We start from the raw sequence: 57,671 nt of genomic DNA, 5'->3' as shown, positions 1-57,671 counted from the left end.
CAAGCTCGGTGATCTTGTCGATCGCCGCATTGATCAACTTTCCGGTGGTCAGCGTCAGCGTATCGCTCTGGCACGGGCGTTGGTGTGTGAGCCGGATGTGCTGCTGCTGGATGAGCCGCTGTCGGCACTCGATGCAGGCCTGCGCAGCCAGTTGCAGGTCGAACTATTGCGGGTACAGAAACGCCTCGGCATGACGTTCGTGTTCGTGACCCACGATCAGGACGAGGCCATGGTCATGTCCGACCGTATCGCCGTGCTCAACGGAGGCAAGATTCAGCAGGTCGGAGCCCCGCGGGAAGTCTATGAGCGACCCAGTAATGCCTTCGTGGCACGTTTCATGGGCCATGACAACCTGTATCGAGTGACGGCGCGCAATGGCAATCGTCTGACCACAGAACTCGGCGAACTGGAAGTGGAGCAGGACGGCGGCGGCGACCTGGTGCTGATTCGACCCGAAACACTCGACCTCAAGCCGGGCCATGTCGAAGGCGTCAATCATCTGCATGGCCGCATCGCCGAGCGTCTCTACCGCGGTAGTCATGCGGAGTTTCGCCTCGAGCTGGCCGGAACCACCCTGCAGGCGGTGGTCAACAATCGCGGCAAGCATATGCCTGACGTAGGCGATGAGGTGACGGTGCTGGTGGCACCGGAAGATCTCGTCACGCTGAGCGAATGAGGTGAGACATGTCGAATAGCCATACTACGGCCATGCAGAGTGGTCAGACACTGGGGCGGAGTCAGGCCATGGTGCGCGAGGCGCGCCATCTGCTGTTCACCGTTACTCCCGGTGCTGCCTGGATCATCTTGTTTTTGGTACTGCCCAGCGTCTATCTGATGGCAGTGGCCTTCATGACCAATGGGCCCTATGGGCTACCGCAGATGCCACTGTCGCTGGAGTCTTTCAAGCAACTGGCGGGCTTTGGTTTTCTTGGCTGGAGCCCCGGCAATATCTATACGCTGCTGCGCTCGCTGTGGCAGACCTTCCTGGCGACGGCGCTGGTGGTGATCGTGGCCTATCCGATCGCCTACTACATCAGCACCTGTCGCGAGAAGTGGCGCCCGTTGATGCTGCTGGCGGTGGTGGTGCCGTCCTGGACCAACCAGGTGATTCGCGCCTTCGGCTGGATGAACCTGCTGGCGCCTGGGACACCGCTTTCCAGCTTTGCCGAGACCCTCGGATTGATCTCGCCCAACATGGGCCTGTATCCGTCGAACTTCGCCGTCACTCTGGGGCTGGCCTATAACTTCCTGCCGTTCATGGTGCTACCGCTCTACGCTGCCTTCGAGAAGCTCGATACCGCTCAGGTCGAGGCCGCCCAGGATCTCTACGCCACGCCGTTCAAGGCCTTCTGGCATGCGGTCTTCCCACAGACATTGCCCGGCCTGCTGGCAGGGGTGGTCTTGGTGGCGATTCCAGCCTTCGGCATGTACGTGGTGCCTGAACTGCTGGGTGGTGGCAAGGGCATGATGCTGGGTAACCTGGTGGCCACGCAGTTCTCGGGAGGCTCCAACTGGCCGTTGGGTGCGGCGGGGGCGATCCTGATGCTGATCGCGACCTTCATCGGGCTCTTTGCCATGCGTCGCATCGGCAAGCGGCTGGGTGGCGGCGAGGAGGTAGTGATATGAACAAGCGAGCAATGCGTCGTGGCCTGACGACATTCTGGTGGCTGACGGTGGTCTTTCTCTATCTGCCGCTGGCCGTGGTGATGTTGTTTTCGTTCAATGCTTCCAACAGCGCCGCCAGAATGACCGGCTTCTCGTTACGCTGGTATCACCAGTTGCTCGGTAATGAGCAGATCATGTCAGCCTTTGCCAACACGCTGATTCTGGCGGTGATCTCCTCGGTGATCGCGCTGGCGATCGGCTGTATGATCGGGTACGGCATGTACCGCCATCGGCACCGCAAGCTGGGATGGTTGATCATCCTGATCTATCTGCCGATCGTGCTGCCCGACATCGTGTTCGGTATCTCGGAAATGGCCTTCTTCGTGCAGTTCCATCGCCTGACCGGGTTCCTGCAACCGGGGCTGACGACCATGATCATCGCCCATGTGACGTTCCAGATCCCCTTTGTGGCACTGATCGTCTATTCGCGCTTTGTCGGTCTGGATCCCACTCTGTTCGAGGCCGCCAAGGATCTGTATGCCTCGCCGGTCAAGCGGGTCGTGCACTTCATGTTGCCGACGATCAAGCCGGCGCTGATATCGGCATTCTTCCTGTCGTTTACTCTGTCGGTGGATGACTTCGTCATCAGCTTCTTCACCTCAGGGCCGGAAAGTGCCACCTTGCCGATCTATATCTGGGGAGCGATCAAGAAGGGGATCTCGCCCGAGATCAATGCCATTGCCACACTGATGATTGGTGCCGTGGCATTGGCGGCAGTGTTCAGTCTCATGTTCAATCGTCGTCGAGCCTGAGGGCGAGAAGACACGCAAGGGAAAACAACCAGGAGACTCCTGATGATCCACAACAAGACGCGAGCTGCACTGGCAGTGTCACTGAGCAGCATGTTGCTGGCGGGTGGCGCCCAGGCGGAAGAGGGCAAGTTGTATCTGTTCAACTGGACCCAGTATATGGATCCGGCCATCATCGAGGCGTTCGAGGAGCAGTTCGATGTGGAAGTGGTGCAGAACTACTTCAACTCCAACCCTGAGCTGATCTCCAAGCTCAATGCCGGAGGCACTTCGCAGTACGATGTTATCGTGCCGTCGAATTACTATATTCCACGCCTGATCGAGACCGGCCTGGTGCAGAAGCTGGACCGTTCGAAGTTGCCCAACTTCGATAACCTGATGCCGCAGTTCAAGGATCCGATCTTCGATCCTGGTGCGGAGTACTCCGCTGCCTACCAGTGGGGCGTCACCGGTATGGTCTACAACACCGAGACCTTCCCGGATGCGGCCAACAGTTGGTCACTGCTGTTCGACCCCGAGGTCAACAACGACTATCCGTTCTCCTTGATCGGGGATGGCCAGGTCGCAGTGGGCAGCGCCTGTGCGTATCTCGGTGCCGGCTATCAGTGCGCAGATCTCGACTCGCTGAAGAATGCGGCTCGAACGCTGATCGAAACCAAGAACCGTGACAACTTCTCCGGTTTTGCCGACGGAACTCCGACGCTGCAACAGCTTGCGCGTGGCGTGGTGCATGCCGGTATGTCCTTCAACGGCGACTACCTGTTCTACAAGGAGGAGGATCCCGAGTCCTTCGCCAACCTGGCCTTCACCATTCCTGATGAAGGTGCAGAAATGTGGGTCGATGCGATGATGATTCCGGCGGATGCGCCCAACCCGGATCTGGCCCACGAGTTCATCAACTTCATGCTGGATGCGCAGATCGGTGCGCAGCTGTCCAACTACAACTACTACGCCAGCCCCAATGAAGCCGCGCGCCCCTACCTCGATGAAGTGCTGACGGAGTCCCCGACCCAGCCGACCGATGAGGAAATGCAGCGGCTGTATTTCACGCCCAGCCTCAAGGGCGAAGAACTCCAGACCTTCCAACAACTGTGGTCTGAGGTAAAAGCTCGGTAGGGGTTACGGAGCACCGACACTGCTGGTCGAGGCCAGTGGTGTCGGGACTCAACCACCGAGCTGTTCATTCATCATACGGAAAACTCTCATGAGTAACCGCCAGGAAACACCAGCACTCAACGACTGGTTTACACAACACGGCATTACCGAGGTTGAGTGTCTAGTCACCGACCTCACCGGGATTCTCAAGGGCAAGATCATGCCCGCCGGCAAGTACCTCAACGGGGGCCGCCCGCGCCTCCCGGACTCGATCTTCATTCAGACGGTCACCGGAGGGTACCCGGATGATGAGGATATTCGCTTCTGGAACCCCGCCGAGCGGGATATGGAGCTGGTCCCCGACCCCAACGCCGCGTTCCTGGTTCCATGGGCAGAGGACCCCACTGCCCAGATCATTCACGATTGCCACTACCTCACCGGCGAGCCGGTGGACCTGTCGCCACGTTATGTCCTCAAGCGTGTTCTAGAGCTCTACGCCGCGCGTGGCTGGAAGCCGGTTGTGGCACCGGAGGTCGAGTTCTATCTGGTCAAGACCAATACGGATTCCGACTATCCGCTGGAGCCGCCGATCGGGCGTACCGGACGTCAGGAGAGTAGCCGTCAGTCGTTCTCCATTGATGCGGTCAACGAGTTCGACCCACTGTTCGAGGAGATGTACGACTACTGCGATGCCATGAACCTCGACCTGGATACGCTGATCCACGAGGAAGGCGCCGGGCAGATGGAAGTCAACTTCCAGCATGGCGACCCAGTGGCGCTGGCCGATCAGGTGGTGATGTTCAAGCGCGTGCTGCGCGAGACCGCACTGCGCCATGGCATGTATGCCACCTTCATGGCCAAGCCCATGGCCAATGAACCGGGTAGCTCCATGCATGTTCACCAGAGCCTGGTGGACCCCGAGAAGGGCAATAACCTGTTTGTTGGTGATGATGGTCAGCCCAGCCGTCTGTTCCATCACTTCATTGGTGGCCTGCAGCGTTATCTGCCGGCGGCCTTGCCGTTGCTGGCGCCCAACGTCAACTCCTATCGCAGACTGATGCGTACCGACAGCAGTGGTTCGGCGCCGGTCAATGTCGAGTGGGGGATGGACAACCGTACCGTGGGGCTGCGGGTTCCGGTAGCCTCTCCGGCGGCGACCCGCGTCGAGAATCGTCTCGCGGGGGCGGATGCCAACCCCTATCTGGTCATGGCCGCATCGCTGGCCTGTGGCTATCTTGGCATGGTCAGCCAGATCGAGGCCCGCCCGCCGATGGTTGGCTCGGCCTGGTCCGGCGGTAACAAACTGCCGGACGATATCGGCCCGGCACTGGACCTGCTGCGGGAGTGCTCGGAACTGTCGGATATCCTCGGTGAGCGCTTCACCAACAGTTACCTGGCTGTTAAACGCGCAGAGCACAGGGCCTACTTCCAGGTCATCAGCTCCTGGGAACGAGAGCACCTACTGCTCAGGGTGTAGTCCCGTAGCCCAGTAGTGGGCCAGGCAAGCCGCGGAGCTGGCGGGGAACAGTTTCCACGGCTTGCCTGACGGGCGACATCGGCGATGTATTCTCTGTGAAGGGAAGGAGAACAATAATGAAGACGATCCGCGCAAAGGGATTGGCAGAGTTCTGCCGCAAGCCTGGCTCGATGTTTGTGTCGGGACTGATGCTGGCCAGCCTGGCGATAACGGCCAACGCCGAGGAAGCCCAGCTCAATCTGTTCAACTGGACCGACTATATGGATCCCGGCATCATCGAGGATTTCGAGGCCGAGTCCGGTATCGAGGTGGTCCAGAATTACTTCAACTCCAATGCCGAGCTGATGGCCAAGCTCACGGCTGGAGGAGATGCCCAGTACGACATCGTGATGCCGTCGGATTACATGGTGGCGCGTCTGATCGGGGCAGGGTTGTTGCAGCCGCTGAACGGGGAGGGCGCTGGCCTGGAGGGAACGGAGAACATTCTCGAGGACTTCCGTGCGCCTTACTACGACCCCGAGGATCGCTATACCGTGCCCTATCAGTGGGGCGTCACCGGTATCGTCTACAACACCGAGACCTTCCCCGACCCCGATCCCAGCTGGGGCCTGCTCTACGACCCGCAGGTCAACAGCGAGTACCCCTTTGCCATGCTCAAGGGCGATGGTCAGTTCAACTTCGGCACCATCTGCGCCTGGTTGGGCAAGGGCTTTGACTGCGTCGGCCAGGAGCCATGGGTCGAGGCGGCCGGTGTGGTGATCGAAACGCGACAGCGGGACAACTTCGTCGGCTTTGTGGATGCGCTGGCAGGTATCGATCAGATCTCAAGTGGCGTGATTCACGCTGCCGTGGCCTACAACGGCGATGTTGCCGGCAAGAAGGCTGCGGATCCTGAGCTCTATGGCAATGTGGGGTTCTTCGTGCCCCGCGAGGGCTCCCAGCGCTGGGTTGATGTGATGGCCATCCCGGCTCGTGCTCCGCATCCAGAGGCTGCGCGCGCCTTTATCGAGTACATGCTGCGTCCGGATGTCGCCGCCAGGCTATCCAACTACAACATGTACACGTCTCCCAACGCCGCCGCGCAACCGATGCTGGATGCCGCGCTGCGTGAGCCACCGGTGATGCCGGATGACGAGACACGTGCCCGTCTTTCCTTGACACCAGGGGTGGAGGGCGAGCAACTGGAGCTGTTGCAGCAACTGTGGTCGGAAGCCCGTTCACGCTGAGCCCCGACTGGCATGGATGGATCGACGCCAGGCTCGTTGCTGACGAGCCTGGCGTTTTGTGTGTTGGGAAGCCCCGATGGCGGTGAGTGCTCGTAGCTGTGAGCTGTCATGGCGATAAACCCCAGCGGTTGTGAACGCCAGGTGCAGTGAACCTCAAGACCGCCAGGCACTCGAGAGGAAGAATCTCGCCGATGATCAATGGAATGGTGATTATATGCTATCGAAGGGGTTGGAATTTGCCTGTTCCGGCTCGTAGAATGGCAATATGTGTTGAATAAAATAACCATTTTCGGAGTTAGCCATGTCTGCGACGTCGAAGCGTTCCGCGTCTGCTACCGAGCATGCCGGGTCCTGGTATGCGGCCTCGGCCAATCCCTCACCGGAGCGTCCTGCCCTGGCCGGGGAGGTCAGTTGCGATGTCTGTGTTGTCGGTGCCGGTTTCACCGGAATTTCCTCGGCGCTGCACCTGGCCGAGAAGGGCCTCAAGGTCGTGGTGCTGGAAGCTGCCCGTGTCGGCTATGGGGCCTCGGGCCGCAACGGTGGCCAGATCGTCAACAGCTACAGCCGCGATATGGATGTCATCGAGGACAAGTACGGCGCGGAGACCGCCCGTGCCCTGGGAGACATGGCCTTCGAGGGCAATCGCATTATCCGCGAGCGTATTGCCACTTACGACATCCAGTGTGATCTGCGCGAGAAGAACCTGTTTGCCGCTTGTAATGCCAGGCAGCTCAACGGACTCAAGGAGCACAAGGCGCTCTGGGAACGGTATGGTAACGACCAGTTGGAGTTGCTGGAAGGCGAGGCCTACAAGCGTGAAGTCGGCAGCGATCGTTATACCGGTGTACTGGTCGATCATTCCGGCGGCCACATTCATCCATTGAATCTGGTGTTGGGCCAGGCGGCTGCGCTGGAGTCTCTGGGCGGTGTCATCTACGAACAGAGCCCGGTTACCAGTCTCGAGCATGGTCAGCCGGTGACGCTGAGAACTCAAGGTGGTCTGGTCAAGGCCGAGCGCGTGGTGCTCGCTGGTAACGCCTACATGAGCGGAGTGATGCCGGAGCTGGAGGGCAAGTCCATGCCCTGCGGCACCCAGATCATCACCACCGAGCCGCTGGAGGAAGAACTGGCGAAGGCACTGTTGCCCAACAACATCGCTGTCGAGGACTGCAATTACCTGCTCGACTACTATCGCCTGACCCGTGACAACCGCCTGATCTACGGTGGGGGCGTCAACTACGGCGGAGAGGATCCGGCGGATATCGAAGCCGTGATTCGTCCCAAGATGCTCAAGACCTTCCCGCAGCTCAGCAACGTCAAGGTTGACTACGCCTGGAGTGGTACCTTCCTGATGACCCTGAACCGTCTGCCGCAGTTCGGGGTGATCAACGATAATGTCTACTACGCCCAGGGCTATTCCGGCCATGGTGTGACCTGCACCCACCTGGCGGGACGCTTGATCAGTGAGGTGATGACCGGACGTGACGAGCGCTTCGACGCCTTCGCCGGCCTGCCGCACCTGCCGTTCCCGGGCGGACGCATGTTGCGAGTGCCGCTGTCGGCAATGGGCGCCTGGTATTACGAGACCCGTGACAAGCTGGGGATCTGAGGCGCGAGCTGCGAGCGACGAGCACGCTGCGCTCGGGCTACGAGCAGGGTAGTGGCACTTCGTGGTTTTCTTCGGGGCTGCTCCTCTTTTTCGAGGGGCGGCCTTTTGTGTTTTTCGCCCTGGGTGAACTTGTACTGTAGGGTGCATATAAAACCTTACTGAATACCTTTTTCCAATCTTCTGTCTATCCATCATGCTGCGTCGATCCGCTATCAAGCTTTGATGTCCTTGGCTTTATAGCGGCACTGTAATGATTGCCTCTCTAATATTATGCAGACATGAGCACCTTGCTTGCGGTTATTCCATCAGGTGTTGAATTGTTGTGTGTCTGACCATGTATCATCCACTGGGGCGAGGGGAAGGGCGCGGCGCACTTCATGTCCATGTTGCTTGCCGGTCGGTGGCGGGACTGTTCCGAACGCCCCATGGTTTTTCTGAAAACAGACCTGACTGGAAACTGATGGTGGCAGAAATTCTCAGTGCTGGCGTAGTCAAGATAAGGTGGGGTTGTAATGGAGAAAGAGCTTGTTCAGTTTTACAGAATTAAAACATCAAAAGTGAATGTTTTTATTTGTCTTGTATTGTTGGTTGTGGTGGCGGCTGCTGCGTTTTATTTTCTCCAGAATGCATTCTTGTTGGTGACATTTCTGGTAGTGGCTTATTTACTGGTTTTGAATATCTATCGTGGGCTTGGGGAACGAGGAATCAAGATATTCACGGACCATATGGAGGCTCAGTTCGAGCAGGATGGTCCTGTGTATTCCATTACCTACGAAAGTTTTCGCGATGTTGCTGATATAGATAGAAATATCAAGAGTCTACGCTATGAAGAGGGTGGCGAAGAAAGGGTGGTCTTGATGTGGTTGAAGGATTATGACGCTGAAGATATCGAAGCATTCTTCAAATTCATCGACGAGAAGGTCGCTTTGGCCACGACGCGTAGCTTCAGCCACGAGGTATCGGTTCAGTTCTCATGATCAATGACACCCGAAGACCACTGAGTGGCCAATGCCATACTGGTGGAAGGCTCCTGGTGCTGCTTGAAGACCCGTTGCTTGTAACGGACATCTGACGTCGCTGAATGCAGACATGCGCGACAATGATCATGCAACTTGCACCTGGAATGGTGCGAACAGTGTTCGACAATGCCAGAATTGCTTCATTCCTCGAACAGGAGCCCCTCTGCGGACAAGCCTTTTACGGATCGTCCTTTGCGGATGCTCTTTGCGAACAGTGCGGTCAGTGGTGGGGTAAGGAGACGATAAAATGAGCAAGTCGATCATTATTGGTTCTACGCTGGCCGTTCTTGGCCTTGGTGGCATGGCCTTTGGCGCCTGGCAGGTACAGCAACAACCGGAAGGCCCGCAGTTTGCCGATATCACTGCGGTGACGCCGGTCACCCAGACGGTCGAGACGCCGCGTCAGGTCTGTGAAAGCGTGCCGGTGACCCGTCAGGCACAGACTCGCGACCCGCACAGCATCCTCGGTACTGCCGCTGGTGCAGTGATTGGCGGCGTGGTCGGTAACCAGATCGGCGGCGGTAATGGGCGCAAGATCGCCACGGTCGCCGGGGTTCTCGGCGGCGGTTATGCCGGTCGTGAGATCCAGCGCAACATCGAGTCAGGGCAGGCCGTCACCACCACTGAGCAGCGTTGTCAGACCGTGACGGATACCCAGCAGCAGACGGTCGGTTACGACGTGGTCTGGCATCACGATGGCATCACTCGTACCGCACGCCTCGACAGCGTCCCGGAAGGCGACCGAGTGTTGCTGGAAGAGGGCCAGCCACAATGGGATGTGGTCGTTGGTGGCCAGGAGACCACTAGGACCTGAGCGGCCCAGCACGAATCAGGGGCTGTTCTGGAAGCTCGCAAGCGCCTGCCTGACGCATTGTCAGGCAGGCGCTTTGCATTGCTACGGTGCTATTTCGCTGGCTGATCAATCACTGATATCAGTGCTCAGCACCTACCTGCGTGTGAATCAGAACTGTGTAACAGCGAGCCTCTGAAAATCACTTCACCGAGTAGCCTCCGTCGACAACCAGATTGTGTCCGGTGATATAGCTTGAGGCATCACTGGCCAGGAAGATGGCTGGATTGGCAAACTCCTCCACACGCCCTCGACGTTCCAGCGGTGTAGTGGCCCGAATGTCATCATCTAGATCACCGTCTCCTGCGGCGACGTCAGCCCCATCCTCGGGAACGTGTTCAGTCCAGCCAGGATTGATCGTATTGACTCTGATGCCGTCACTTCCCCACTCAACGGCAAGATTACGCGCCATCATATCGACACCTCCTTTTGCTGTAGCCACACCGATCAGGTCGGTATAACCAACAGAGCTGGAGTTGGCAGAGATCATGATGATCGATCCACGCCCTTGTCTGGCCATCAGCCTATAAGCCGCCTGGCTCAAGTAAAAACAACCCGACATTTCGGTGCCGATGACCCGGCACCAGTCCGAGGGCGTCATGTCTGCCGCAGGCCCTTGGATATTGGTGGCTGCATTACACACCAGAATATCCAACTGCCCAAACTCTTCCTCTGCTTTCGCCACCAGTGCGGTGCATGAAGCAGGGTCCGAGATATCAACGGATGCACATAAAGCGGTTCCGCCCGAATTTGCAATTGCCGTCGCAGTATCAGATAGGTGTTCAGGGTTCCTGGAGCCCAGTAGGACTTTAGCCCCAGCAGAGGCCAGTCCAAGAGCGATGGCTTTACCAAGCCCGCGGCCTGCGCCGGTGACGATAGCGACCTTTCCGTCCAAACTGAATGCCTTGCGTGACATGTTCATCTCCTCATTGGATGGGATATTCAATCCACGAGGGCATGCTAAACTATGACAGCGCTGTCAAGGTCAATGCATCAGTCAACAGGAAGCATTCATGAGAATTGGAGAGCTGGCACACCATCTGGGCATTAGCGAACGTATGCTGCGTTACTACGAGCAGGAAGGTCTCCTGACACCCGCCAGAACAGAGTCGGGCTATCGCGATTTCGATGAACACTCAGTGTTGGTGGCCAAGCGTATTGTCATGCTCAGCACTGCTGGCCTGAAGCTGGAATCCATCCGCATTCTATTACCTTGCATATTGGATGATCAGCCGATCTTTGATCCTTGCCTGGAAGTCAGTGAAACCCTGCATAAGGAAGTTGAGAAACTGGATCAGAAAATACTCAACTTGAAGGAAAGCCGGAAAATAATATCGGGATACCTCAGGAGCCTGGATCAGCGTCCCCCAGCAGCCTCAACCGCATGACTCTGACCACTGGCGGGTTAGGGGCAGTGACCGATAAACCAGGGTTGGCTCGATCCCCAGTTGAATTCGCTCAGATCCTGGTGAGCCGGGGGCCCTGGAGAGGGCTCAGTGCTTGAGCTCTGGTCTGGAGTCCTGTTCTTGAACCCTGGTCTGTAACCCCAGTCTTGAACCCCAGCCTTGAGGTCTGACATCCGTCCCACACAGAGGCATTCAATGGTCTAGATTTGGGGTGATCGCTGATGGAGCCTCGACCCATGTCTCGACTGCTGTTCTGCCTGCTCGTTCTGTTGCTGCCCTGGATGGCGCAAGCCGCTGACCATGACGCCATTCTACCCGCTCAGCGTATCGAGTATCAGGACGGAGTCGATCTGCCCGGCAATGATCTGCGGGCGATCTTCCAGACGGATCTTGAATACTGTGCCAGTGCCTGCCGCAATGAAGCGTCCTGCCGTGCCTTCACCTTCAATGGCCGCGCCGATGCCTGTTTTCTGAAGTCCGATGCCGCGACGCCGGTCAATCATATCGGAGCCCTGTCCGGCCGCATGGTAGCCACGGACCCAGCATTGCGAAATCATGCGGCGGGCCAACCATTGGGCTTCTTCAACCAGGGCGAGCAGGATCAGGCAAGGGCGCTCTACGAACATCTCGAGCTGGTGCAGGGGAGCTGGAATTACCTTGATGAGGCGGTACGCGGCAATCAGCCCGGTGCCTGGCTGGCGCTGATGCGTCGCGCCCAACATTCCGACGGGAGGCCGAAGTTCCTCGATCGTTGGGGTTACGCGGAGCCTGCCTTTCTCATCAACGCTTGGCTGCGTGCCGACGAGCACAGCGAGCAGCTTCCGGTGTTGGAGAAGATTGTCGAGCAGCTCGAGGAAGACCCGGATCGCGGCCCGGATATTCTCGCGGCGCATCGCCTCCTCGCCGAGTTGAGCGGCAATCGCCAGCGTCTTGAGAAGGCCCTGCTGACCTTTGGCCCGAGGGTCATGGATACCCGAGCCGAGGCGGAGAGCAGTGCGCCGCGCTTCTGTGCCGAGTTTTCCGAGCCGTTGCGTGAGGATGGCTTTCTTTACGGTGACTATGTGAGGGCCAACGACGGGGTGCGGACCAATGGCGTCGACGTGGATGTCAGCGCCGAGGGCAAGCGGCTGTGTATCGCGGGCCTGGAACATGGTGGCGAATACCATATCGTGTTGCGTCAGGGATTGCCGGCAGCCTCGGGTGAGGTCATGGCCCGTGAGCAGTCCTTCGAGCTGGTGATGCCGGACCGCTCCCCCAGCGTACGTTTCAGTGGCCGTGGCTATGTGCTGCCTCAAGGGCGTAACCATCAGATTCCGATCACCGCGGTCAACACCGAGCATGTCGAACTGAGCATCTATCATGTCGGTGATCGTGGCCTGACCGGGCTGCTCCGCGGTGGTGAGTGGCTCAATCCGTTGGATCGCTACAATGCCTCGGCGCTGGCCAGCGAAGAAGGCAGCCTGGTCTGGGAAGGCGATGCCCGGGTGGCCAGTGAGCTTAACCAGGACACCGTCTCACTGCTCGATATCGACACCGCCCTGGAAGTGCTCGAACCCGGTATCTATGCGATCACCGCACGTGTTCCGGAAGACAACAGCTATCAGTCCGCCACCCAGTGGTTTCTGGTATCGGATACCTCCCTGACTACTTTCTCCGGGCCTGATGGTCTGCACGTTTTCGTCAATCGCTTCAGTGACGGTAGTGTACTGGCCGATGGCGAGGTTCAACTGATCGCCCGCAACAACCAGGTCTTGCACCGCGTCGAGGTCAATGATCAGGGATACGCCCATATTGCTCCCCAATGGCTGTCCGGTCGCGGTGGTGATCGTCCTGCGCTGCTGACGGCGATCAATGCCGGTGAAACGGACTTCAACTTCATCAATCTGCGAGACGCAGGGTTCGATCTCAGTGACCGCGGCGTGGCCGGGCATCCTGCACCGCAAACCGTCAATGTCTTTGCCACCACCGAGCGGGGAATCTATCGTCCGGGTGCCAGTGTGTTCGCGACAGTATTGGTGCGTGACATCGAAAGCCGCGCCATCCCGGATATGCCGCTGACCATGATTGCCCTGCGCCCGGATGGCAAGGAGCATTCGAGACAGACACTGAACGATCAGGGCGCCGGAGGCCGGGTAGGGCAACTGGGTCTCGATACCAGCGCCATGCACGGCCTGTGGCGACTGCGCTTCCATGCCGATCCTGACGCCGAGGCACTGGGCGAGGTGAGCTTTCTGGTGGAAGACTTCGTGCCGGAACGCGTCGACTTCGACCTCACCAGTCGCCAACAGCAAGTCAGCCACACCGAGCCCACCGAGGTGGAGGTCAATGCGCGCTATCTCTACGGTGCGCCCGGCGCCAACCTGACCATCTCCGGCAAGGTGACCCGTCGGCCGGTGGCAGAGCTGAGCGACTATCCCGGCTATCGCTTCGGCATTCCGGCGGGAGAGGACCAGAGCGCCTCCGCCCTGTTGTCCGCGGGGTTGACCACCGATGACGAAGGCCAGGCGCTGGTAACCTTGCCGGTACCGCCGAGTACCGCCGCCGGTCAGGTGGAGGCGTTGACCCTCAATATGCAGATTCGTGAGGGATCGGGTCGGCCGGTGGAGCGTGAACTCAGCCTACCGATGGCGCTGGATGGCGTCGTGATTGGACTCAAACCGATGTTTGATCGAGTGGTGGCCGAAGGCAGTGACGCGGCCTTCGAGCTGGTAGCGTTGGGTGAGGGACGCACAGCGCAATCGCTGGACGAGGTCGAGTGGACACTGTCACGCATCTCCCGGGATTACCAGTGGTACAAGGTCAACGGTGAGTGGGGCTACTCCGCCGTCGAGCGACGCAGCCGTGACGGACATGGCACCGTGGCGATCGATGGCGAGGATGGGGGCCGGCTGTCTGTGCCGGTGGACTGGGGGCAATACGAGCTGGAGTTGCGTACCGAGGTTGATGGCCAGCCAGTCGTGACCCGTCACAGCTTCTGGGCCGGCTACTACGGCAGCGGTGGCAGCGCCGATACGCCGGACCGACTCAACACCGGACTGGACCAGGCCAGTTACCAGACCGGGGATGAACTCAAGCTACGGCTCGATGCACGCCGTTCGGGCATTGCCGAGGTTCGTGTGCTCAACGGCCAACTGGTGGAGACGCATCACTTCGAGGTCGATTCCGGAGCCAACGAACTGAGCCTGACCGTCGGCGACGATTGGGGGGCCGGTGCCTGGGTGATTACCTCGCTGGTGACGCCTCAGGAGCAGGCCGATGATCTCAACCCGCGTCGTGCCATCGGGGTCAACTGGGTCGCTGTGGATGCCTCTCAGCGCACCATCGATCTGGCAATGGCGCCTGCCGAGCCACTCAAGTCGCGTCAGGACAATCAACTCAGACTGTCGGTCGAGGATGCCGTGGAGGGGGAGTCGGTCTACGCCACCGTGGCGGTGGTCGATCTGGGGATTCTCAATCTGACCGGTTTCGCGGTGCCGCAGCCCGAAGAGGAATTTTTCGGCCAACGGCGTCTGGCCTTCGAAATGCGCGATCTGTACGGCCGGTTGATCGAGAACATCCCCGGTGCGACAGCGGCACTGCGCGAGGGCGGTGATAGCAATACGCCTGATGAGGCGCCAGGCCCGCGCCGCGAGGAATACGTCACGGTCTTCTCGGGGCTGGTCGAGGTCGACGCTGATGGTGAGGCACTGATCGACCTGCCGCTACCGGCTTTCAACGGCACGGTTCGAGCCATGGCGACGGCCTGGTCGGAGACCGGGCTGGGCAACCTCAGCGAGGACTTCATTGTTCGTGACCCTGTGGTTCTGACGGCGCACGCCCCGAGCTTCCTGGCACCGGGGGATCAGGCCGAGGTGCGGGTCGAGCTGGCCCATGCCGAAGGACCGGTTGGCGAGACCGAGGTTCGTCTTGAAGGCGTGGGGCCTGTCTCGGTGGCCGGAAATGGCGCTCAGACGGTTACCCTCGACGAGGGTGAACACCAGATGCTGACCTTCGAACTGACGGCGCTCGATCCCGGAGAGGCTGACCTGACACTGACGCTGGAAACGCCCGGCGGCGAGATGTTGACCCAGACGCTGCCACTGGCAGTACGTTACAACGACCTGCCCATCCAGCGTCGTCAGCAGTTCCCGGTACAGGCCGGCGCGGAGCTTGAACTGCCGGACTCCTTTGTTGAGGGTATGGCCGAGGATGCGGCGCTGACCATCAGTTTCGGTGGGTTGGCGGATTTCCATGTCCCGGCGGTGGCGCGATCGTTGTACGCCATGGCCTGGGGCTGCACCGAGCAGTTGATCTCGAGTGTCGAACCGCTGATGTCAGCGCGTCAGGTGCTGCCGGACGAAGCCCGCGACAAGGCCGCCGAGCGTCTCGATGAAGTGCTGGCCGGTGTTCTGTCACGCCAGTCACCGACCGGGGCCTTCGGCGACTGGGCGCCGGAGAGCAACAACTTCTGGCTGGATGCCTATGCCAGCGAGTTCCTGTGGCGCGCTGCCGAGGATGGTCTGGATGTGTCGCCTGCGGCGCTGGAGCTGGCCATGGGCAATCTGCAGAACAAGGTCAACGGAGCCAGCTACTCGGCGGAAAGTCGCAGTAGCGCCGCCTACGCACTCTATGTGCTGGCGCTGGCTGGCGAGGCACGGGCCAGCGATCTGCGCTATTTCGCCGACAGCTGGCTCGATATCGATGGCGACGAGCAGCGCAACGGACTTGAAGGCGCCTGGCTGGGGGCCGCGCTCAATGAGATGGGCGATCCTGCCCGGGCATCGCGGTTGTTCCAGACCGCCTTCGAGGTACTGGAAGCGGAGTCCGTGGCGCCTTATTCCCGCGACTATGACCCCTACGCCAGTGATGTGCGTGATCAGTTGATCGCCTACCGTCTTGCACTGTCTGCTGACTACCCCGTGGCAAGGGAGCGAGTACTGGATGCCATTCAGGCCGCCGCCGACAGCGGTAACAGCGTGGAGCAGGCCAGCCTGCTGCGTGTGGCGGCCGGGCAACAGCAGACACCGGGTGAGGCATCGGCCAATCTGTCGTTGAGCCTGGCCGACTATCTGCACAGCCGTTCCGTGGCGCTCAATCCGCTGGAGGAGGACACCACCGCGGCGGTGACACTCAGTGGCTCGCCTACCGGCGATATTGCACCGCGCAGCTCGGGCATCGAGATATCGCGGCGCTATTACAGCCTGGAGGGAGAGCGTATCGATGTCTCCGAGCTGGAACTCAATCAGCGCATGCTGGTGGTGCTGACCATCACGCCGCTGGCCACCAGCCGCGGTCAGTTGGCCATCGAGGATCCGCTGCCTGCCGGTTTCCAGATCGATAACCCCAATGTACTGTCGTCGGCGGATGCCGAGGGACTCGAGTGGTTCTCCGGCGGGATCAAGCCGACCCATGCTGAATTCGCCACTGACCACTTCCTGGCCGCCGTTGACCTGCGTGACAGTGAACTGTTCGAGCTGGCCTACATGGTGAGGGCGATACGCCCCGGTGATTTCCGCCATCCCGCCGCGCGGGTGCAGGACATGTACCTGCCGCATCTACAGGCCAATACCGACTCCGGACGAGTGGTGATCGGTGGGGCTGATGAGGGACAGCAGTGAGTGATCGGCAGCCGGGCGCGCCATGGGGGAGAGAGTGGCGGAGAGAGTGGCGGAGAGAGTGGTTGAGCCCTTCTCGCCGCAAATGGTGGTGCGCCTCGATTCTGATACTGCTCGTGTTGCTGATCGCGGCGCGGCTGGTGGCCAGTCACTGGGTGGCGAGCGCTCCGGATCCGCTGCGGCAGATCCACTATTCGCCGCTGGTGCTGGATCGTCAGCAACAGCCGTTGAGCCTGTTTCTCAGCGCCGATGGTTACTGGCGGCGGCAGGTAACGCTGGAGCAGGTGGATCGCGGCTATATCGACATGCTGCTGGCCTACGAGGACAAGCGCTTCGAGTCCCACCATGGTGTCGATTGGCTGGCACTGATGCGCTCGGGCCTGCAGGCCGCCTGGCATGGCGAGATCGTATCCGGGGGATCGACGTTGACCATGCAGGTCGTCCGCCTGCTCGACGGCAGGCCTACGCGCAGTCTGGCCGCCAAGGTCGCACAGATTCGAGGAGCGCTGGCGCTGGAGCAGCGCCTGGACAAGCAGCAGATTCTTGAACTCTATCTCAACCTGGCGCCCATGGGCGGGAATCTCGAGGGCGTCGGTGCGGCCAGCCTCGCCTGGTTCGGCAAGAACCCCGGCTGGTTGTCGGCCGCCGAGTCAGCCCTGCTGGTGGCGATTCCGCAGTCACCGGCACGACGCATCCCCAGTCGCGATACCGAGGCGGCGCTGGCGGCACGTAATCGGGTGCTGGCACGCAGCCTGTCGTCAGGACTGCTCGGTGAAGAGGTCGCGAATGAAGCCCGCCAGGAGCCGATGCCGACCCTTCAGCGGCCCATGCCACGGCTGGCGTGGCATCTGTCGCGGCGGTTGCTGGAGCAATCCAACCAGGGCCATGTAGAAACCTCGCTGGATGCGCGTCTGCAGCGTCGGCTCGAGCGTCAGTTGCGTGAGTGGGTGGTCCGTCAGCCGCGTCCGGTCACAGCAGCGATGCTGGTGGTCGATCACCACACGGGTGAGCTGCGTGCCAGTATCGGCGCGGCGGATGCGCTGGACGCTGAACGTGCCGGCTATGTGGACATGACCCAGGCGCTGCGCTCGCCGGGCTCGACGCTCAAGCCGCTGGTCTATGCGCTGGGCTTTGATGAAGGCGTGGTGCATCCCGAAACCCTGATCAATGATGCTCCCCATGACTTCGATGGCTGGTCTCCGGCCAACTTCGATGGACGCTATCTCGGACCCATGACCATTCGCGAGGCGTTGCAGTCCTCGCGCAACCTGCCGGCAGTGGCGGTCCTCGATGCGGTGGGGCCCGGGCGTCTACTGGGAGCCATGCGGCGTGCCGGGGCCGAGCCGGTGGTGCCGTCTGGTGCGACACCAGGGCTGGCTGTGGCGCTGGGGGGAGTCGGTACCCGTCTGGAAGACATGGCGGCGATCTACGCGATGATCGCCAATGAAGGGCGCGCCGTGCGTCTGACGACAGTGCCACAGGAGGAGGGCGAAGCTGCCCTCGGGCCAGGAATAAGCCAGGGACCCAGAGTCATCAGTGCCCGTGCCAGTTGGTATCTGGCCGATATCCTGCGTCAGACCCCACGTGGTGGTCTTGGTACACCAGATCGTATCGCCTTCAAGACCGGTACCTCCTACGGCCACCGGGATGCCTGGTCGATCGGCTTCGACGGTCGGCATGTCATCGCAATCTGGGTGGGGCGTGCCGACAATGGCTCGATGCCGGGGGCGCTGGGGGCCAGAAGTGCTGCGCCGCTGCTGTTCTCGGCTTTCGATGTGCTCGGTATCGAAGCGCCGGATCGTACACCGCCTGCCGATGCGCTGATTGCCTCGACCGCGGAACTGCCGCGCTCGCTGCGCCAGTTCCATGGCGCCTCGGGCCAGCCACTGGATGCCATGCGTATCGTGGTGCCAAGGGACGGTGCCGAAGTACAGCTTTCATCGGCGGACAGTGCTTCCCTGTTTGTGCGTCTGCAGGGTGGTGAGCCGCCGTTCCACTGGTTGGTCAACAATCAACCGGTGGCCATGGATGAACTGCGCCGCGAAGGCTGGCTCGAGGATATCGGTGGCGGTTTTCACCGCCTTACCGTGCTGGATAGCCGAGGGCGATCAGCGAGTGCTGCGGTGAGTTTGATGCCCTGACAGGCTCAGTAACGCAGGCTCAATAACGTGCACGAAAGTGCCACTCGTCCTCGCTGACATCATTGCCTATGGCGGTGACAATGGTGGGATCAAGGCTGGGGTCGTCGGGATCGTAGAGACCACAGCGGGCCAGGCATTCCCGCAGCGAGGTACCTGAACCGATGCGCTCGTAAACCACGCGTGCGCAGCACGGCGTACGGTCGCAGCTATCCGCCACGCCCAGTTTGATGCCAGTCAATCGGGTAACGCGGCTGCGGAAGCTGGGGTAGAGCACGGTCTCGGTGATCTCGTGCTGGTTGATCGACTCGTAGTCCACCAGAAACAGGCGGCTGGAGAGAAACAGCGCGATACCGCGATAGCGGTTCTGGTGTGGAAGGGAACTGCTCGGCAGGGGCATGCGCTCGGCGCGCTCGTAGACAACGTCCTTGCCCTGTTGCTGGATCGATACCAGGGTGCACAGCACCTTGCCGGGTCGGGACATGGACATGTAGTACTCATGATAACGTCCCAGGTAGCGTGACAGACCGTCACGACCGCGCTGGCGAATGCCTCTGGGCAGGCTGAAGTTCTGTGGGCTCGCGCTGTTTTCCTGCTCGACATTGTGCACTCTGTCGCGGGGACGATTTGCCACCAGTTCCACAAAGCTGGCGTGGGGCAACAGGATCTCGTGGACTTCGACGCCGAAGAACTTGCATATCCGGCGCATGGTGTTGCCGGAGGGCCTGTAGCGACCGCTCAGGTAGCGATTGAACTGGGCGCGGTTGATCTGTAGACGACGGCAGACGTCGGCGATGGAGCGGTAGAAGGTACAGAGGTAGCGAAGATTGGCCGCAAGATCATCGTCCACGTTCGAGAGTCTCCCTCGATGAAAGTCTGGGTCCGTACACCTGCCAGTGGTGCGAAGTGATGCACAAGGCGCGAAGGAGACTGCACCATCACGCACCAGAGCGTCAAATTTCATGACGTTGAAATAGTGTTTGAATCCGTGGAGCCCCATACAACATACAAAAGGGAGTCTCCTGATTCATGATGGCATTTCTCAACGACCTTCTCTGGGGGAAGGTACTCCTCGTATTGCTGGTAGCGGTGGGCATAGGCTTCACCGTTGCCTCACGCTTCGTCCAGTTCCGCTATTTTGGTCGCATGTTCCGCATCCTTGGCGCCAGTGAGGCGTTCAAGCGAGACAAGCATGGCCACCTGAGTTCCTTTCAGGCACTGGTACTGTCCGTTGCCGGTCGAGTCGGCGGCGGTAATATCGCCGGTGTCGCGGTGGCCATCACGCTGGGCGGACCCGGTGCCGTGTTCTGGATGTGGCTGGTGGGCCTGATGGGCATGGCGACCAGTTTCCTCGAGTGCACCCTGGCGCAGACCTACAAGCAGTCGGTGGGTGACGGCACCTATCGCGGCGGCCCGGCCTACTACATCGTCAAGGGGTTGGGGCGGCACTGGAGCTGGATGGCGGGGCTCTACTCGGTGCTGTTGTTGCTCACCTTTGGATTCGCCTTCACCGCGCTGCAATCCTATGCGGTGGCGACGTCCTTCGGTGATGCCTTTGGTGTGCCGGTGCTCTACAGTGGCATCGCTCTGGCCATCGTAGTTGGTCTGATCATCTTTGGTGGCATCAAGCGTATTGCTCGCGTCTCCGAATATCTGGTGCCGTTCATGGCCGGGGCCTATCTGTTGATTGCCTTCGTGGTGCTGGCGCTCAATATCACCGAGGTTCCCGGCGTCATTGCCCTGATCGTCAAGAGTGCCTTCGGACTCGAGCCCGCCATTGGTGGGGGAATCGGTGCCGCCATCATGATGGGGCTCAAGCGTGGTCTGTTTTCCAACGAGGCAGGCCTCGGCAGTGCGCCCAATGTGGCGGCCGTTGCCTATGTGCCTCACCCGGCCAACCAGGGCATCGTTCAGGCCTTCTCGGTGTTTATCGACACGGTGGTCATCTGCTCGGCCACGGCCTTCATGATTCTGCTCAGCGGTATCTATGATCCGGCCTCCGGCAATGACGTGGCAGGCATTGCCCTGACCCAGGCCGCGTTGGCGGACCATGTCGGGGAATGGGGGCGCGTGTTTGTCAGCCTGGCCCTGCTGATGTTTGCCTTCAGCACCATCCTCTACAACTACTATCTCGGCGAGAACAGCCTCAACTTCTTCAGCCGTGATAACCAGAGCCTGTTCAACGTCTTCCGCATCGCCATCGTGCTGTTGGTCTGCTGGGGGGCGACGACGGACCTGGGGACGGTGTTCGGTTTCGCCGACGTCACCATGGGGCTGCTGGCGGTGGTCAACCTGATTGCGCTGATCTTCCTGTTCGGCAAGGGACTGCGCATCCTGCGTGATTTTGATCGACAGGTGCGGGACGGTATCGAGTTCCCCGTCTTCGACGCCAACCAGCATCCGGACATGAACCTCGACCCGGCTTCCTGGCAGCTCGAGCCGGAGGATCTGGAACGCATCAACCGCAAGCTCGGCAATGATCCTGATGCCGTTCGCGAGAACTGAGTAGCGGCACCACAGTTCCTGAGAGCAGAAAACGAGACGACCCCGCCCGGTGAGGCGGGGTCGTCTTTATGTGCAGGTGCTCCACCCAAGCCTCCTTCAGGGCTAATGCACGGTAATGACCCGACAATCGGCGCCGTGGCTGACCTTGTGGGAGACACTGCCGAACACCAGACTGCTGAAGTCGCCGAGCCCCCGGCTGCCCATGATGATGGCGTCCACATTCCTGTCCCTGGCGGTATCGAGGATAACCCGGGCAGGCGCGCCATGGGCCATGATCGTATCCGTGGCCGGTGCATTCAGCTCGACTGCTTCCTGCTCGGCTTTAGCGAGTATCTCCCGGCCGACTTCCTCGCGCCTGACCATGGCCGCATCCGCCGGTACCGCTACTACACCCCATACGAGCACCGGCTCATGGGCGAGCTCTTCCGGTACATGAAGCAGTACTAGCTGACTGTCGGGGCCATCAGCCAACCGACAAGCGACTTTCAAGGCATCGCGAGAGTGTTCAGACCCGTCGATGGGCACCAGAATCGTCTTGAACATTGCTTATCTCCATTTCTGCCATGTCTGCCTGTCAGTCTAGTGTCTAGCCAGGACATGGGGAGCGATATTCCTGCCGGGGTGAGCTACGTTGAAGGACATAAAGGATATAGTTGAAGGATACAGGGGTGGCAACACGACAGAGCACACCCCCGGATCGGCCCGACGTGGTGCTTGTGCGAACAAGCCGAAGGAGGCGCTCAATGATCAAGCTCATGTGCTTTCACGACAGGTGTCCCATTTACTTGAATCCCGAGCATATCGTGTGGATGAAGAGAGAGGACGAGGAAAACTGTACCAAGATCGTCACGGTGGAGGATCCGGAGGGTTACTGTACGGTCCAGGAGACGCCAGAAGTCATTCTGGGATTGATTGAAGAGAAGGTCGCATAGCGCGCAATGCATCCGATCCTTTGCAGGTCGTAGTTGTAGGTAGAGAACGCAGATAGCGAGTGCCGACAATCGGCAGCAGTCGATAGCCCGGAACAGCAGAAGCCCGCCTTTCATGGCGGGCTTCTGCTTGTTGGAGCGGGTGATTGGGCACCTTACCTACAGCATCAGTGCATCAGCATTCCCAGTACCAGGAAGCCAATGGTGGTGACGGTGGCGCCGATCAGGGTATAGGGCAACTGGGTCAAAGCGTGTTGCATCGGCAGCACACCGCTGCCCTGCGACGACAGCACCGAGGAGTCGGAGAAGAAGCAGGCATGGCTGCCGAAACTCGACGCCGACAACAGGGCACCAACCACCAGTGGCATGGATGCATCCATATGCACGGCCATGGGCACCACGATGGGAATCGAGATCACGAACACACCCCATGACGAGCCGGTGGCGAATACCACCACGGCCATCGACAGGAACACGATCGCCGGCAGCAGCGCGGGGGTCAGAAAGGGTGCCAGCGAATCGATCATGAACTGGGTCATGCCCAACTGGTCGTTGACCTCGCGCAGCACGAAGCCCACCGCGACGATGGCCAGCGGCAGCATCATGGTACGGAAGCCATCCATGATCGAGTCCATCAGCGTGGAAAAAGTCGCCAGGCGCTGCACCAGATACAGCACAATGGTGAACAACACCGCCGCGATCACTCCCTTGAGCAGGTCGATCTCGAACCAGGCGCTGGCCCCGATCAGTACCGCCATCGGTGCAACGAAGTTGAACACGCCAGCCCACGGATTGCCGCGTGGCACTTCGTCCTTCATGCCCACATCCGGTGCGCCGTCGGGAATCGGCTGGCCGGCACGCGCCCGGGCCTCAGCCTTCTTCATCGGCCCAAGGTCGGGGACCAGGCCGATGGCGACGAGGAACACCAGACCCATGGCCACCCAGCCGTAGAGCATGAAGGGGATCGACTGGATGTACAGCGCCATGCCCGAACCTTCCGTGGCGCCGTTGGTCCTGAGCAGTTCAGCGAAATACACCGCCCAGGTGGAGATCGGCACCAGGATACACATTGGCGCGGCGGTGGAATCGACGATATAGGCGAGCTTCTCCCGCGAGACACCGAAGCGATCGGTAAGCCGCTTCATGGCCGCCGAAGTGGCCAGCGCATTCAGGTAGTCATCGATGAAGATCATCACGCCGAGCATGGCCGTGCTGAGCATCGACTGGCGACGCGTCTTGACCAGTCGACTCATGAAGTGACTGAAGCTCAGTGTGCAGCCGGATTTCTCGAGCATGGCGATGAAGCCACCCATCAGGCCACAGACCAGAATCAGCCAGGCGATGGTCTCGTCCATCATGACCGTCAGCGAGATATCCGCCAGCTCGCCGATATAGTCGCTGGGTTCGAGCAGAATCAGGCCTGCCAGCGAGCCGATGGCCAGGGCCTCGAGGGTTCGGTGGGTGGCAATCGCCACTACCAACACGATCAGTGACGGGACCAGGCTGATCCAGCCGAAGTCGGTACCGGCCTGATGGTAGATCGTCAGGCCAATGACCAGTGACAGCAGCCCGGCGACCAGTAGGAAAGTGCGGCCCTTGCCACGCTGGTCCGGCTGCGATGGTGCAAAGGCATGACTGTCGATGTTCGATGTGGGTGAGGATTGACTCATGACCAGGCCTCCCGAATGTCGTGACGGGAAGCCCCTTTCCGGGTTGTGATTGTCATCTTGGTTGTCCAGGCGTTATTGGAGTTGGTGGAGAAACGGTGATTGGCTGCGGCGCCGGGACAGGAAATGCAGGGGAGGGGCAGGCCGCAGCAATCGGTGCGCACTTAGACGTGGCGCAGGTACCAGTCGTATTCCAGCTTGCTCACCATCTGCATGGCGGCCTCGCGCTCGGCGCGGCGATTGGCGAGAAATACCTTGAGGAAGTCGCCGCCGAAGGCTTCGGTCAACGGCTCGCTGGCCTCCAAATGGTCCAGTGCCTGGGCCCAGCTGTTGCTGAGCGTCGGCTCGAACTGGGTGTAGGCATTGCCGGTCACCGCTGGGCCGGGATCGATCTGCTGGCGAATGCCGTAGTCGATGGAGGCGAGCAGCGTGGCCAGCAGCAGATAGGGGTTGGCATCGGCACCGGCAACGCGGTGTTCGACTCGGCGTGCCACATTGGGGCCGGACGGGATACGCAGTGCCACTGAACGGTTGTCATAGCCCCAGGTCGGGGTCATCGGCACATACAGCCCGGGCTGAAAGCGGCGGAACGAGTTCATGTTGGGCGCGAACAGTGCCATGGAGTCCGCCATCAACGCCATGAGACCGCCAATGGCGTGATGCAGCGTCTCGGTGCCGAGAGGGTTCTCGTCAGCAGCGGCAAACACATTGTTGCCCTGGGCATCGAGCAGACTCATATGCACATGCATGCCGTTGCCGGCTTCACCGCCGTAGGGCTTGGCCATGAAGGTGGCTTCGAAGCCGTGCTGGATAGCCACGCCCTTGATCAGACGCTTGAGCAGCACTGCGCTGTCGCAGGCCTTGAGCACGTCATCGCCATGCAGCAGATTGATCTCGAACTGGCCAGGCGCACATTCCTTGAGTGCCGTATCCAGCGGCAACTGCTGCACTTCGGCAGCGTGCTGGATGTCCTCGAGGAAGGCGGCGTATTCATCGAGTTCGGAGATCGAGTACAGCTGGCTTTCGGTAGCGCGCTCACCGGTGGCCGGAGAGCGGGGCGGTTGCGACATGCCCAGCTCGGTGCGCTGGCGGTCGACCAGGTAGAATTCCAGCTCCAGCGCGACCACGGCCTTGAGGCCCATGTCATCCAGTCGGCGGACCTGGCGTGCCAGCACGCTGCGCGGATCGGCGAAGAAGGGGCTGTCATCGTCATCATGCATGCTCATCAGCAACTGGGCATGGCGACCATTGCGCAGCCAGGGCGTGGGCATCAGAGTGCCGGCCACCGGGCGGCAGACGAAGTCGCGATCACCGGTATCCAGACCCAGGCCTGTCGCCTCGATGGTGTTGCCGGTGATATCGAGGGCAAAGACCGAGCCCGGCAGGTTGATGCCGTTCAGGTAGGCCTTCTCGAGATTGTCGCGGGGGATGCGCTTGCCGCGCTGGACGCCATTGAGGTCGCTCAGCAGCAGGTCGATACTGTCGATATCAGGATGGCGTGCCAGGAAGTCACGGGCCTCGTCGACGGGGTGTGAGGACATGGTGTGGTACCTGTTTGCGTTCTTGTGGGCTGCGCGTCGAATTCAGCGTTTCCCCTAGTGTTCCGCTAGCCCTCTGGTGTTGTCAAATAATTTACGCCTATGGAGAAGGATGTGAATATGCTGGGTCTCGCAACAACTGTTCATTGTTCAATACAAACAGTGTGTTGTGTGTGTATTGTCCAAAGGTGGAAGACGTACGGCTTGGCAAGGAAAATGAACCAAGGTATGTTGAGCAAAACATAACAGTCCTGTGTTGGCGGTATCCGAAATTCATGACCCGGTACCCCAATTCACCAGACCTTTTCTTGAAGCCAGGTATCCAGATCCCGGAGGCATCATGCAATCCCGTCCCCTCGTTGGCGTTATCGCCTGCCGTCGCATGGTCGAAGGCCATCCTTCGCATATGGTGACCGACAAGTATCTCAGTGCTCTGCGTGAGTACGGTCTGGAACCGGTCATTCTGCCGGTGTGGGAGGACGTTGATACCGATGCAGCGGGAGCCCTGCTCGACCGTCTCGATGGGCTGGTGCTGACTGGCAGCTACACCAATGTGCTGCCGGAGCGCTATGGCGCCGAGCGCGCCCCGGAGAACACCCGCGACGATCAGGATCGCGATGCTGCGGCCATGACCTGGGTGCCACTGGCGCTGGAGCGCAACATGCCGCTGTTGGGTATCTGCCGTGGTTTTCAGGAGCTCAATGTCGCCTTCGGTGGCAGCCTGCATCAAGCCGTTCAGAATGTACCCGGCATGCTCGACCACCGTGAGCCGGAAGGCGAGAAGGAGCAGCAGTACGCTCCGGTGCATGCCATCGACATTCAGCCGGGCGGCTGGCTGGCGAAACTGTTCGATGGCGCGAAGTCCGAGGTCAACTCACTGCATCAGCAGGGCGTGGATCGGCTCGGAGAGGGCCTGCGTGTGGAAGCCACTGCACCAGATGGCCTGGTCGAGGCCATCTCGGTTGCCGACGCTCGGTGCTTTACGCTGGCGGTGCAGTGGCATCCCGAGTGGAAGCCCAGTGAGCATCCTCTCTACGACGTCATCTTCCGCGGCTTTTCCGACGCTTGCATGCAGAACCGTTGAAAGGGCTGCAGAACAGGTAAAAGAGCTGTAGAACGGGGATGAGAAATAACAGCTGGGGCAGGCGAGTCACTGCATAGGCCTGGCCGCCTGATGGGCCGCTTATCAGCGCTCGTCAGGCTGGCTTTCCAGCAGGGTTTTCAGGGTGGCAAGGTCGGCCTCGACGGCCTCCCTGTCGGCAGCAAACTGCTCATCAGTCATCTCGGGTTGGCGAAACAACGTGAAGGTGAATTCACTGCCTTCCTCGTTGGCCACCACCCGCATGGGGTTGTGAAAGACGCTGCCATCGTCCAGTTCGACATCATGATCCATGACGCCGAAGGTGTTGTCCTTGGCAAAGCGGATGCTGACCCGACCAAAGGGCGCAGTGGCCCGCCATTGTCCATCTTCTCGGGTAACCTCGGAGCCGGCCAGGCCTGCCGCCCACTTTGGCAGGTTGGCGGGGCTCGAGGCGAAGGCATACACATCGCCTGGTGAGCGGTGGATATAGGTGCTGATGTGTTGCACTGCCATCATGAGTCATTCCTCGCGGGTGTAGGCATGACTCATGATAGCCGAGGCGGGAAGGCAGGCGGGCAACAACGGCTGGGAACCGGAAGTTAACCTTCCCTGGCGAGCCGGGTCAGATCCGCGACCATCGAATCCATGGGATCACTCTCGCGCATCAACCGGCGTGCATTGCCGTCATGATCGAAGGCGAAGATGGCGCTGGTGTGTGAGACGTCGTAGTTGCCCTGAGCGTCCTTGTCACCGTACTCGTAGGTGGCCCGATAGCGATTGGTTACGGCATCGATGTTGGCCTTCTCACCGGTGAGACCGATGAACTGCGGGCCGAACACATCGGTGTACTGCTTCATGATCTCCGGCGTATCGCGGCTGGGGTCCACCGAGATGAACAGCACCTGGATCTCGTCGCGCAGGTCTTCATCGATCTGACGGGTGGCCGCCGCGAGCTTGGCCAGCGAAGTCGGGCACACATCGGGGCAGTGGGTGAAGCCGAAGAACAGCAGGGTGGTCTTGCCCTGGTAATCTTCGGCATCCACCGCATTGCCGTTCTCGTCGATGAGATGGAAGTCGAGGGGTGGCATGGCCTCGGAGATATCGGTGCTGTGCCAGTTGGCATCTTCGCAGCCCATCAGGCCGAGGGCGATGACCGCGGGGGCTAACCACTTGTACATGTATTCCTCCTGCCGCGTCGTCCTCTACATCGACGCCGGTGATACGACTTCAAAGGTGACCGGCTGCGGAGCCTGGCCGTCAAACTTCAGTGTTACCTCAATTTCATCACCCACCTCCAGCGGCTGCTGGCGGTTCATGAACATCAGATGGTAACCGCCGGGCGCGAACTCGAGGGTCTCGTCTGCGCCAACCTCAAGCTGGTCCACCGAGTCCATCTGGCTCATGCCGTCCTTCTCGGAACTGAGGTGCATATGGGCCATGGCAAAGGCAGAGCTCTCCGCGCCAGTCAGCGTCACCGTCTCATCGCCGGCATTGTGCAAGGTGAAGTAGCCGGCGGCCGGCAGATCACCGGGCAGTAGCCTCAACTGTGCGTCAGTGATTTCGAGATCCTGAGCATGGACAGCAGTGCTGGAAAACAGCAGAGCGAGGATGCCTGCCATGATGCCACGCTGAATGGCGGTGCGATGGCTGATGCTGTGATCGATGGTGTTGCGTTGGTCGGAGTTACGAGAGCTGGTGCTGAAATTCGGGCCGGACATGGTCGATTCTCCGTTCAGGGAGCCGCAGGGTCAGGATAGATGCACACCATAGCGTTATCCGTGGGCTCGGCAAGCCTGGTGCGACAATTTGCCTGTGCAGGATTTTGCGGAATCGATGACTTCAAACGTTCTTTCTTCAATTCCCATACGCCAGGTCCAATTCACTTGCGCCTGGCACTGACCTTTTTTAGTTGGCTCCCTCGTCCAGCCTGTCGAGTCAGTGCGATCCGCATCAGACGCTGAAAAGTCGGGCACTCCAGATGACTTGGCGCGGTGCAGTTCATGGCGTGGCGCAATCCATCCCGCAGCGCGCTCAGTTCCTTGATGCGGTGGTCCAGAAAATCGGCCTTGGCACCGAGCTGTTCGCGATCGATGTCCGGGTGACGGTCCGAACCCAGCATCTCGCGTATCTCGGCCAGCGAGAACCCCGCGACCTGTCCCAGAGCAATCAGCGACAGGCGAGATACCACTTCAGGTTCGAAGACCCGCCGCAGCCCCTTGCGCCCGACTGAGCGGATCAGTCCGACTTCCTCGTAATACCGTATTTTCGAGGCCGCGATGCCGCTTTGCCGGGCGAGTTCAGAGATGTCGAGCATGGCACTTGACTTCAAGTTGACTTGAAGTTGTAGGCTACTCAGCCTCATTCGACTCATCAAGGGAGCCTGGGGAATATGCCGCTTTTTGACACTCATGGCCGAGGTGCACATGGCCCCGGATCGGGGGCTGCTGGTCCGGGACGGGGTCAGGCCACGCTGCTGTTCATTACCCGCCCGGGAGCAAGTATGACAGGGGTACGGATTCCAGAGATACGAATGACAGGGGCACGGATGCCAGAGATACGGATGACCGGAGCGCAGAAATGACGGGGTTCCTGATCAATGTCCTGATGCTCGGCATCGGGGCGACCGCTTTCATGGATATCATTGCGCTGCTGCAACGCCGTCTGTTCGGTACCCCTTCGCTGAATTACGCGATGGTGGGGCGCTGGCTTGGTCACCTATCGAGAGGAGTCTTCATCCATCGCCCCATCGGAAAAAGTCGGCCAGTTCGAGGAGAGGCGGCTCTGGGGTGGGGGGCTCACTATCTGATCGGAGTCGCGTTAGCTGCGGTGTTCCTCGCACTTGCTGGAGCGGACTGGTTGAGCCGTCCCACGATCATGCCTGCATTGGCTTTCGGCGTGGCGACGGTGTTGATTCCGTTTCTTGTCCTGCAACCTGGTTTGGGCGCAGGAGTCGCCGCCCGCAAGACACCTGAACCGAACACAGCCCGGCTCCGTAGTCTCCTGGCGCATTGCAGCTTCGGTGCGGGCCTATGGGTCACTGGCCTCGGAGGCATGCTTGTGCTCCAGGGGAGGGGGCTATTGTGACGTTGGTGTTTGTCGAGGCAATGGTGTTTGTCGAGGCAATGGTGGCTGCCGTGACGACGGGGCGGCTCAGCAGATGGCCGACAGACCGCAGTTGGTCTTGAAGCGGGAAGAATTGACATCGAGGGTGACGCGGTCGTTGACCTTGTCGTAGAAGAACGAGGCGTAGCCCTGATCTGATGATGCCTGTTTGTACAGGCCACAGATGCCATAACCGTGATTGACCTCCTGCAGGTACTGCACCTCGACCAGACCGGCAGAACCGAGCTCGGCCGACAGCGCCTGCTGAACATCATTGCTGACCCGGGCTTCGGAGATCGCCTGGCCACCAAAGATCGCGCCGCCGATAACGAGAATGGCGACGATGGGAATCACGATGTTGAAGACCAGACCACGGGAATATTTCATGGCGCAGATAATAGCCGCTGTCGCAATCCCGATTCAAGCACTCGAGCTACCTCTGTGCCGCGATGAGTCGTTGGATTGTTCTGGCTCAAGGAGCCGCTTGAATGGTCGATAGGGACTCTTGCTGTGTTGTTGTGTGAAGCAAGTAGCGTTGTCCGAAGAAAATAGCGTTGTCCGAAGAAAATAGCGCTGTCCGAAGAAAATAGTGCTGTCGAAAGTGTGAGGATATCTGTCTCCGCTCTGATAGCAGTTCGTGAGTGGCTCGAGCAGGCTGAGTGCCCCATGGAGAGGGGGGAGCCGAATGCAGATGGCTGATGGCCCAGGGAGGGGCGGGTAGATGCTGGAACGAATGTTGGCGGGTGTAGTAATTGGCCTTGTGGCAGGAGGTGTCCTCGGCAGGGATCTGGATGCGCATGCTCGATCCGTGGCGATAGGTTTCTTTGCGGCGGTGGCGGTTGCCTTCGTGGGTTCCTCCTGGCTGTATGGTGCGGTATACGGGGCCATGGCCGTTGGTGAACTCTGCCTCGGTTATCTGCTGTCCAGGCTGGTACCCAGCAGCAGGACGCTATTGCGAGCCAGGAGTAGAGAAAGGTAGCCCGCGCCGACTGCGTGGCATCGATAAGCCACGACGATTGATGCACCACAGCAGTCGATGAGCCACAACAGTCGATGAGCCACAACAGTCGATACGCCATAGCTGTAGATAAGCCACGACAATCGTTGCGCCAGAGAGAGCCGCCTGCGATCAGGTCTTGTGTTCGGGTTTGGCTCTGGGCCAGGAAAGCAGAATGGCCGAGCTGCCAACCAGGGGGGCACCCCTGGTTTGGGACTCTGGCAGCATCAAACTACCGCTGCCGGCCGCCCAGACCTTCTGATCAGCTATCGTCAGGCCCCATAGCTGCAGCTCCTGCAGAGCACCGTGCGCTGCCCGGGGTACCTCCATCCATGGTTGCCAGCTTGCGCCGCCGTCCCGGGTTGCGTAGATCCAGCCATATCGTGTGATGAACCAACCATGATGCTGGTCTTCCAGCCGCAGGCGGGTGATTCCGTCGGCTGCTGGCTGAGTCGGTGACGAGGCGCGCTCGACCTCGGCAGGCTGCCAGGAGTCGCCGCTATCATCGGTGCACCAGACCTGCCAGTTACCCGCCATGCAGCCGTGCTGGCCGGCGAAGTCCAACCCCATCAGGTGGCTGTCATCTCCGACAACATCGACAGGTGTCCAGCTGGCACCCGCATCCCGGGTTCGGTACACCTGCCCAGCGCTGCCGATTGCCCACCCGGTACTTTCATCGACAAAGGCGATTTCCTGTATGGCCTCTCGGCCCAGGCCCGGCCCAGTGGGATTCCAGTGCTGACCATCATCGATGGTACGCAACATATGGGTGTTGCCACCTGACACCGCGGTGGAGTCGTCGGCATAGGCGATGGCGTAGGCTTCGCCCTTGAGCTTGAGTTGGTGGGCCTCCTCCGCGTTCCAGACGTTGTGGGGCAGGTTGTGAGCATGCCAATGGTCACCAGCGTCCCGGGTGCGGAAGATGGCGCCATCATTGCCGGTGGCGAGGCCGTGGTTGGCATCCCTGAACGTCACGTCCCGGAACGCATCGGCGAATCGAGTGAAGGCCTGAACCTCCCAGGTCGGGTCTGCTTCGCTATCGGCTCGGGCGATCTGCAGGTGTGGGCCGCCCACGGCTACCAGGCTGCCACCGGCGGTAAAGGTGATGCTGTTGAGAAACAAGTGGGTATCCGCGAGGCTCATAATGGTCAAGCTGCGCTCGGCCACTTCGATAGCGGTACTGATGACTGAGTGGTCCTTGCGAGAGTAGAACTCGGGATCGAAGGTTCTGAGATCAACGCAGTCGCTCGGGTCATAGCTGTCGTAGTCGCGAGAACAGTGAGGATAGAAGCCGGTTTCCGCGGTGCCTTCCACCGTAGCATTGGCCAGACGCTCCTCCGCAGTGGGTTCCGAGCAGCCGATCAACAACAGGCTGATGGCCATCGCGCCGGACAAGGCAAGGTTCTGATGCCAGGTGGTGCGGCAGGCCATTGAGAAAGACGAACCCAGGTCAGCCATTCTTTCCTCCGATGAAGGTGGTGCTCCGGTTCCATCAGTTCGAGAGTAGACAAGCAAGGGGACAGGCTCCAGCGCTATTGTCAGCGGCGACGTTCGGTGATGGCCTCCCGCAAGATCAGTTACCTGCCTCCCGGAAGCTCACCAGGCGGTGCTTCGTCTCGTCCCACAGGACCAGACGCACGGATACGAGACTCTGCCATAGGGTGAGGCGACCGATACCACGCAGTTCGGGATGGTCGCGCAGGACATCGGGCAGGCGGTAGAAGGGAATGCGGCTGCATAGGTGGTGGACATGGTGCACCCCGATGTTGGCGGTGAACCAACGCAAGATGCCGGGCAGGTCATAGTGGGAACTACCGTGTAATGCCGCCTCCTGGAAGGTCCAGTCAGGTTCGTGCTCCCAGAAGGTGTCCTCGAACTGGTGCTGAACATAGAACAGCCAGACACCGATCGTTCCGGCGAGCAACGTGATCGGCAACTGCACGAGCAGGAAAGGACCGATGCCCACCAGCCACATCATGGCGGCGACGAGGACCAGGATTGCCGCATTGGTCGCCATGGTGCTCAGCCACGGCATCCAGCCTGCGCGCATGAAGCCTACCGGCAATCGACTATCCAGCAGGAAGAGGTAGGCTGGGCCGAGAGCGAACAGGACCAGGGGGTGACGATATAGGCGGTACTGCAGCCTCCTGTGGAGAGGCAGGGCTCTGAACTCCTCGACTGTCAGGGTGTCGATGCCACCGATACGCGGGCGGTCGAGGTTGCCGGAATGGGCATGATGATGCCTGTGGGTATGGCGCCAGAAGTCGAAGGGCGTCAGGGTCAGCACGCTGATCGCCCGCCCGACCCAATCATTGGCGCGCCTTGAGGGAAAGAAAGCGCCATGGCTGCAGTCATGCTGGATCATGAACAGGCGCACGAGAAAGCCTGCGGCGGGCAGTGTAAGCAGCAGGCCGAGCCAGTAGCCGGCGCTCAGTAGGGCCCAGGAGAGCGTCCAGAGAACGGCTAGAGGAATCAGCGTGACCAGCAATTCAATGACGCTGCGGGTGATGCGTGGCGTACGGTAGTCTCCCAGCGCACGCATGAGGGCGCGTGGCTCGCTGGCGAGGTCGTTCTTCTGCGCGGGGGTATCCATCTACAGCTTCCTGTCGGATCCAGTGCGCCTTGTCGAGGTGCGCGGCCTTGGCGGGCGCGTGTCTGGAAGTTCGGGGGTACGTTTCAGAGTGCGCGGAGGGAAAGTGAGGTGTATGTGCGCATGCGTATACTGGTTGACGCATTGTGTCAGAAAAGGTTCCACCCTGCCGAGGTCCGAATGGGGCAGGATTTCCGGGACCTCGGTATCATGGGGGTTTACTGTGTATCGAGCGAGTAAAGAAAGGCACGACATACAGCACTATCCAGGCGAGAGCCGTGCATATCACCGCGGTCTGCTCGCGGCCCAGGCCAACGGCGACCCCTATGGCAGCCGTGAACCAGACACCAGCCGCCGTGGTAAGCCCTGAAGCACCCTGGTCATCCTTGCCGGTGATGATGGTTCCTGCGCATAGAAAGCCGATGCCGGCAATCACTCCCTGAATGACTCGACTCATCTCCACATCCGAGATACCCGCTTGCTGCGGAATGAATATGAACAGGGCGGCCCCCATACAAACCAGCATATGGGTACGTACTCCAGCAGGCTTTCCACGCTGCTCTCGCTCGAGCCCAAGCAGTCCCCCTAAAAGAGCCGCGAACAGCAATCGAATCATGGCAACGATGAACTCACTGAGGTCAGTGAAATCCGAAAGCTCAGACGTGATTGCATCTACTACAGGTTCCATCGGTTCGTTCCTGTTGTTTCTGCGGGTTGAGGGTTGTCTTTCATCCTGAAGAATGCATTGCTGTTGTTGTTTTATGGCAAAGAAGAAAGCGGCTTTTTGATAGAAGATTGATGTGGCAGTTTTTGATGGAAGGTCGATGCAGTCTTCATGGCCATGATGGTCGAATTTAAAACCAGGTGACGCATAAGATGTTGTTTTCACATAATGGAAAATTTTTGGCCGTGAACGCCAAGCAACGGCTGGGTCTTCTGAGACTCGGCGTTAGTCGTTGCTTCAGTATAGTCTAACGTTCTTCAATCGGCCATGAGCGGGCGATGGAGCGCCCATGATAGAGCAATATTTTGAAGTGTTTTAAATTATGGTTGTTTTGGGTTTTATCTCTTGAATTACCGTGTTGATATTATTGGTTGGTATGATTGGAGAAGAAGAAGCTTTATCCATTGTTGTCGTTGTGGAGGAAGAGTTGGTGTGGTAGCGAAAATGGCCGAGAGAATGCCTGACGTCATGGGTGGATTGAAGATAGAGAAGCCTTTCAATGATTCGGTGGTTGAGGTGATCCAGGCGTCGAGAAAAGTGGATGCAATTCCCTCTTCGGCGCGATTATCTCGTCAATTCTCGGCTCTTGAAGCCGACGCTTGAAACCGGCCTTTGAGGCCAGCCCTTGGGCCTGGCTGTGGGACAGACCTTGAGACTGGTCGTGGCTGGCGCCGAGATTGCGTGTAGGAGGGCCGCAATCTTCAGCGCCATGGTCAGCAAGAGGGTTCAGTGCTCGCCGTCATCTCCGCCGAGCGGCTGGACGCAACGCAGGTGGACGGCGGAGAGGATTGCCAGGCCGAGGATAGCGATGCCACTGGCGGCTGCCGTGATGTTCAGCCCGGTCGTGAAGGCTTGCTGAGCCGTTGCCACGATCTCCGGAGATAGCTGATCCAGCGCCGATACGGTGGCCCACAGGCTGTCCTCGACGATAGCGGTGTTGTCGGCAGACAGCTCCCCCGGCAGCAGAGAGTCGATCTGCAGGCGATAGATCAGCGTCGACAGGCTGCCCAGCAACGCCACGCCAAGGGCCACGCCCAATTCCTGTACCATCTCCGACATCGCCGACGCGGACCCAGCCTTGTCCGCTGGGGCGGCGCCGATCACCAACTCGGTGCCCAGCGCCGCGATGGTGCCCAGGCCCAGATAGACCAGCGAGAAGCCGAGAATGGCCACTCCCAGCCCCGATGGCGCGGTACCCACCAGGAACAATGCCAGGTAACCCAGTGACGAGAACGCCAGAGCACCGGCCACGACTTGCCCCGGAGGCAGACGCCTGGCGATCAATGGTGCGGTGACGCCTGCCGCTACCATCATCAGTGCAGGTGGCCCCATCCAGAGCCCGGCGGCAAGGGGAGAGAGTCCCACCACCAGTTGCAGATATTGGGTGACCAGCAGCATGGCACCGCCCACGGCGATCAGCCCGAACAACAGCACGATCAGCGCGGTGCTGAAGGTACGACGGCGGAACAGGCCCATATCCAGCAGCGGCACTTTGAGTCGCTTCTGGCGCCGAACGAAGAGCATGGCCAGCAGGATTCCCGCCACCAGCGACAGCACGGGCTCGATGGCAGGGCCGTGCCTGGCCAGTTCCTTCAGGCCATGAATCGCCGGCAGGATGGCGGCGAGGGACAGCAGCACACTGGTGAGATCCATCGGTTCGCGGTGGTCCGCACGATACTCCGGCAACAGCAGCGGGGCCGCCAGCAACAGTACCAGTACCACCGGCACGGCAATCAGGAAGGCCGCACCCCACCAGAAGTGACTCAGCAGCCAGCCGCCCACCACCGGGCCAGCCGCCATGCCGAGGGCAAACATCGTCGCCCAGACCCCGATGGCCAGCGAGCGTTGGCGCGGGTTCGGGAACAGGTTGCTGATCAATGCCAGTGTCGATGGCATCAGAGTGGCCCCCGCTACACCGAGCGCCGCTCTGGCAGCAATCAGCATCTCGGCACTGGTCGAGTAGGCGGCAAGCACCGAGGCCGCTGCGAATGCGACAGCACCAATCATCAGCAGTCGACGGCGGCCGACGCGGTCACCCAGGGTGCCCATGGTGATCAGGAACCCGGCAATCATGAAGCCGTAGGCATCCATGATCCACAGCGCCTGGCTGCTGCTGGGTTGCAGCTCGACCGAAAGCGCCGGCAGTGCCAGGTAGAGAATGGTGACATCCAGCCCCAGCAACAGAGTGGGCAACGCAAGCACTGCCAGCCCCAGCCAGGCGATGAGGCCTGCTGGCTCGTCTGATCGCCGAGTCACAGGGATGGGACCATTGGGCAGGGCAGTGGCGTCAGACAGCGGAGTGGGTTCACATTGGTTGGCCATGTCGCCTCCAGATGAGTGAATCAGAAAGCACATGCTCAACCGCTGATTATCCGGGTACAATATAGCCAGTTATCCTATTACCAATGGCAATCGTCAGAAATCTGGCAGTCAGTGAGGCCCGGCATCAGGGAGACCCTGCATGAATGAGACCGAACGACACAGCAGAAGCCTCGAGCGTACCCGGGGAGAGCTGACCGAGTTCCTGCTTCACCATCGACACAAGCTGACACCCGCTGACGTGGGGCTGCCCACCACGGGGAGACGGCGTACGCCGGGGCTACGTCGAGAGGAAGTGGCGACCCTGGCGGGAGTAGGGCTGACCTGGTACACCTGGTTCGAGCAGGGCCGCGACATCACGGTCTCGGAGCGCTTTCTGCTCAGCGTATCCAAGGCGTTACGGTTGGATGATGCCGAATGCTGCCATCTGTTTCTGCTCGCCCATCGTCGCCCACCCCCGGTGGAGGCCTATCAATGGCAATCCATCCCGGCGCGCATACAGTTGCTGATGGACGAGTTGGGCCGCCCGGCCTACGTGATCAACCTGCGTTGGGATGTCATCGCCTGGAACACCGCCGCGGATCGGCTGTTCGAGCTTGCGACGCTGGAGCAGGGCGAGCGCAACCTGCTGCGCATGATCTTCGCCAACCCGACACTGCGCAGGCGCCTGCCGGATTGGCAGCAGGATGCATACCGTCTGCTGGCCCAGTTCCGCTGTGACCTGGCATCCGCTCCGGAAGACCCGGAGATGCAGAGCCTGATCGACGACCTGAAGCAGTTGTCAGCGGACTTCCGCCTGTGGTGGGAAAAGCCCGACCTGCACACCTACGGTTACGGCATCGGCGCGATCACCACAGACGACGCATCGCGTCAGGATTTCGACCACGAAACCCTGATCGTCGATGAGCACCGCCATTTGCGTATGGTGCTTTACTTTGCTCGTGCTTGAGGGGTAGCGAGGGGGCGCGGTCTCTGACCAGAAGCGGCCATGGAGACTTTGTATAATGCCAGGCTCAGGCGTACGCATTGGCGCATTGCCTGAAGCTTCTTTATTGGGTGCCTAGCCGCGGTCCGCAGGATGGTTAACGCCATCATTGGTTGGAATTCCCTCTATGCTCAAAGGGTTGATGCCTTCCAGACATGCCACATTGAACCCATACTGATCCGGCCTGGACCGACGCTGATGATGGGTGTAGATGCCACAGTTGGAGCAGAAGTAATGCTTTGCGGTGCGAGTATTGAACTGATACAGCTTCAGCATCTCCGATCCCTTGACGATGGTAATGTCTGACAAGGTGACGGATGCAGCTACAGCTCCTCGCCTGCGGCACATGGAGCAGTCGCAACGGCGCACGTCAATCAGGCCATCGGGCAGGCTGAGCTCAATTTCTACGGCACCACAGTGACATGTAGCCCTATGCCAGGCTTTGATCGGTACGCCGTCAACTTCCTTCAGATTTATCGCCATACTTGAATCCCTGTTAGCACATAACGTCTGAGCCACCGGACCCTGCGCCTGGTTGGGCCGCTACCCTTCAGGGAGGGGCCGCACCATTTCCTGTACTTCTCCAGCCGAAAGGAGAAGGGCGTTTTCTGCGATCCGGGAACTTATTAACCCGGCATGCTTTCATGTTGGGTTAATGGCGGCACAGGGACGTGCCGCCGTCGGCCATCAGGCCGACGCGAGACCGCACCCCACCAGCAGATCCACGCATCTGCGCCAGTGTGGTGCGGACGACAATCAAATCGATCAGGATGAGCTATTTGATTGCCATGTTAATAGCTTAGCATTCCGCCCAGATTCTTCTCCTGCGAAGAAGAGTTCGGGGGAGTACCGACTACCTCATGCCGAATGAGGTCAATATCCGCAGTATAAGGTTCCGTCGCAACGTTTACTGCAGTGTCCGCTGCGGCCTGGCCTCCGCCCCGGAAGCCCCGGAGATGCAGAGCTTGATCGGCGATGAGCACCGCCACCTGCGCATGGTTCTGTATTTTTCCAACATCAGCTGATCGATGGTGGTCGATGTATCACTGGACACGCATCACTTTGCGTCTCGCCGGTCAGTACCCGACAGGGGCAGCTGGATCGTGGCGATCAACCCCCGTGGTTGGCGGTTGGCGATCGTCAGTTCTCCTCCATGGAAATGCACCGCCGAGCGACTGGCAGCCAGTCCCAGGCCGTACCCGCCGGTTTGGGTGTTACGGGAGCCTTCTACTCGATAGAACGGGTCGAAAAGCCGGGATAGGCACTCAGGTGGTACGCCCGGGCCTTCGTCCTGAACAGTGATCACGATGGTGCTCTCGGTCACGTAAAGTGCGACGTCGGCATGCCCCGCATACTTGACGGCATTGTCGATCAGATTGGTCATGGCGCGTTTCAATGCCGTGGGCTGGCCTTCATGGATCACCGCTTGAGCGCAGCGATACGTCACCGTTTTGCCCATGTCGCGGAAATTGTCCACGACGGAGTGAAGCAACTCGCTGAGTTCCAGGCGTGTCATCTCCTCCGGCTGGGATTCCTGCTGAAAATATACCAGACAAGCCTCCACCATCGACTGAAGCTCGTCGATATCACTCATGATCTTCTGCCGCTGATGCTTCTCGTCGACGAATTCACTGCGTAACTTCAGCCGCGTCAAGGGCGCTCTGAGATCGTGGGATATTGCCGAGAACATCGCCGTGCGCCCTTCAAGAAGCCGATGTATCTGCGTCTGCATGGCGTTGAATGCGGCCTGCGTCTCGCGAATTTCGATGGGGCCTCGTAGCTGCAAAGGTTGACGTTGGGCACCGATACCGAACTGCTCGACCGCGCGGGCAAAGGTACGCATGGGATGCGTGACCCACAAGCCAAATACCCAGGAGATAAGTATTGTCGACAGCAGGACGAAAACGCTAACCAGTAACCATCGAGTACCTGAATTCAGTCCCCATAACCGAGCTCGTGTCGAAAATCTCAACCAGGAGTCATCCTCGAGCTGTATCGCAAGGGCATAGAAGCGCTCGTCGTATGGTTCTTCCGCTGGAGCCCAGCTTTCGTCGTCCGAGTCAGTGAACAGGATTCTGGTGTTCTCGAACCCGAGTAACTCGATGATATTTTGACGTATCCTGGAAAACTTCTCCTCCTCCTTATATGAATCGAGGATTGGCAGTCTTTCATGATTGGAGAACCAGGAAATGTTGATGTCGTCATCGGAAAGATCTTGCGCCAATGATGAACGGTCGTTGACTGGTATTCTATTGAGTGTCTTGGCGACGCCGGCGGCCATCGCTAACTCGTTAACCTGGCGGAGAGGGGGATTGGATAAGCTTCCAGACAACCTGAGGAACAGAAAATTCATTGCCAATGCGATCAGGATAGCGGCAATGACGTTGGCAACGAACCAGCCATTTAGACTGCCGAAAAATCGGCACTTGAAGCTCACGACGACCGCACCGTTGGTGTGAAGATATAGCCAGCATTGCGCACGGTCTTGATGATGTCTGGTCGGCGAGCGTTAACCTCGATTTTCCGTCGTAGGCGGCTGATTAGAACGTCAATGCTTCGGTCGTAAACATCATGTGCTTCCCCCTTGGAGTAGTTCAGTAGCTGGTCACGTGAAAGTAGGCGGCCTGGGTGTTCCAGGAGCGTCAGTAGCAGTGCGAACTCTCCCTCGGATATCGGCACAAGGGTGTTGTCGGTACGGCGCAGCTCCCTTCTGGATACATCGACAGACCAGTCCAGAAACCTGAAGGTGGAAGTATTGTTGGCAGTGTCGTTAGCGGGGAGTGATGCTCGTCGAAGCACAGAACGAATTCTTGCCAGAAGCTCTCTGGAATCGAACGGCTTTGTTACATAGTCATCGGCGCCAAGCTCAAGGCCAACTATTCGGTCTGCTGTTTCCGTAACCGCTGTCAGCATGATGATGGGTGTTGTAAACAGCGTGCGGATACGACGGCACAGGGCCAAACCGTCTTCACCGGGAAGCATGATATCGAGGATCACGATATCGAACGTTGACTCGGATAGTTTTTGGTCCATCTCGACACCAGACCTGGCCACCCCCACGGACATGTCGTATCGAGAGAGAAATCTTTGCATTAAATCAAGAAGGTCAAGATCGTCGTCAACAACCAACACTTTTGTCACTGTCTGTTCCTCCAGAATGGATGACGATGTTCTCATTCCTGTAAGTTATGTGTCTGCTGTGTAACGCATGTTTCAAGGCAGACATTTTCGAGAAAAATTGCAGACAAACTGCTGTGTGATGATCGCGCCACCATGAAGATCAACAACGGATAGAGGGTTTGAGTGATGATCGGTAGCGCTATCTTAGGGAAAAAGAGACTTCTTTGGCCAGTGGTCGGCTGCATCGCCTCATCCGTGACGATTTTCGCGGAGGCACAGGAGACGGCCGGATTGAACACGAATGCCACTCAGTGGAGGCTGGGTGTAATGGGGACGTTGTCCGATGCTGCCTATGTGGATGCTGACAATAGTATCGGCATCTATCCTCTGATTTACTTCGAAAGTCGGCGATTTTTCTTTCACGCAACAGAAGGGGGAGTTCACCTGTACAAGGGGGACCAATTCACGCTGGACGCCACTCTGGTGATAGGTAGCCTGAATATGGATCCAGATGACCTGGGGCGAGGAGCATTGGCATCCCGCAACGTCGACCGGGGCCAGCTGGACGACCGAGACCGCAGCTATTACGCGGGCCTGTCAGCGTCCTGGGCGAGCCGGTTCGGGGTGCTGAGTGCCGAAGCGCACACGGACATCTCGGGCACATCGGAGGGAGAGCGGTACGATGTGGGTTACCGGTACCCATGGAATATTGGGCGGGCACGTGTGACACCGCATATCGGCGTCACCTACTTATCCGAGAATGTTGCGGACTACTACTACGGAATCGATACGGACGAGAGCATCACGGGGGATTATTCCTATATCCCCGATGCTGCGCTGCTGTCTGGTGTCGGCGTGGATCTTGCCTATTCCCTGAGTCATGACTGGAGCATCTACGCTACCTTTGACTACGAGAGCTATCCCGATGAGATTACCGACAGTCCCCTGATCGAGGATGACGCTGCTGTCAGGCTGAGAACCGGTATCAGCTATTCGTTTTGAGGAGGCGATCTCCTATGGGGATACACCGCGAGGTGATCAATCCGCCTGCTGTGGCCGATACCGTGAAATATGGCTTCAGCCAGGCGGTGATGGTACGTGGCGGCTGCTGCGTCTATCTGTCGGGTCAGGTGGGTATCGATGCAGAGGAGCGCGTCGTCGGGCCCGACATCGGTACACAAGCAGAAGCCGCCCTCGACAACATCGCGATCATATTGGAGAGCCTCGGCGGAGACCTGAGTCAGATCGTCAGGTTGCAGCTGAACGTGGCAGAATTTGCACGTTACGAGCAGGAAAGTGTGACGCAAGTACTGTGCAAGCATTTCCCCATTGATCCACCCGCAACTTCATGGACCATCGTGTGCGGTCTGGCGGAACCCGAGTGGTTGATCGAGATCGTCGCCGAGGCCGTGTTGGAAGATCTGCAGTAGCGATAATCAATAAAGGACATAGCTGTTGGCAGGGGAGAGCTCCGCATGACCTACCGAGCGTCAGCGAGGTCCGGCGCCCCGGAAGAGCGTGAATTCCTTCCAGATGCGCATTGACGTACCGACCGAACGGCTTGTCGACGAGAGAGGCAACAACTTCGCTCGCTTCCAGCAATGTGGAATGCGGAATGAAGAGAGTCGTGCAGAAAGGACATCCTCGTTCGCATCGAGCTGCGACCCCGTCGGTCAGCTCTCGGGATCGTACCCGAACTCGCGGAGCTCCTGCGAGCAGCGGCAGGCCTTGGCAATCTTCGCGGCCCATTGGATGGCGGCTTCGCGCGACGGGAGCTCCAGGACACAGAAGCCGCCGTCGAACTCCCTGGTTTGCGGGTAGGTCTCGTTCGTGACGGTGCCATTGGCGGCAACCATCAGCGGCGCGACGTCCTCGTTGATACCACCGCCAAACACATAGACACCGGCACCCTTCGCCTCGCGTATGACCGCGTGTGCCGCTTCGCCGACGGCAGCCATCTCTGCGTCGGAGATGTCCATCGCCGACCCGGGGAAGGAGACAAGATACTTCGTCATCGTTCAGCCCTCCGGGTGTGAGTTTCGGATTTGGGTGTGAGGCTTGATAACCCCGATGACCATGCCCGCTTTGGGTCGACCTGTGTCAGGTAGTGGACTCAGCACCTAGAGTGGTCTGAGCCATTCTTTCCTCTCCACCCATGGAGAGCCACACCATGAACGCCTCAACACCCGTAAACCATAGACCCTGGAACAAGGGCAAGCGAGTCGGGCAGAAAGCAAGTTGAGAGCCTGTGATCTGGTCGCTCTGTGTCAGAGACATTGTTCATGGAGACCGCGTACTGCCAGGAGCCGTTGTCATGCAGCAGAAGACACAGCGCCAGAGCACTGTCAGATACCTCGGGATAGAGGTAGACGATGCCTTGGAGATGGCCGGGCAAACGGAGGCATAGCTGGAACTGGAAACGGCCTGGTTCGGGCCGTCTCTACCGGCCAGAAGCGGGCCCTCCGTGAAACCCCATGCATCTCGGCAGACAAAGCGGGTCATTGACTTGCAAGATGTCCCCGCTCGGCTACATTGAGCGGGGTGCAAGTTAATGAGGTAACGCAATGAACAGCGACGAGCTGACGGCAAGCTATCGTGGCTACATCGAGTGCCTGAACCAACAGGACTGGGACAACCTGGGCCGCTATGTCAGCGAGAACGTCAGCCACAATGGGAAAACCATAGGGCTGAGCGGCTACCGCTCCATGCTGGAAGGCGATTTTCAGGCTATTCCGGATCTTTGCTTTGAAGTCGCCTTGCTGGTCTCACAGCCCCCGCATGTCGCCAGTCGCCTGCAGTTCAACTGCACCCCTGTCGGCATGCTGTTCGGCCTACCGGTCAACGGCAAGCGCGTGCAGTTTGAAGAGAATGTCTTCTATGAATTTGATGGTGACGGAAAGATCAAGACCGTCTGGTCGATTATCGACAAGAGCGCCATTGCTGAGCAGATATGACTTACACCAGGCGCTTTGGGAGCGTTGGGTGTTGTTTGAGTCCAGTAGAGACTGATTTTCGCTTTTCGGCCACAAGCGACCGATTGCTTGGTGGCTCAGAGGTAAGGCGACTCCCTTGACGTACAGCCTTCTTCACACGCGTTCCTGACGCGAGCCTATCGGAGGCCGCCTTACGTTTGAAAGAATTCAACCGTCTGTCGATACCGTCAATGTCTCCCAGACATCGATCTCCCGCGACCTATCGACGAGTTGGCCCCGTACCAGCCCGAGTGCGTCACTGCCGAGCAATAGGTGCGCCGGTGGCGTTTTGCTTTTCATGATCTCGAGCATGGCCTGAGCCGCTTTCACCGGGTCGCCCAGTTGCTGCCCGCTCTTGTCTTTTCTTGCTTGTCTTACTGGATCGAACAGGGTGTCGTAATCGGCGATGCTGCGTGGGGAGCGGCGCATCGATCGGCCAGCCCAATCGGTTCGAAACGAGCCGGGCGCCACGGCGGTGACATGAATATTGAACGGCGCCAACTCCTTGCTCAACGTGTCGGATATGCCTTCCAGCGCGAACTTGCTACCACAGTAGTACGCAATACCCGGCATCGTAATGTAGCCACCCATCGACGTAATGTTGATGATATGGCCGGCACGACGTTCGCGGAACGATGGCAATACGGCTTTGATCATCTCGACCGCACCGAATACATTGACCTCGAACTGCCGACGCATCTCCTCGGTGGATGACTCTTCCAGTATGCCTTCATGGCCATACCCGGCATTGTTGACCAACACGTCGATCAGGCCGAACTCATCGCTGATTTCGTTAACGACTGGGGTGATCGATGGGGTATCGGTCAGGTCGAGTAGACGGGCATGCGCTCGCTTCGACTCATGGGCCTCGAAAGCCGTGGCGGCCTCGTCACTACGCACCGTACCGATGACCCGGTGTCCTGCAGCGAGCGCTTCGGTCGCTAAGGCCTGGCCGAACCCACTGCTGACTCCGGTGATGAGGATAGTCCTGGACTGACTCATGATTGCGCTCTCCACTGATGTGGCTTGTGTACAAGAAGAGCGTTCATGCTAGAGAGTCGGATCTTGAGTTCGTACGCGAGATCGTCTGATTTACTTGCCTATTCCTATGATGCACCTACGATTCAGGCAAGAACTCGCACAGACTATCGACGTACAGTCACCTGATTGAGAGATCGATGAACGACCGGGACACGAAACTAGCGCATAGAGAGCAACACATCGTTGACTTGCTCGCCAGGATGGCACCACAAGAAGGCTATAATCTGACCGTGCTGCCGGACGTGCGTTTCCTGCGTTCCAATCGCCCGTTACGCCGGACGCCCGTCCTGTATGACCCGGGCATTGTCATCGTTTGCCAAGGGCGAAAGCGCGGATATTGGGGCAATCAAACGTATGTCTACGATGCCCAGCACTATCTGGCTGTATCGATTCCCGTGCCTTTCACCATGGAAACCGAGGCCAGTATCGAGCAGCCCTTGCTGGCCATTTATCTTCATCTGGATACTTCTCTGGCCGCTGAGTTGCTGCTTGAGCTCGAGGAGGAGGGCATAAGAGGCGCGTCAACGCCATGCGGCCTGATGGCGTCACCCATGGAGCCGGCATTGGCTGACACGGTGTCGCGCTTTCTCGAGATCATGGAGTCGCCGGAGGATGGGAAAATCCTGGGTCGTTCAATGGTTCGCGAGATCTATTTCCGCGTACTTCGAGGTGAGCAAGGCGGGGCGATGCGGGCCGCACTTGGGACAACCACACCTTTCGGTCGTATCAGCCGTGCGATACGTCGTATTCACGAAGCCTACGCAACGCCACTGGATGTCGAATCACTGGCGCGCGAGGCACGTATGAGCGTCCCGACCTTCCATGTACATTTCAAAGCGGCGACACAGACTTCTCCCATGCAATACGTGAAGGCTGTCCGGCTTCATCAGGCGCGACTCCTGATGTTTCGCCAGGCCAGAACTGCCGCTGTCGCGGCAAGCGATGTCGGTTATGAGAGCTCCTCTCAGTTCAGCCGCGAGTTCAGACGCCTGTTCGGCCGTACTCCGACAGCCGAAGTCGCTTGGATGCGTTCAACATTCGAGCTACCCCCGCCAGAATCGCAGTCGATTTATGTGTCATCTCACTAATTGGCTGCCAAAACCAATCCATCGGCATAGTCTAAAGTTGTGCATCCGGCCAAGAGCGGTCTTTTAGGAGCCACTGATATAGCGCTTTACGCCCGCATTTGCGGTTGGCTTGGAGGGCAGCGGAAAGCCAGTCCGACAACATGCGCTTGTTAGGCCTATCTTGATTGGCTAAAAAGAAACTCGACTGCATCCATAGAAAAACCATCTGTATAAACATCTGCTTTGTCGTAGTCAATAAATCGGTATCTTTCGATTAATTCATCTTTGCCTTTTGTGTCCGTCCTATAGTCGACGAGCTTTACGTGGTTCTTATACCAGTCTAAAAGCGGTTGTTCCCAAGCCACTTTTTGGAAATTAGATATTATTCTATAGAGGCATATTCGAAGATAATCATCGTGTAAAGGCAGAGAGAACCCGATAATTGACACACCCAAGTTCATACCACCAGCATGCCCCCAACCCCACCAAAAATCCAAAAACGGGTTTGCATAGACAATTTTCATATGAGAAGGAGAGAGAATCATAGGGACCGCAGGTGGATCGAAATTTCCGTAAAAGCGATCTATGTTCTTTAGCCTGTAAATATTTATTAGCGGATCATCTTCATTTCTTGGCCCATCAACTAACGGAAAGTGGCCATACTTATCATTGTTATTGAAAATTGGATCGTTAGGTGCCCCATCTACACCTTGTTTTTTAAAAGCCTCTAAGCCATGAAGGTAGGATTTGTTACTGAACCAATCCAACGAACCATGCAGCTTTAAGATCGTAACTTCATCTCTGGAGTCGTCAACTATATTAGCCCCGTCACCAATCTTGCCGTATCGATGCGGGAAAAGCCTATAAGGCTTACCAACATGCTCAAGAGCTCGCTCAAGAACAACGTCATAATTTAGCGTTATCACAATATCATTTACTGACAATTTCTCAGCAAATTCATAATATTCATCTGGCAATAAATCCTTGCTTGGTGTTCTCTCGTGAATTATCTGCCCAATGAATCTTTTCACAAATAGCTGAGCTGCATTGCCGTGCTCACTTAAGGTATCGCCCCCCTCTAACCCAAGAAAATGCTCGATATCGAGATAGGACATAAACTCTTCTAGATCTATGGTATCAATAGACAGATCAACGCCATCGCTTCTTTTTCGGTAATCGATATAGTCCTGAATTGCCCGGTGAAAACGATTGTCTTTTCCAAGCAATCCCTCTACTCGCCTGACAACTTCGGGATATAACTCTGCAGCAGTAGGAAGCCCCGCCGGAACAGAAAAACCAGCCCCAAGCACAAAAATGCGAAACCCAGGATGTTCTTTACTCAACTCTATCCCCTCTTTATTTTTTGAAATATCAAAAAAAGCCTGCTTGAGCCTTTTTCCCTTTAATTTTTTCCTACTACCCATGACTGGTTGAGGCCTAACGCCGAGTGGTGCTGCAGACTTTTGCGTAGGAGGAACGACGGAGTAAAAGGCTGACTGGCGCCGAAGGCGAGTACAGGCACGACTTGTTATACATATTTTTCGGTCATACTTTCCACTCCATCGCGATAGCTAGATGTTTGGTAACGATGATTGGTAAAGACGAGTGCTTGGCGATGGCAGATCCTTTCTCTTCATCAAACCTTTCAGGACTGAGCCATAAAGGTCCTTTAACGCTACCTATTAACGAGTTCGGAACCATATTAGCCATTTCTACGAGCAAATGAATTTTTTCATCAAGCTCTGGACTGTCGGATGACAACCCATATAGGTTAACAGCTTGTGTTCTGATCTCTTCTGCAAGCTTAGAAGTGTCTACTGTAGGCAAGACATCAATAAGCGCCAGCAACAGCACTAAAAGCGTTGAGTAACTTGAATTATTTCTATGTAGATGGGGATGGCGACTTTGTTGACGCTCAAACTTACTTGTAATCAAAAGCAATTCTCTATACTCACCCTCGAAGGCAAATGAATCAAGAAAATCACTATCGGTTTCAAACAACTCTATTTGTTTTTCTGGGATTATCCCAAAGCCAGAGTGCAACCCACCAACTTCTTTCAGGTCAGACTTGAAGTCGCCCCAGTCAGAAATATTAATATATATAGAATCCATAGTTGGGGGGCCGAGCCAGTGCTCAGAAACTCCGGGAATAATTATATGGATTTCCGTAATTCCACCAACAAAATTGTCCCATGCGGCAATCCAAAATACCCGTTTAGACTGGGGTCGAACGACCAAGGAGGTCAATCCAAGGTTTAAGTCTATCAATTGCTTCAGTGCCGCGTTGGCATCCACCAGTTTTTTGGTGGTTTCGATCAAGCTTATGGAAGCATTAGGCTCATGCTTTGCAATATTATATAGCTTGCGAAAGCTATCAAGCTTCTGATATTCAGAAATGGGAAGACCTTGATTTTTAGCTTTCGATATAAAAGAAACTAGATTACCGCTTGAACTGCTTGCTGGGAACACTATAGTTTTTAGAAAAAGCTCCAACTTACCGCCTAAAAATGAGACCTTTTTCCTTATGTCTTCTTCAGTATAATCTGTATGAGCAAGCTCACCCAGTAGGCGCCTCTCGTTAGAAAATACACCCAATATTTGTTTTCCGTAAGTTTCCACTTGTACTACCTATATTTATAACAGCGTTTTAGACGGCGCGTTTTATGATTGAATGAACATGCTGGCACTTCGTTCCGAAAAATGCAGCCTGCCAGATTCTCCCAATCTATGATTCTTTATTCTATTAATTTCCGTTAGGGCGAATAGCCAAAATTCCCGCTTCTGCTGCATTCCCAAGAATGACCGCTTAGAGTCAATAGCACCTTGTGCATGGACGTTCCTGTTTCGGACGTTCAGATAATCCTGATTATCGCGCCAAAATAAAATGGTGTGCCTCACGCGCCCGGTTTTCGTGGCTTGTAATAAGTCATTGCATCATAAACGTCAGCTATCGGCTGCATTCGCATAACAGAATCTTCGATATCGACTTTGACACTCGCGTCATTACACAGTCTTTTAACCGTATCCTTAAACCAAGGGTCTGCGTGTGGAGAAACTACCACTTTATGAATCATTTGCTCTAGGTTAACCTCGAACAAACGTCCAGATTCATCACTTTTTGGAGTCTTTGAGAGATCTATATTTGAGTTCCAAGCTACTACTCTACACTCTCGCTCAAAAGCGTATGGCTTCGATTTGGCTATGAAGGGATCTAGCGGGTTGCCGGAGAAGTTATCATTGATGTGATCGATATAGCTTACTCGCTGGATTTCCAACATATTACATGAAAAAACAGGGGCTATAGCAGCTTCTAATCGTTCATTAGTTGAAAATATACACACTGAGTTCTTATCTTGACCGTATAACTTCCACATAGCCGCACATTCATGCTCTGATTGGTGCCAGCAGCTTACGTACAACCATTCTTTGCAGGCAGGAAATAGTCTTTCAGCTTCATCACAAGGATATGAACCAAACGGTGTGTCAAATAACCTTCTCTCAATCTCGTTGTGTGCCGTCTCAAAATCCTCGAGCCGAGTGACTCTCGCTGCAGATTTTTCGTTAGCTGAAGGCCATGCACCATTTAATGCCAAGTCAATGATTGCTGGAGAGTTCGATGTTTTAAAAAAATCACCGACAGTTAGCCCACCTTCTAAGGCATCCTCAAAGGCTGACATTTTTGCGAGATAAAGAGCCCTAGTTTGAATAAGGCTTGCAAATTTAGGTAGGTCCATATACCGCTGAATAATTTCAGACATCCTTCCTCGCCTTCTCTCTGTACTACTTACAATCGAATAGATAAATTCTCATATTAGGCAGGCATTTGGATTGCCTGAGAAATCTCTCATGTCTGCTCAGGGTCGTCAGTTGCCTCTTCCATCAGGTTATCCTTAAGATCAGCATTCGGCCAAGAACGGGCGTTCAGCCAGCACTGATATAACGCCCACCATAACCGGCGAGCAAAAGCATGCGAAGCGCCACTTTTGCCCGTCAGAGTTGATGACGTTGTTATGCACAACTTTGCTACGGAGCACTCTTCGCAGCCTTCCGTCGAGTTTTTACTGTATTCACGAGTGCTCGAAGATCGGCAATATCTTGCTTGAGTTCACCTGGCGTAGGAGGCGGATCGTCCTTCGCGGAAGCAGGATCATGGGCTTCTACGACATCGTGGCATCTTTGATTGAGCCGGAATAACTCGTCCACCTCGGTTTGTTGAAGACCAACCACCTCTGCTAAGCGCTTTACCTCGATATAGTCTCTGAATCGCTGAACCGTTCCATTGAGAAAATGGTCTTGAACTACACGCTCAATCGTGGCCCGCAGAAAACTATACTGTCGGGTAATTTGTCCTGCAAGTTCTTCAGAAGGCTCGGGCGGCCACGGCAACTTCTCAAAAGCCTTTTGAGCCTTTTCCAGTGCATCGATGCGGTCCCCGAAGCTTTTGTGCACCCACGGCAATCCCGGCGTGACAATCCCTACACTCATACCCACACGTTCGAGGCTAGTAATTTCTGGATCGATTGACGCGTGCTTACACTCAGTGCGCAATTGCTCCAGAAACACGACGTCATGGGTGAACACAATCACCTGCCGAGCGCTTGCTTCCTTAACCATGCGTTTTGCGACTCGCCCTCTTCTCTTATGATCCAGTGAAGAGACTGGATCATCAAAAACGATTCCGCACGAGTGATCCGCCAACGATAATTCCGCGAAAAACGAACCAAGGGCGACGGCACGCTGTTCACCTTCGCTCAATATCTCGTATATTTTGTTCGTAGTTGGCAGATCAAGCAGTAGCTGATGGAGCATCTTTCCCCGGGAACTTCTCTCCTTAAGCTTCGTTTTGATATGCCCTATGCCCAAGGCGTTGAATTCTTCATCAAGGGCCTTCCGGAGTTCCTCGGTGACTGCGGCCGAGGCCAATTCCTTCGATTTGTCAGAAATCGGACGGGTCTTTAGCTTTGGTCGGCAAGTTTCAAGCGTAGCCTTCTTTTTCATCCGCTCAAGCAACGCGATGACTCCCTTCAAGCTCTTGGCCAGACTTTGCCTCGCAGAGAGTTCTCTCAGTTCCTTGTCGAGCTTGTTCCGCGTCTCTTCGTCCGCGGCTCTCACCAGCCTCCGATATCCCTTAAGCTGATGAGCGGCAAGCTGCCGAACTCGTACTCTCGGCGATTCGATTAGACCGGGCATATCGTTCCATTCTGATGTTCTCAAGCAATTGAGCATCGAGTGCCTTCGGGAATCAATCGAATCTTGGAGCTCTGTGATTGCTTGGGCTATCGATCCATCCAGCGCCTTTAGTTCATCCCTTAGGGCTTCGTCAGCGCCAATCTTCAGATTAGCCTCTTCGATTCTTCTCTTAGCTGTCTCGACCTTCTTGCGAGCTGCGTCGGCAGCCTTCGCAGCATCGTTCTCTATATACTCCTCAAACCGGTTCAGGCGCTGATTCGCGGTTTTCGGCAAGTTTTCTTGACACAGAGGACAGACTTTTCCCTCGGCAGACGCCGGGAACTTCTCGCCCGGATACGCTGCTTCAGTAAAGTAGCGTCTTGCGGCTTCAAACAGAAATTTCCAAGTCTGATCTCCCGTTCCCGGAAGCAATTCCTCACCAGCACGCAGCGCGTCCGCTGCCTCCTTTTCGACGGCCTCAGCGGTTCTCTTCTCTTCATCGAGTTTCTGGAGCTTTTCAACTGCCTGATCGCTGACCCAGATGAGTGGTCTGGACAGTTTTTCTGCGTAGGCCTTCAACCGCATCGACGAAAGACGAAATTCCTCAGCTTTGGCCAGAGGATTGATTTCCTTAAGAGCTGTTTCGAGCTCGGTGATACGCCTGGTGCCGGCTTCTGTCAGTGTTCCAAGAGAAGTAATCGCATCCACGTCTGACTTGGCGGAAAGACCTTCGATGACTTTTCCAACTTCTGTACCACCAAGGAGATGGTCGAATGGGAACTTGTTGACGTCAATTCCCGAGATTTCCGTTTCGAGCTTCTCCGAGAGTGTCGGAAGAACATGGTTTGCGAGGTTTTCAAGGATATCGAGCCCGTAAGGAAGGTAAGCGACATCTTTCTCCGCCGTAATGTATGAGCGAGCGCACTTCGAATCGAAGACAGAAATTGTGGAGAGACGATCTGGCGGTGTCGCGTCGCGTGACCATTCGACCTCTTTCAAAGCACCCGATACTCTTACATCGAATTTGGCTGTCGGTTCCTTTGTTGCAGCTGCGGGATTGTTTGCATTTGGGTGAATAGGGTCAGATTGCTCTCTGGCGCGGCAAGCTCTTTTCATGACACGTGCATACCCAGACTTACCGGCACCGTTTCCTCCATAGATCACGGTCATTCCGGCTTCCGAGAAAGTCAGCTCGTGGTCGTTTGGGATCTGATTGACGTCATTAAGATCACGCAACGCAACAAGAGTAACAGTCTCTCCAGGAGCGCGTTCAGCAGGAAGGTGCTCCCTAGTCAATGGTACCGCCGCCACGGCATTGTCGACCTCTATGCCATTTCCCTCCTTGAGAAGTGTGTAGAGTTCGGAGTAGTCGACTGCCTCCAATCCGTCTTCTTTTTGGAGGAGGCGCCGGCACGCATCCCGCTCCCAGGACGGACGGGATTGAGTCCACTCTAAAATATCATTGAGGAGGGCCATTTAACTTCCTGCGTCGTAACAATGCATTTCGTTGAAGAGATGCTTCATTGCATAACGTCTTGCTCACTGGAAAACTGGAACAAAGCGGAAATTTGTCCGTGTACAAAAATTGTTAGAGACATATATTCAACCCAGTGACGGCGAAAATCGATAACAGCAAACCCGCCAGAGTAAACCCAGCAGCCAGCTTTAAAAACAATCGCTTGCGCTGCAATACTGATTCTTTGTGCTGTTTTACATCCGCTGGGATTCTTGCATCAATCTTTGTCTCTTTTGGGTAAACTCCAATTAGAGCAGTTGCCAAGGCGATGAAGAAAGCGACAAGCAGTACTATCCGGAAACCATCAGTGATCGTTGATTCGTGTAGAAAGGCAGCTCCGCCACCCAACAGAGCAACATTCATGGTTATCAGAAGCCGCAGCACATCGTTAGCAGTTGAGATATTCGCCTTTACGGTCTCGTATCCCCATTGCCGATAAAAGACTTCATCTTCAGTAGGCTGCCGTGCGCTACCCTTCATCGGCCCATCACTCATTTTGAACTGTGACCGTATTTGTTGCTTCACAATGCGGGCAGTCAACAACGTAGGTCGGCGGTCTCGGCGTGTCATCGTCAAGCAAAAACATCCTGGCGCCATCCGTCTCAAATGAGGAGGACCTCCCACACTTCGAGCATTCATATTGGACCTCAGCCATATATAACCTCCTTAGGTTAATCTTAGCTTCTAATAGATATTATATAGCATGCTTGATATGCCTCTTGAACGCGTACGCACGGCAAACAATTTTATGCTGCGCGCTCGTCCACTTCTCATCCTATTCGTATGGCTAGGCTGCATAACACCGATCATCGTGCATGCCACCTATCCTCAATGAACTTGCTTGCTGCCTTTGCCGGAAGGGCCGCTTTGGGTCGAACTCAGTCATTATGGGACCTTTCATGTCTTTATGGTGAACGATCACTCTAGGAGGAAATCGTGCCGACATTGAGCAAATGGGGCACAGCAACATCTCACCGAGTTCACACTTTCTTCAGTCAGATACGCCAGCCTCCTCCTTTTATTGGAACAACTTGAGTTTCATCATCAGGGTACTGTCTCCGGCATATACGGTATGTCTAGGTAGAGGCCGCCGTCCTGGAGTGATGTGCACAGGATACCGCCTTCAGCGACCATATCGTCCGCAATGTCTCCTATAACCTCAAAAACACCATGGTCCTGCCATGTGCCGTACTGGGCCGCTATTGTGTAGCAAGCTTCGTCCAACCGGTGGAAATACGCTTCAAACCAATGGCCAGCGAGTGTTGCTTCAAAATTCGGCCTTTGGGACAACTCTAAGCCGTGTCCAGCTAGGTTTCCGAGATAATAGGCTGCGTATTTCAGCAAGTTACCGTAGGCTCGGTAAACTTCGCAGTAAACCTTTTCCACTCCACTGTGTAAGCGATAAGCCTTGATTGATTCGTTGGCTTCCTGACGTGCTGTGCCCATGTGTGTGATCAGCGTTGCTTCATAAGCTTCTGTAGGATCTTCTCCGAAACCAGCGCTAAGGAGCGTGGCTGCATACTCATCCCAGCATGCTATGATCACATCGCTGCGGGCCCTGTCACGTATGTCCGTAAAGCGTTTACGCAAAAGTACGCCTGGGATAGCTGCCTCAAACTTGCCGGTAATCTCGACATGTGCGCACTCGTGGGCCACGATGTGCAGCGCCGACTGGAAATCAGGGTGGGTGTCATCCAGAAGTGGCCAGAGGTACTGGGCATTGACGACGATATGGCTTTTCAGCATGCCATCGCGGAGCACTGATGGCGTCATCGCGACGCCAACGACAGCCCCTTCCGACGGAGTGAGGGGGTGATTGCTCTCGTAGCCGCGATCTAGTTCAGCCAGTGCTTGAGCGTAATCCTCGGCAACTGTCACTCCGTCCAGCTGGGATAGATCAAATACACGGCTGAACTGACGAACTACCTGACCAATCAGGGTTGCGAGCATGCGCGCTTCGTCTTCGCTGGGAAGCGCACCCCGGGCGGTGATGGCAAATTGTTCAGGCACCGTGGTCGGAGCCTGATTGGTCTCTGTCTTGCCGGTCGACTCTGCCACCATGATGATTCCTCTGCTCTCAGAAGTTGGGATATGGGGCAGACTTGAGCCCATGGCCAGTTGAAGTTGAACCTGTATCGGGGCGCCATAATTGGCAGACTGTGTACTACCGATCAGCTTCGTGGTTCCCAAAAGTGACTACCATCGGCAACCTGCTGCAAAACAGTCGTGAACTAATGACGCTCTAACGTCAGCAATGGGTCGAAAGCAGCCATCCAAGCAAGCCATAACCATGCAGTCCCTCCAGATCCCAAACCGGCATCGACGTTACAAAATTTATCCATTATGTCTCTTTTAGCAGACAATAATGCTTATGCCCACTTTTTCGGCACAGTTTTTTCGTCAACCCGCAGTCAACGAAGCTGGTCGAGATGGTGTTGAAAAGGGTGGTGGGGGAGATTGTTCCTGAGTTGGTGAGCGATGCACTGTATGCAGGCACTTACTTCCAGTCGACAAAGCGGCTTTGGCCTGCACTACCGAACCACTGGCCGTTACTGATGGGAGTGGCCACGATGTCATGGCTTCACCAGGCTGGGGCTCTAGTGCCGTGCTTGGTGAAAGCAATATACGCCTCCGGAGAGGCGCAATGGCAGAAGCTGCTTCTGGATGGGCGGGTTGGTCGCTATTGGCTGCGGCACTCGCCGGTAGGCTGAGCCATTCGGCGGGTTGAGCTGCGTAGGCCCAGCCATGCATTGACGAAGAGCGTCAACAGGATCAGGGAGCCGCCGAGCAGGGTCGCCTGAGGTGGCTGCTCGTCCAGCCACCACCAGACCCACAGGGTGCCGAACACCGCTTCAATCAAATAGAACAGGGCAACTTCCGCCGATGGCAGATAGCGGGTCGCGTTATTGATCAGTGCGGTGGCCAATGGCATCTGCAATAGTCCCATCAGTGCCAGGACGCCGTAGCTTTGTGTTGTCAGGGCCAGTGGCGTTGCCATCGGCCAGGCAATCAATGCCGATAACCCGCCCCCTATGGCGATGAGGGGAACTCTGTCCAGGTTGGGGTGACGGCGCAGGAGGGTGAGGTTACCCCCGACGGCGGCTGCTGCGATCACCGCATAGATATCGCCGAGCAGGCCTTCGCCGGACAGCGAACCAGAGAACACGATCAGCATGCCTGCCATGGCCGCTATGATCGCCAGCCAGGTCCGCATGGCTACCGTCTCATGCAGAAAGCAACGCGTGAAGATGGCAGCAAACAGCGGGGCGGCACTCAGGATGACCACCACATTGGCGACCTTGGTGTTCATGACCGCGAGGACAAACAGGCTGGAGGTGATACCCAGCGTTATTGCAGAGAAGAGAGCAACGCTAGGGTTCTCACGCAGCGTCGCCAGCCTGCGCCCATTGAGGCACAGCAAGCCGAGCGATAGTGCCATCAGGGCTCCACGCCAGAAGATGATGTTCCATCCATCCGTCGCTGCCAGCCGGACCAGCAGGCTGTCGAAGCTCAGGACCGTGACGCCTGCGGCCGCCATCGCCAGGCCGCGTCCGTGGCCATGTAGAGAGAAGAACATTCAAGGTGCTCCTGCTGTGGTGCGTGATGGCCCGATGTTTAGCCGTGGGTGATCATGAGGAGGTTAACAGTTTCCCTGCCAGGATATGGCCCCCGGGGGAGGAGGGCTGTTCTCTTCACGTCAGCCCGCAAGACTTCTGCGACACGCGCATGCCTCTGCATATCTATCCATTCATGCATATCCACTTATACCCACCCATACTGCTCCACACTTCTTGAAGCCACCATCATCCATTGAATCCTGATATTCAATTCCTGCTGGTGGCCAGAAGCCGATCTGCTGCTGGGCGGCGAGCCGGTCAACGCCGACATTGTGATTCAGGGCGTTGCACCGCTGGTTCTCTTCCTGAACTGGGCCGCCTTGTAGCGGTTGCCGCACAGAGCCATGCTGCACCAGCGACGCTTGCGTGCCTTGGTGCGGTCGTAGAACCACAGGATGCAGTCAGGATGATCGCACTGTTTGACGAGGGTGAAGTTGCCTTCCACCAGTAACTGCGCCACCGACTCGGCGACCGGGCCGAGGAGGGTTGCGACCGGCTCACCGCATGCCGTACGAGTCAACACCAGGTTACCTTCGCTGTCGCGTTCCAGGTGCGGGACGCTGGGGTAGGTGTGCAGGTACTCGTTCAGGTCACTGATATCGCCCAACTGATCGTCCTTGCGCTGCACGATGAGCTGTCGCGCCAGTGCCCGTAGCGCTTTCGCCTGCGTGAGCAGCTCTGCAAGATCAATCGCCTTGTCCTCCGGCGCCGAAACGACACCACTCCGCTCCAGCCAATGGAGCACATCGTTGCCGCTGTTCCAGTATTCGATGACATCGCCGTTGTCGTGCGCCTCGGTATTCAGCAAGTCCATCGCGAGATGGTCACCCACCATTGGCGCCTCGGCCAGGCTGCCGTCGCTCGGCATTCCTGCATCTGTCATTTCGTAACCTCTAAAAAATAGTTTGACAGGTTATCAAGGGCTGGCTCATGCTCAGCCTCGAGTAACCTGTTTGGTTTGAGTATAGAGGTTATTAAAGTTTTCACACCAGCTTTAGCGTCGAGGAACACCATGAACACCAGAGAAATGCCATCTGCAGCCAGTGCCAACAGCACCGAGAATCCTGTGCAGATCCATTACAGGACCATAGAAGTCCAGGGCGTCAGCGTCTTCTATCGCGAAGCCGGATCACCGGATGCACCAGCCGTGCTGTTGCTGCACGGGTTCGCCGCGTCGTCATACATGTTTCGCGACCTGATTCCGCAACTGGCCCGGAAGTACCATGTGATCGCTCCCGACCTGCCTGGCTTCGGCCAGACCACGGTCTTGCCGGGTGTTGAGTTCAACTACACCTTCGACAACCTGGCATCGGTGATTGATGACTTCACCGTGGCCAGCGGGCTGGATCGCTTCGCCATGTACGTATTTGATTACGGCGCTCCGGTCGGTTGGCGTCTGGCGGTGAAGCACCCACAGAAGATCACCGCGATCGTGAGCCAGAACGGCAATGCCTACGAAGAGGGCTTGAGTGAGGGCTGGGCAGACATGCGCAAGGCATGGGCCGAGCCGACCGCTGAGAACCGCGAATCCCTGCGCCGGTTCAACACCTTCGAGATGATCAAGTGGCAGTACATCGAAGGCGTCAGCGACACCTCGCTGATTCCGCCAGAGACCTACCAGTTGGCCCATGCCGCCATCGAGCGCATTGGCGTCGAGGCACAGATGGATCTGCTGCTGGACTATGGTGAGAACGTCAAGCAGTACACGCAGCTGCACGAGTTCTTCCGTCGCTACCAGCCCCCGACACTGGCGATCTGGGGCGACAAGGACCCATTCTTCATACCGCCAGGCGCCGAAGCATTCAAACGCGACAACCCGAACGCCGAGGTACGTTTCCTCGACTCGGGCCATTTCGCCATCGAAACCCATGGCAAGGAAATCGCAGAGGGCATGCTGGAGTTGC

The 57,671-nt window shown here is 57.5% G+C and carries 51 protein-coding genes (2 of these 51 cut by a window edge); 24 read left to right on the top strand and 27 right to left on the bottom strand.

Annotated features, from left to right (window positions below; all coding sequences use genetic code 11):
• The 9 genes from BUE38_RS13900 to BUE38_RS13860 form a co-directional block, all read left to right on the top strand.
• Window positions 1-676, top strand: partial view of an ABC transporter ATP-binding protein gene (locus BUE38_RS13900; protein ID WP_073435813.1) — the 3' portion only. Its footprint begins 464 nt before the window's first position; 676 of the gene's 1,140 nt are visible here — the last part of the coding sequence; its start codon lies beyond the left edge, outside the window; its stop codon occupies window positions 674-676.
• Window positions 677-684: 8 nt separating this feature from the next.
• On the top strand, window positions 685-1,626 hold the full coding sequence (locus BUE38_RS13895) for an ABC transporter permease (protein WP_234986986.1): 942 nt from the start codon (window positions 685-687) through the stop codon (window positions 1,624-1,626).
• Window positions 1,623-2,417 carry an ABC transporter permease gene (locus BUE38_RS13890; protein ID WP_084541946.1) on the top strand — a complete coding sequence of 265 codons (795 nt, stop codon included), beginning with the start codon at window positions 1,623-1,625 and terminating at the stop codon, window positions 2,415-2,417. The genes BUE38_RS13895 and BUE38_RS13890 overlap by 4 nt, the downstream gene beginning before the upstream one ends.
• A 42-nt stretch (window positions 2,418-2,459) precedes the next feature.
• Window positions 2,460-3,530: an ABC transporter substrate-binding protein gene (locus tag BUE38_RS13885; RefSeq protein ID WP_073435812.1), complete on the top strand. Its 1,071-nt coding sequence runs from the start codon at window positions 2,460-2,462 to the stop codon at window positions 3,528-3,530.
• 88 nt (window positions 3,531-3,618) lie between these two features.
• Window positions 3,619-4,986 carry a glutamine synthetase family protein gene (locus BUE38_RS13880; RefSeq protein ID WP_073435811.1) on the top strand — a complete coding sequence of 456 codons (1,368 nt, stop codon included), beginning with the start codon at window positions 3,619-3,621 and terminating at the stop codon, window positions 4,984-4,986.
• Window positions 4,987-5,102: 116 nt separating this feature from the next.
• Window positions 5,103-6,212 carry a polyamine ABC transporter substrate-binding protein gene (locus BUE38_RS13875; RefSeq protein ID WP_234986984.1) on the top strand — a complete coding sequence of 370 codons (1,110 nt, stop codon included), beginning with the start codon at window positions 5,103-5,105 and terminating at the stop codon, window positions 6,210-6,212.
• Between the two features lie 301 nt (window positions 6,213-6,513).
• Window positions 6,514-7,821 (top strand): NAD(P)/FAD-dependent oxidoreductase, encoded by a 1,308-nt coding sequence (locus BUE38_RS13870; RefSeq protein WP_073435810.1) that lies wholly within the window; start codon window positions 6,514-6,516, stop codon window positions 7,819-7,821.
• A gap of 512 nt (window positions 7,822-8,333) precedes the next feature.
• Window positions 8,334-8,798 (top strand): hypothetical protein, encoded by a 465-nt coding sequence (locus BUE38_RS13865; protein ID WP_073435809.1) that lies wholly within the window; start codon window positions 8,334-8,336, stop codon window positions 8,796-8,798.
• A 289-nt stretch (window positions 8,799-9,087) separates the two neighbouring features.
• The gene (locus BUE38_RS13860) at window positions 9,088-9,654 is read left to right on the top strand and encodes a glycine zipper 2TM domain-containing protein (RefSeq protein ID WP_073435808.1); all 567 of its coding nucleotides are present in this window, start codon (window positions 9,088-9,090) and stop codon (window positions 9,652-9,654) included.
• Between the two features lie 178 nt (window positions 9,655-9,832).
• On the opposite strand, the gene BUE38_RS13855 is transcribed toward BUE38_RS13860, so the two are convergent.
• The gene (locus tag BUE38_RS13855; protein ID WP_073435807.1) at window positions 9,833-10,606 is read right to left on the bottom strand and encodes an SDR family NAD(P)-dependent oxidoreductase; all 774 of its coding nucleotides are present in this window, start codon (window positions 10,604-10,606) and stop codon (window positions 9,833-9,835) included.
• Window positions 10,607-10,703: 97 nt separating this feature from the next.
• Here BUE38_RS13855 and BUE38_RS13850 point away from each other — a divergent pair, with 97 nt between their 5' ends.
• The 3 genes from BUE38_RS13850 to pbpC all read left to right on the top strand — a co-directional run bounded on the left by BUE38_RS13850 (window position 10,704) and on the right by pbpC (window position 18,831).
• Window positions 10,704-11,078: a MerR family transcriptional regulator gene (locus BUE38_RS13850; RefSeq protein WP_073435806.1), complete on the top strand. Its 375-nt coding sequence runs from the start codon at window positions 10,704-10,706 to the stop codon at window positions 11,076-11,078.
• Window positions 11,079-11,332: 254 nt separating this feature from the next.
• The gene (locus BUE38_RS13845) at window positions 11,333-16,693 is read left to right on the top strand and encodes an alpha-2-macroglobulin family protein (protein WP_073435805.1); all 5,361 of its coding nucleotides are present in this window, start codon (window positions 11,333-11,335) and stop codon (window positions 16,691-16,693) included.
• A 62-nt stretch (window positions 16,694-16,755) separates the two neighbouring features.
• Window positions 16,756-18,831 (top strand): penicillin-binding protein 1C, encoded by a 2,076-nt coding sequence (pbpC, locus tag BUE38_RS13840; RefSeq protein ID WP_084541943.1) that lies wholly within the window; start codon window positions 16,756-16,758, stop codon window positions 18,829-18,831.
• Between the two features lie 19 nt (window positions 18,832-18,850).
• Here the strand turns inward: pbpC and BUE38_RS13835 are convergent, their stop codons facing one another.
• Complete coding sequence (locus BUE38_RS13835) at window positions 18,851-19,678, bottom strand: helix-turn-helix transcriptional regulator (protein WP_073435804.1); 828 nt, start codon at window positions 19,676-19,678, stop codon at window positions 18,851-18,853.
• A gap of 179 nt (window positions 19,679-19,857) precedes the next feature.
• On the opposite strand from BUE38_RS13835, the gene BUE38_RS13830 reads away from it, so the two are divergent.
• Window positions 19,858-21,333, top strand: a complete 1,476-nt coding sequence (locus BUE38_RS13830) for an alanine/glycine:cation symporter family protein (RefSeq protein ID WP_073435803.1) — start codon at window positions 19,858-19,860, stop codon at window positions 21,331-21,333.
• Between the two features lie 102 nt (window positions 21,334-21,435).
• On the opposite strand, the gene BUE38_RS13825 is transcribed toward BUE38_RS13830, so the two are convergent.
• Window positions 21,436-21,876: a universal stress protein gene (locus BUE38_RS13825; RefSeq protein ID WP_073435802.1), complete on the bottom strand. Its 441-nt coding sequence runs from the start codon at window positions 21,874-21,876 to the stop codon at window positions 21,436-21,438.
• 200 nt (window positions 21,877-22,076) lie between these two features.
• Here BUE38_RS13825 and BUE38_RS13820 point away from each other — a divergent pair, with 200 nt between their 5' ends.
• On the top strand, window positions 22,077-22,265 hold the full coding sequence (locus BUE38_RS13820) for a hypothetical protein (protein ID WP_073435801.1): 189 nt from the start codon (window positions 22,077-22,079) through the stop codon (window positions 22,263-22,265).
• 164 nt (window positions 22,266-22,429) lie between these two features.
• On the opposite strand, the gene BUE38_RS13815 is transcribed toward BUE38_RS13820, so the two are convergent.
• Entirely contained in the window at window positions 22,430-23,932 is a 1,503-nt protein-coding gene (locus tag BUE38_RS13815; protein WP_073435800.1) for a Na+/H+ antiporter NhaC family protein, read from the bottom strand.
• Window positions 23,933-24,093: 161 nt separating this feature from the next.
• Window positions 24,094-25,470, bottom strand: coding sequence for a glutamine synthetase family protein (locus tag BUE38_RS13810; protein ID WP_073435799.1), 1,377 nt, complete (start codon window positions 25,468-25,470; stop codon window positions 24,094-24,096).
• A gap of 337 nt (window positions 25,471-25,807) precedes the next feature.
• On the opposite strand from BUE38_RS13810, the gene BUE38_RS13805 reads away from it, so the two are divergent.
• Entirely contained in the window at window positions 25,808-26,551 is a 744-nt protein-coding gene (locus BUE38_RS13805) for a gamma-glutamyl-gamma-aminobutyrate hydrolase family protein (protein ID WP_073435798.1), read from the top strand.
• Between the two features lie 102 nt (window positions 26,552-26,653).
• Here the strand turns inward: BUE38_RS13805 and BUE38_RS13800 are convergent, their stop codons facing one another.
• The 4 genes from BUE38_RS13800 to BUE38_RS13785 all read right to left on the bottom strand — a co-directional run bounded on the left by BUE38_RS13800 (window position 26,654) and on the right by BUE38_RS13785 (window position 28,862).
• Window positions 26,654-27,064, bottom strand: a complete 411-nt coding sequence (locus BUE38_RS13800) for an SRPBCC family protein (protein ID WP_073435797.1) — start codon at window positions 27,062-27,064, stop codon at window positions 26,654-26,656.
• Window positions 27,065-27,147: 83 nt separating this feature from the next.
• Window positions 27,148-27,726, bottom strand: a complete 579-nt coding sequence (locus tag BUE38_RS13795) for an SCO family protein (protein ID WP_073435796.1) — start codon at window positions 27,724-27,726, stop codon at window positions 27,148-27,150.
• Window positions 27,727-27,750: 24 nt separating this feature from the next.
• A complete protein-coding gene (locus BUE38_RS13790) occupies window positions 27,751-28,266 on the bottom strand; it encodes a copper chaperone PCu(A)C (RefSeq protein ID WP_234986982.1) in 516 nt (171 codons plus the stop codon).
• Window positions 28,267-28,427: 161 nt separating this feature from the next.
• Entirely contained in the window at window positions 28,428-28,862 is a 435-nt protein-coding gene (locus tag BUE38_RS13785; RefSeq protein WP_073435795.1) for a helix-turn-helix domain-containing protein, read from the bottom strand.
• Window positions 28,863-29,125: 263 nt separating this feature from the next.
• Between BUE38_RS13785 and BUE38_RS13780 the strand changes: the two genes are divergently transcribed.
• Complete coding sequence (locus BUE38_RS13780) at window positions 29,126-29,632, top strand: DUF2938 domain-containing protein (RefSeq protein ID WP_073435794.1); 507 nt, start codon at window positions 29,126-29,128, stop codon at window positions 29,630-29,632.
• Window positions 29,633-29,698: 66 nt separating this feature from the next.
• Here BUE38_RS13780 and BUE38_RS13775 read toward each other — a convergent pair whose 3' ends face one another.
• A complete protein-coding gene (locus BUE38_RS13775; RefSeq protein ID WP_073435793.1) occupies window positions 29,699-30,037 on the bottom strand; it encodes a hypothetical protein in 339 nt (112 codons plus the stop codon).
• 334 nt (window positions 30,038-30,371) lie between these two features.
• Here BUE38_RS13775 and BUE38_RS13770 point away from each other — a divergent pair, with 334 nt between their 5' ends.
• Window positions 30,372-30,629, top strand: coding sequence for a hypothetical protein (locus BUE38_RS13770; RefSeq protein ID WP_073435792.1), 258 nt, complete (start codon window positions 30,372-30,374; stop codon window positions 30,627-30,629).
• Window positions 30,630-30,779: 150 nt separating this feature from the next.
• Here the strand turns inward: BUE38_RS13770 and BUE38_RS13765 are convergent, their stop codons facing one another.
• The 4 genes from BUE38_RS13765 to BUE38_RS13750 all read right to left on the bottom strand — a co-directional run bounded on the left by BUE38_RS13765 (window position 30,780) and on the right by BUE38_RS13750 (window position 36,283).
• The gene (locus BUE38_RS13765) at window positions 30,780-32,105 is read right to left on the bottom strand and encodes a WD40/YVTN/BNR-like repeat-containing protein (RefSeq protein ID WP_084541942.1); all 1,326 of its coding nucleotides are present in this window, start codon (window positions 32,103-32,105) and stop codon (window positions 30,780-30,782) included.
• A gap of 115 nt (window positions 32,106-32,220) precedes the next feature.
• Window positions 32,221-33,240 (bottom strand): fatty acid desaturase, encoded by a 1,020-nt coding sequence (locus tag BUE38_RS13760; RefSeq protein WP_073435790.1) that lies wholly within the window; start codon window positions 33,238-33,240, stop codon window positions 32,221-32,223.
• Between the two features lie 205 nt (window positions 33,241-33,445).
• Window positions 33,446-34,126: an MgtC/SapB family protein gene (locus BUE38_RS13755; protein ID WP_234986979.1), complete on the bottom strand. Its 681-nt coding sequence runs from the start codon at window positions 34,124-34,126 to the stop codon at window positions 33,446-33,448.
• Between the two features lie 561 nt (window positions 34,127-34,687).
• Complete coding sequence (locus BUE38_RS13750) at window positions 34,688-36,283, bottom strand: MFS transporter (RefSeq protein ID WP_084541941.1); 1,596 nt, start codon at window positions 36,281-36,283, stop codon at window positions 34,688-34,690.
• Between the two features lie 139 nt (window positions 36,284-36,422).
• Here BUE38_RS13750 and BUE38_RS13745 point away from each other — a divergent pair, with 139 nt between their 5' ends.
• Window positions 36,423-37,229: a helix-turn-helix transcriptional regulator gene (locus tag BUE38_RS13745; RefSeq protein ID WP_073435788.1), complete on the top strand. Its 807-nt coding sequence runs from the start codon at window positions 36,423-36,425 to the stop codon at window positions 37,227-37,229.
• 111 nt (window positions 37,230-37,340) lie between these two features.
• Here BUE38_RS13745 and BUE38_RS13740 read toward each other — a convergent pair whose 3' ends face one another.
• Window positions 37,341-37,748 (bottom strand): GFA family protein, encoded by a 408-nt coding sequence (locus BUE38_RS13740; protein WP_073435787.1) that lies wholly within the window; start codon window positions 37,746-37,748, stop codon window positions 37,341-37,343.
• A gap of 172 nt (window positions 37,749-37,920) precedes the next feature.
• Between BUE38_RS13740 and BUE38_RS22615 the strand changes: the two genes are divergently transcribed.
• Window positions 37,921-38,136 (top strand): hypothetical protein, encoded by a 216-nt coding sequence (locus BUE38_RS22615; protein WP_143166329.1) that lies wholly within the window; start codon window positions 37,921-37,923, stop codon window positions 38,134-38,136.
• 186 nt (window positions 38,137-38,322) lie between these two features.
• Here the strand turns inward: BUE38_RS22615 and BUE38_RS13735 are convergent, their stop codons facing one another.
• Together BUE38_RS13735 and BUE38_RS13730 are read right to left on the bottom strand one after the other, a co-directional pair.
• Window positions 38,323-39,702: a sensor histidine kinase gene (locus BUE38_RS13735; RefSeq protein WP_073435786.1), complete on the bottom strand. Its 1,380-nt coding sequence runs from the start codon at window positions 39,700-39,702 to the stop codon at window positions 38,323-38,325.
• A complete protein-coding gene (locus BUE38_RS13730) occupies window positions 39,699-40,406 on the bottom strand; it encodes a response regulator (protein ID WP_073435785.1) in 708 nt (235 codons plus the stop codon). Before BUE38_RS13730 ends, BUE38_RS13735 begins: the two co-directional genes overlap by 4 nt.
• 270 nt (window positions 40,407-40,676) lie before the next feature.
• On the opposite strand from BUE38_RS13730, the gene BUE38_RS13725 reads away from it, so the two are divergent.
• On the top strand, window positions 40,677-41,387 hold the full coding sequence (locus BUE38_RS13725) for a MipA/OmpV family protein (RefSeq protein ID WP_159438889.1): 711 nt from the start codon (window positions 40,677-40,679) through the stop codon (window positions 41,385-41,387).
• 14 nt (window positions 41,388-41,401) lie between these two features.
• Entirely contained in the window at window positions 41,402-41,815 is a 414-nt protein-coding gene (locus tag BUE38_RS13720; protein WP_200802186.1) for a RidA family protein, read from the top strand.
• Between the two features lie 243 nt (window positions 41,816-42,058).
• Here BUE38_RS13720 and BUE38_RS13715 read toward each other — a convergent pair whose 3' ends face one another.
• Complete coding sequence (locus BUE38_RS13715; protein ID WP_073435783.1) at window positions 42,059-42,400, bottom strand: YciI family protein; 342 nt, start codon at window positions 42,398-42,400, stop codon at window positions 42,059-42,061.
• A 549-nt stretch (window positions 42,401-42,949) separates the two neighbouring features.
• Between BUE38_RS13715 and BUE38_RS13710 the strand changes: the two genes are divergently transcribed.
• The gene (locus BUE38_RS13710) at window positions 42,950-43,339 is read left to right on the top strand and encodes an ester cyclase (RefSeq protein ID WP_073435782.1); all 390 of its coding nucleotides are present in this window, start codon (window positions 42,950-42,952) and stop codon (window positions 43,337-43,339) included.
• A gap of 186 nt (window positions 43,340-43,525) precedes the next feature.
• Here the strand turns inward: BUE38_RS13710 and BUE38_RS13705 are convergent, their stop codons facing one another.
• Window positions 43,526-44,359 (bottom strand): oxidoreductase, encoded by an 834-nt coding sequence (locus BUE38_RS13705; RefSeq protein ID WP_073435781.1) that lies wholly within the window; start codon window positions 44,357-44,359, stop codon window positions 43,526-43,528.
• Window positions 44,360-44,535: 176 nt separating this feature from the next.
• Here BUE38_RS13705 and BUE38_RS13700 point away from each other — a divergent pair, with 176 nt between their 5' ends.
• Window positions 44,536-45,486, top strand: coding sequence for an AraC family transcriptional regulator (locus BUE38_RS13700; protein ID WP_073435780.1), 951 nt, complete (start codon window positions 44,536-44,538; stop codon window positions 45,484-45,486).
• Window positions 45,487-45,641: 155 nt separating this feature from the next.
• Here BUE38_RS13700 and BUE38_RS13695 read toward each other — a convergent pair whose 3' ends face one another.
• The 8 genes from BUE38_RS13695 to BUE38_RS13665 all read right to left on the bottom strand — a co-directional run bounded on the left by BUE38_RS13695 (window position 45,642) and on the right by BUE38_RS13665 (window position 56,650).
• A complete protein-coding gene (locus BUE38_RS13695) occupies window positions 45,642-46,889 on the bottom strand; it encodes an SIR2 family protein (protein ID WP_084541939.1) in 1,248 nt (415 codons plus the stop codon).
• A gap of 121 nt (window positions 46,890-47,010) precedes the next feature.
• Window positions 47,011-48,084: a hypothetical protein gene (locus BUE38_RS13690; protein ID WP_143166327.1), complete on the bottom strand. Its 1,074-nt coding sequence runs from the start codon at window positions 48,082-48,084 to the stop codon at window positions 47,011-47,013.
• A 275-nt stretch (window positions 48,085-48,359) separates the two neighbouring features.
• Entirely contained in the window at window positions 48,360-49,223 is an 864-nt protein-coding gene (locus BUE38_RS22610; protein ID WP_143166326.1) for a DUF2971 domain-containing protein, read from the bottom strand.
• Between the two features lie 265 nt (window positions 49,224-49,488).
• Window positions 49,489-52,110, bottom strand: coding sequence for an AAA family ATPase (locus BUE38_RS13685; RefSeq protein WP_073435778.1), 2,622 nt, complete (start codon window positions 52,108-52,110; stop codon window positions 49,489-49,491).
• 112 nt (window positions 52,111-52,222) lie between these two features.
• A complete protein-coding gene (locus BUE38_RS13680; RefSeq protein ID WP_143166325.1) occupies window positions 52,223-52,726 on the bottom strand; it encodes a hypothetical protein in 504 nt (167 codons plus the stop codon).
• Between the two features lie 468 nt (window positions 52,727-53,194).
• On the bottom strand, window positions 53,195-54,211 hold the full coding sequence (locus tag BUE38_RS13675) for a hypothetical protein (RefSeq protein WP_073435776.1): 1,017 nt from the start codon (window positions 54,209-54,211) through the stop codon (window positions 53,195-53,197).
• A gap of 619 nt (window positions 54,212-54,830) precedes the next feature.
• Window positions 54,831-55,727 carry a DMT family transporter gene (locus BUE38_RS13670; RefSeq protein ID WP_073435775.1) on the bottom strand — a complete coding sequence of 299 codons (897 nt, stop codon included), beginning with the start codon at window positions 55,725-55,727 and terminating at the stop codon, window positions 54,831-54,833.
• 317 nt (window positions 55,728-56,044) lie between these two features.
• Window positions 56,045-56,650, bottom strand: a complete 606-nt coding sequence (locus BUE38_RS13665; protein WP_073435774.1) for a CGNR zinc finger domain-containing protein — start codon at window positions 56,648-56,650, stop codon at window positions 56,045-56,047.
• 129 nt (window positions 56,651-56,779) lie between these two features.
• On the opposite strand from BUE38_RS13665, the gene BUE38_RS13660 reads away from it, so the two are divergent.
• Window positions 56,780-57,671: the 5' portion of an alpha/beta fold hydrolase gene (locus tag BUE38_RS13660; protein ID WP_200802185.1), read on the top strand. The gene runs 23 nt beyond the window's last position; the window shows 892 of its 915 coding nt (coding positions 1-892); the start codon lies at window positions 56,780-56,782; the stop codon falls past the right edge of the window.

Origin of the sequence: Halomonas cupida (assembly GCF_900142755.1) — a bacterium.
In the GTDB taxonomy this organism is placed as follows: Bacteria; Pseudomonadota; Gammaproteobacteria; order Pseudomonadales; family Halomonadaceae; genus Halomonas; species Halomonas cupida.
This window is presented reverse-complemented; position numbering and strand designations above follow the sequence as displayed.

Excerpts from the sequence above, each read along its gene's own strand:
- BUE38_RS13865 (WP_073435809.1), top strand. The coding sequence starts at position 8,334 with ATGGAGAAAGAGCTTGTTCAGTTTTACAGAATTAAAACATCAAAAGTG.
- BUE38_RS13790 (WP_234986982.1), bottom strand. The coding sequence starts at position 28,266 with ATGTCCGGCCCGAATTTCAGCACCAGCTCTCGTAACTCCGACCAACGC.
- BUE38_RS13710 (WP_073435782.1), top strand. The coding sequence starts at position 42,950 with ATGAACAGCGACGAGCTGACGGCAAGCTATCGTGGCTACATCGAGTGC.
- BUE38_RS13820 (WP_073435801.1), top strand. The coding sequence starts at position 22,077 with ATGATCAAGCTCATGTGCTTTCACGACAGGTGTCCCATTTACTTGAAT.
- BUE38_RS13850 (WP_073435806.1), top strand. The coding sequence starts at position 10,704 with ATGAGAATTGGAGAGCTGGCACACCATCTGGGCATTAGCGAACGTATG.
- BUE38_RS13670 (WP_073435775.1), bottom strand. The coding sequence starts at position 55,727 with ATGTTCTTCTCTCTACATGGCCACGGACGCGGCCTGGCGATGGCGGCC.
- BUE38_RS13800 (WP_073435797.1), bottom strand. The coding sequence starts at position 27,064 with ATGATGGCAGTGCAACACATCAGCACCTATATCCACCGCTCACCAGGC.
- BUE38_RS13705 (WP_073435781.1), bottom strand. The coding sequence starts at position 44,359 with ATGAGTCAGTCCAGGACTATCCTCATCACCGGAGTCAGCAGTGGGTTC.
- BUE38_RS13700 (WP_073435780.1), top strand. The coding sequence starts at position 44,536 with ATGAACGACCGGGACACGAAACTAGCGCATAGAGAGCAACACATCGTT.
- BUE38_RS13810 (WP_073435799.1), bottom strand. The coding sequence starts at position 25,470 with ATGTCCTCACACCCCGTCGACGAGGCCCGTGACTTCCTGGCACGCCAT.
- BUE38_RS13845 (WP_073435805.1), top strand. The coding sequence starts at position 11,333 with ATGTCTCGACTGCTGTTCTGCCTGCTCGTTCTGTTGCTGCCCTGGATG.
- BUE38_RS13675 (WP_073435776.1), bottom strand. The coding sequence starts at position 54,211 with ATGGTGGCAGAGTCGACCGGCAAGACAGAGACCAATCAGGCTCCGACC.
- BUE38_RS13880 (WP_073435811.1), top strand. The coding sequence starts at position 3,619 with ATGAGTAACCGCCAGGAAACACCAGCACTCAACGACTGGTTTACACAA.
- BUE38_RS13770 (WP_073435792.1), top strand. The coding sequence starts at position 30,372 with ATGCTGGAACGAATGTTGGCGGGTGTAGTAATTGGCCTTGTGGCAGGA.
- BUE38_RS13870 (WP_073435810.1), top strand. The coding sequence starts at position 6,514 with ATGTCTGCGACGTCGAAGCGTTCCGCGTCTGCTACCGAGCATGCCGGG.
- BUE38_RS13795 (WP_073435796.1), bottom strand. The coding sequence starts at position 27,726 with ATGTACAAGTGGTTAGCCCCCGCGGTCATCGCCCTCGGCCTGATGGGC.
- BUE38_RS13720 (WP_200802186.1), top strand. The coding sequence starts at position 41,402 with ATGGGGATACACCGCGAGGTGATCAATCCGCCTGCTGTGGCCGATACC.
- BUE38_RS13685 (WP_073435778.1), bottom strand. The coding sequence starts at position 52,110 with ATGGCCCTCCTCAATGATATTTTAGAGTGGACTCAATCCCGTCCGTCC.
- BUE38_RS13715 (WP_073435783.1), bottom strand. The coding sequence starts at position 42,400 with ATGACGAAGTATCTTGTCTCCTTCCCCGGGTCGGCGATGGACATCTCC.
- BUE38_RS13740 (WP_073435787.1), bottom strand. The coding sequence starts at position 37,748 with ATGGCGATAAATCTGAAGGAAGTTGACGGCGTACCGATCAAAGCCTGG.
- BUE38_RS13785 (WP_073435795.1), bottom strand. The coding sequence starts at position 28,862 with ATGCTCGACATCTCTGAACTCGCCCGGCAAAGCGGCATCGCGGCCTCG.
- BUE38_RS13885 (WP_073435812.1), top strand. The coding sequence starts at position 2,460 with ATGATCCACAACAAGACGCGAGCTGCACTGGCAGTGTCACTGAGCAGC.
- BUE38_RS13780 (WP_073435794.1), top strand. The coding sequence starts at position 29,126 with ATGACGGGGTTCCTGATCAATGTCCTGATGCTCGGCATCGGGGCGACC.
- BUE38_RS13855 (WP_073435807.1), bottom strand. The coding sequence starts at position 10,606 with ATGTCACGCAAGGCATTCAGTTTGGACGGAAAGGTCGCTATCGTCACC.
- BUE38_RS13750 (WP_084541941.1), bottom strand. The coding sequence starts at position 36,283 with ATGGCCAACCAATGTGAACCCACTCCGCTGTCTGACGCCACTGCCCTG.
- BUE38_RS13860 (WP_073435808.1), top strand. The coding sequence starts at position 9,088 with ATGAGCAAGTCGATCATTATTGGTTCTACGCTGGCCGTTCTTGGCCTT.
- BUE38_RS13745 (WP_073435788.1), top strand. The coding sequence starts at position 36,423 with ATGAATGAGACCGAACGACACAGCAGAAGCCTCGAGCGTACCCGGGGA.
- BUE38_RS13890 (WP_084541946.1), top strand. The coding sequence starts at position 1,623 with ATGAACAAGCGAGCAATGCGTCGTGGCCTGACGACATTCTGGTGGCTG.
- BUE38_RS13815 (WP_073435800.1), bottom strand. The coding sequence starts at position 23,932 with ATGAGTCAATCCTCACCCACATCGAACATCGACAGTCATGCCTTTGCA.
- BUE38_RS13765 (WP_084541942.1), bottom strand. The coding sequence starts at position 32,105 with ATGGCTGACCTGGGTTCGTCTTTCTCAATGGCCTGCCGCACCACCTGG.
- BUE38_RS22610 (WP_143166326.1), bottom strand. The coding sequence starts at position 49,223 with ATGTCTGAAATTATTCAGCGGTATATGGACCTACCTAAATTTGCAAGC.
- BUE38_RS13695 (WP_084541939.1), bottom strand. The coding sequence starts at position 46,889 with ATGGGTAGTAGGAAAAAATTAAAGGGAAAAAGGCTCAAGCAGGCTTTT.
- BUE38_RS13760 (WP_073435790.1), bottom strand. The coding sequence starts at position 33,240 with ATGGATACCCCCGCGCAGAAGAACGACCTCGCCAGCGAGCCACGCGCC.
- BUE38_RS13895 (WP_234986986.1), top strand. The coding sequence starts at position 685 with ATGTCGAATAGCCATACTACGGCCATGCAGAGTGGTCAGACACTGGGG.
- BUE38_RS13875 (WP_234986984.1), top strand. The coding sequence starts at position 5,103 with ATGAAGACGATCCGCGCAAAGGGATTGGCAGAGTTCTGCCGCAAGCCT.
- BUE38_RS13805 (WP_073435798.1), top strand. The coding sequence starts at position 25,808 with ATGCAATCCCGTCCCCTCGTTGGCGTTATCGCCTGCCGTCGCATGGTC.
- BUE38_RS13665 (WP_073435774.1), bottom strand. The coding sequence starts at position 56,650 with ATGACAGATGCAGGAATGCCGAGCGACGGCAGCCTGGCCGAGGCGCCA.
- BUE38_RS22615 (WP_143166329.1), top strand. The coding sequence starts at position 37,921 with ATGGCGGCACAGGGACGTGCCGCCGTCGGCCATCAGGCCGACGCGAGA.
- BUE38_RS13775 (WP_073435793.1), bottom strand. The coding sequence starts at position 30,037 with ATGAAATATTCCCGTGGTCTGGTCTTCAACATCGTGATTCCCATCGTC.
- BUE38_RS13825 (WP_073435802.1), bottom strand. The coding sequence starts at position 21,876 with ATGTTCAAGACGATTCTGGTGCCCATCGACGGGTCTGAACACTCTCGC.
- BUE38_RS13830 (WP_073435803.1), top strand. The coding sequence starts at position 19,858 with ATGATGGCATTTCTCAACGACCTTCTCTGGGGGAAGGTACTCCTCGTA.